The 56,583-nt window shown below is 39.0% G+C and carries 64 protein-coding genes, 1 tRNA gene, 1 rRNA gene and 1 pseudogene (1 of these 67 running past the window's edge); 56 read left to right on the top strand and 11 right to left on the bottom strand.

Annotated elements, in window-relative coordinates:
• Positions 1 to 248: 248 nt before the first annotated feature.
• Both QN079_RS11860 and QN079_RS11855 read left to right on the top strand, forming a co-directional pair.
• Positions 249 to 815, top strand: coding sequence for a TetR/AcrR family transcriptional regulator (locus tag QN079_RS11860; RefSeq protein ID WP_010749693.1), 567 nt, complete (start codon positions 249 to 251; stop codon positions 813 to 815).
• Between the two features lie 84 nt (positions 816 to 899).
• A tRNA-Ser gene (locus tag QN079_RS11855) sits at positions 900 to 987 on the top strand.
• A 142-nt stretch (positions 988 to 1,129) separates the two neighbouring features.
• On the opposite strand, the gene QN079_RS11850 is transcribed toward QN079_RS11855, so the two are convergent.
• The 4 genes from QN079_RS11850 to QN079_RS11835 form a co-directional block, all read right to left on the bottom strand.
• The gene (locus tag QN079_RS11850; protein WP_154694574.1) at positions 1,130 to 2,263 is read right to left on the bottom strand and encodes a tyrosine-type recombinase/integrase; all 1,134 of its coding nucleotides are present in this window, start codon (positions 2,261 to 2,263) and stop codon (positions 1,130 to 1,132) included.
• Positions 2,264 to 2,372: 109 nt separating this feature from the next.
• Positions 2,373 to 3,083 carry an Ltp family lipoprotein gene (locus tag QN079_RS11845; RefSeq protein ID WP_154694573.1) on the bottom strand — a complete coding sequence of 237 codons (711 nt, stop codon included), beginning with the start codon at positions 3,081 to 3,083 and terminating at the stop codon, positions 2,373 to 2,375.
• 93 nt (positions 3,084 to 3,176) lie between these two features.
• Positions 3,177 to 3,653 carry an ImmA/IrrE family metallo-endopeptidase gene (locus QN079_RS11840; RefSeq protein ID WP_154694572.1) on the bottom strand — a complete coding sequence of 159 codons (477 nt, stop codon included), beginning with the start codon at positions 3,651 to 3,653 and terminating at the stop codon, positions 3,177 to 3,179.
• An 8-nt stretch (positions 3,654 to 3,661) separates the two neighbouring features.
• Positions 3,662 to 4,129, bottom strand: coding sequence for a helix-turn-helix domain-containing protein (locus QN079_RS11835; protein WP_289229813.1), 468 nt, complete (start codon positions 4,127 to 4,129; stop codon positions 3,662 to 3,664).
• Between the two features lie 153 nt (positions 4,130 to 4,282).
• Here QN079_RS11835 and QN079_RS11830 point away from each other — a divergent pair, with 153 nt between their 5' ends.
• The 12 genes and pseudogenes from QN079_RS11830 to QN079_RS11775 all read left to right on the top strand — a co-directional run bounded on the left by QN079_RS11830 (position 4,283) and on the right by QN079_RS11775 (position 9,463).
• A complete protein-coding gene (locus tag QN079_RS11830) occupies positions 4,283 to 4,546 on the top strand; it encodes a DUF739 family protein (protein ID WP_194186166.1) in 264 nt (87 codons plus the stop codon).
• Positions 4,546 to 4,872, top strand: coding sequence for a DUF771 domain-containing protein (locus QN079_RS11825; RefSeq protein WP_041120560.1), 327 nt, complete (start codon positions 4,546 to 4,548; stop codon positions 4,870 to 4,872). Before QN079_RS11830 ends, QN079_RS11825 begins: the two co-directional genes overlap by 1 nt.
• A gap of 13 nt (positions 4,873 to 4,885) precedes the next feature.
• Positions 4,886 to 5,023, top strand: a complete 138-nt coding sequence (locus tag QN079_RS11820) for a hypothetical protein (protein ID WP_175445297.1) — start codon at positions 4,886 to 4,888, stop codon at positions 5,021 to 5,023.
• A gap of 4 nt (positions 5,024 to 5,027) precedes the next feature.
• The gene (locus tag QN079_RS11815; RefSeq protein ID WP_074536830.1) at positions 5,028 to 5,282 is read left to right on the top strand and encodes a hypothetical protein; all 255 of its coding nucleotides are present in this window, start codon (positions 5,028 to 5,030) and stop codon (positions 5,280 to 5,282) included.
• Positions 5,283 to 5,300: 18 nt separating this feature from the next.
• Complete coding sequence (locus QN079_RS11810) at positions 5,301 to 5,522, top strand: hypothetical protein (RefSeq protein ID WP_041120552.1); 222 nt, start codon at positions 5,301 to 5,303, stop codon at positions 5,520 to 5,522.
• A gap of 169 nt (positions 5,523 to 5,691) precedes the next feature.
• Positions 5,692 to 6,516 (top strand): rolling circle replication-associated protein, encoded by an 825-nt coding sequence (locus QN079_RS11805; protein ID WP_231435076.1) that lies wholly within the window; start codon positions 5,692 to 5,694, stop codon positions 6,514 to 6,516.
• 14 nt (positions 6,517 to 6,530) lie between these two features.
• Positions 6,531 to 6,938, top strand: coding sequence for a hypothetical protein (locus QN079_RS11800; protein WP_144316753.1), 408 nt, complete (start codon positions 6,531 to 6,533; stop codon positions 6,936 to 6,938).
• Complete coding sequence (locus QN079_RS11795) at positions 6,913 to 7,413, top strand: Holliday junction resolvase RecU (protein ID WP_289229812.1); 501 nt, start codon at positions 6,913 to 6,915, stop codon at positions 7,411 to 7,413. The genes QN079_RS11800 and QN079_RS11795 overlap by 26 nt, the downstream gene beginning before the upstream one ends.
• 4 nt (positions 7,414 to 7,417) lie before the next feature.
• Positions 7,418 to 7,720, top strand: coding sequence for a hypothetical protein (locus QN079_RS11790; RefSeq protein ID WP_289229811.1), 303 nt, complete (start codon positions 7,418 to 7,420; stop codon positions 7,718 to 7,720).
• Positions 7,680 to 8,054 (top strand): hypothetical protein, encoded by a 375-nt coding sequence (locus tag QN079_RS11785; protein WP_289229810.1) that lies wholly within the window; start codon positions 7,680 to 7,682, stop codon positions 8,052 to 8,054. Before QN079_RS11790 ends, QN079_RS11785 begins: the two co-directional genes overlap by 41 nt.
• Positions 8,029 to 9,027, top strand: a pseudogene (locus tag QN079_RS11780) (tyrosine-type recombinase/integrase). Before QN079_RS11785 ends, QN079_RS11780 begins: the two are co-directional and overlap by 26 nt.
• 283 nt (positions 9,028 to 9,310) lie before the next feature.
• On the top strand, positions 9,311 to 9,463 hold the full coding sequence (locus tag QN079_RS11775) for a hypothetical protein (protein ID WP_289229809.1): 153 nt from the start codon (positions 9,311 to 9,313) through the stop codon (positions 9,461 to 9,463).
• A gap of 599 nt (positions 9,464 to 10,062) precedes the next feature.
• On the opposite strand, the gene QN079_RS11770 is transcribed toward QN079_RS11775, so the two are convergent.
• Positions 10,063 to 10,371, bottom strand: a complete 309-nt coding sequence (locus QN079_RS11770) for a hypothetical protein (protein ID WP_142434969.1) — start codon at positions 10,369 to 10,371, stop codon at positions 10,063 to 10,065.
• Between the two features lie 160 nt (positions 10,372 to 10,531).
• On the opposite strand from QN079_RS11770, the gene QN079_RS11765 reads away from it, so the two are divergent.
• From QN079_RS11765 to QN079_RS11625, 29 genes are all read left to right on the top strand, one after another.
• Complete coding sequence (locus QN079_RS11765) at positions 10,532 to 10,942, top strand: hypothetical protein (protein WP_289229808.1); 411 nt, start codon at positions 10,532 to 10,534, stop codon at positions 10,940 to 10,942.
• On the top strand, positions 10,932 to 11,120 hold the full coding sequence (locus tag QN079_RS11760) for a hypothetical protein (protein WP_289229807.1): 189 nt from the start codon (positions 10,932 to 10,934) through the stop codon (positions 11,118 to 11,120). Before QN079_RS11765 ends, QN079_RS11760 begins: the two co-directional genes overlap by 11 nt.
• A 5-nt stretch (positions 11,121 to 11,125) precedes the next feature.
• Positions 11,126 to 11,611: a hypothetical protein gene (locus QN079_RS11755; RefSeq protein ID WP_289229806.1), complete on the top strand. Its 486-nt coding sequence runs from the start codon at positions 11,126 to 11,128 to the stop codon at positions 11,609 to 11,611.
• Between the two features lie 3 nt (positions 11,612 to 11,614).
• Positions 11,615 to 11,737, top strand: coding sequence for a hypothetical protein (locus tag QN079_RS11750; protein ID WP_289229805.1), 123 nt, complete (start codon positions 11,615 to 11,617; stop codon positions 11,735 to 11,737).
• 198 nt (positions 11,738 to 11,935) lie between these two features.
• Complete coding sequence (locus QN079_RS11745) at positions 11,936 to 12,415, top strand: hypothetical protein (RefSeq protein ID WP_289230738.1); 480 nt, start codon at positions 11,936 to 11,938, stop codon at positions 12,413 to 12,415.
• A gap of 284 nt (positions 12,416 to 12,699) precedes the next feature.
• Entirely contained in the window at positions 12,700 to 13,386 is a 687-nt protein-coding gene (locus QN079_RS11740) for a hypothetical protein (protein ID WP_289229804.1), read from the top strand.
• 235 nt (positions 13,387 to 13,621) lie between these two features.
• A complete protein-coding gene (locus QN079_RS11735; RefSeq protein ID WP_289229803.1) occupies positions 13,622 to 13,954 on the top strand; it encodes an HNH endonuclease in 333 nt (110 codons plus the stop codon).
• Positions 13,955 to 14,104: 150 nt separating this feature from the next.
• Positions 14,105 to 15,346: a hypothetical protein gene (locus QN079_RS11730; RefSeq protein ID WP_289229802.1), complete on the top strand. Its 1,242-nt coding sequence runs from the start codon at positions 14,105 to 14,107 to the stop codon at positions 15,344 to 15,346.
• Positions 15,339 to 16,100, top strand: a complete 762-nt coding sequence (locus tag QN079_RS11725; RefSeq protein ID WP_213359846.1) for a hypothetical protein — start codon at positions 15,339 to 15,341, stop codon at positions 16,098 to 16,100. Before QN079_RS11730 ends, QN079_RS11725 begins: the two co-directional genes overlap by 8 nt.
• Positions 16,101 to 16,159: 59 nt before the next feature.
• Entirely contained in the window at positions 16,160 to 17,569 is a 1,410-nt protein-coding gene (locus tag QN079_RS11720; protein WP_289229801.1) for a DEAD/DEAH box helicase family protein, read from the top strand.
• A gap of 80 nt (positions 17,570 to 17,649) precedes the next feature.
• A complete protein-coding gene (locus tag QN079_RS11715; RefSeq protein WP_213359850.1) occupies positions 17,650 to 18,111 on the top strand; it encodes a capsid assembly scaffolding protein Gp46 family protein in 462 nt (153 codons plus the stop codon).
• Positions 18,112 to 18,115: 4 nt separating this feature from the next.
• Positions 18,116 to 19,018 carry a phage major capsid family protein gene (locus QN079_RS11710; protein ID WP_142964708.1) on the top strand — a complete coding sequence of 301 codons (903 nt, stop codon included), beginning with the start codon at positions 18,116 to 18,118 and terminating at the stop codon, positions 19,016 to 19,018.
• Entirely contained in the window at positions 19,018 to 19,344 is a 327-nt protein-coding gene (locus QN079_RS11705; protein ID WP_213359852.1) for a hypothetical protein, read from the top strand. Before QN079_RS11710 ends, QN079_RS11705 begins: the two co-directional genes overlap by 1 nt.
• Positions 19,345 to 19,348: 4 nt before the next feature.
• Positions 19,349 to 19,792: a phage Gp19/Gp15/Gp42 family protein gene (locus QN079_RS11700; RefSeq protein ID WP_213359854.1), complete on the top strand. Its 444-nt coding sequence runs from the start codon at positions 19,349 to 19,351 to the stop codon at positions 19,790 to 19,792.
• The gene (locus tag QN079_RS11695; protein ID WP_289229800.1) at positions 19,734 to 20,072 is read left to right on the top strand and encodes a hypothetical protein; all 339 of its coding nucleotides are present in this window, start codon (positions 19,734 to 19,736) and stop codon (positions 20,070 to 20,072) included. The genes QN079_RS11700 and QN079_RS11695 overlap by 59 nt, the downstream gene beginning before the upstream one ends.
• Positions 20,065 to 20,301, top strand: coding sequence for a hypothetical protein (locus tag QN079_RS11690; RefSeq protein WP_289229799.1), 237 nt, complete (start codon positions 20,065 to 20,067; stop codon positions 20,299 to 20,301). Before QN079_RS11695 ends, QN079_RS11690 begins: the two co-directional genes overlap by 8 nt.
• Complete coding sequence (locus QN079_RS11685; protein ID WP_289229798.1) at positions 20,302 to 20,637, top strand: hypothetical protein; 336 nt, start codon at positions 20,302 to 20,304, stop codon at positions 20,635 to 20,637.
• 11 nt (positions 20,638 to 20,648) lie between these two features.
• The gene (locus tag QN079_RS11680; protein WP_289229797.1) at positions 20,649 to 21,227 is read left to right on the top strand and encodes a phage tail tube protein; all 579 of its coding nucleotides are present in this window, start codon (positions 20,649 to 20,651) and stop codon (positions 21,225 to 21,227) included.
• Complete coding sequence (locus tag QN079_RS11675; RefSeq protein ID WP_213359869.1) at positions 21,224 to 21,487, top strand: hypothetical protein; 264 nt, start codon at positions 21,224 to 21,226, stop codon at positions 21,485 to 21,487. Before QN079_RS11680 ends, QN079_RS11675 begins: the two co-directional genes overlap by 4 nt.
• Positions 21,488 to 21,498: 11 nt before the next feature.
• A complete protein-coding gene (locus QN079_RS11670) occupies positions 21,499 to 21,879 on the top strand; it encodes a DUF5361 domain-containing protein (protein ID WP_213359874.1) in 381 nt (126 codons plus the stop codon).
• On the top strand, positions 21,880 to 24,276 hold the full coding sequence (locus QN079_RS11665; protein ID WP_289229796.1) for a phage tail protein: 2,397 nt from the start codon (positions 21,880 to 21,882) through the stop codon (positions 24,274 to 24,276).
• Entirely contained in the window at positions 24,273 to 26,318 is a 2,046-nt protein-coding gene (locus QN079_RS11660) for a distal tail protein Dit (RefSeq protein ID WP_289229795.1), read from the top strand. Before QN079_RS11665 ends, QN079_RS11660 begins: the two co-directional genes overlap by 4 nt.
• Complete coding sequence (locus QN079_RS11655; RefSeq protein ID WP_289229794.1) at positions 26,318 to 31,204, top strand: phage tail spike protein; 4,887 nt, start codon at positions 26,318 to 26,320, stop codon at positions 31,202 to 31,204. Before QN079_RS11660 ends, QN079_RS11655 begins: the two co-directional genes overlap by 1 nt.
• A 16-nt stretch (positions 31,205 to 31,220) precedes the next feature.
• A complete protein-coding gene (locus tag QN079_RS11650) occupies positions 31,221 to 31,499 on the top strand; it encodes a hypothetical protein (RefSeq protein ID WP_289229793.1) in 279 nt (92 codons plus the stop codon).
• A gap of 11 nt (positions 31,500 to 31,510) precedes the next feature.
• The gene (locus tag QN079_RS11645; RefSeq protein WP_289229792.1) at positions 31,511 to 31,654 is read left to right on the top strand and encodes a CD1375 family protein; all 144 of its coding nucleotides are present in this window, start codon (positions 31,511 to 31,513) and stop codon (positions 31,652 to 31,654) included.
• 67 nt (positions 31,655 to 31,721) lie between these two features.
• Positions 31,722 to 32,015 carry a hypothetical protein gene (locus QN079_RS11640; RefSeq protein ID WP_010749285.1) on the top strand — a complete coding sequence of 98 codons (294 nt, stop codon included), beginning with the start codon at positions 31,722 to 31,724 and terminating at the stop codon, positions 32,013 to 32,015.
• Between the two features lie 2 nt (positions 32,016 to 32,017).
• Entirely contained in the window at positions 32,018 to 32,335 is a 318-nt protein-coding gene (locus QN079_RS11635) for a phage holin family protein (RefSeq protein WP_194188072.1), read from the top strand.
• Between the two features lie 45 nt (positions 32,336 to 32,380).
• On the top strand, positions 32,381 to 32,632 hold the full coding sequence (locus tag QN079_RS11630) for a DUF5960 family protein (protein ID WP_289229791.1): 252 nt from the start codon (positions 32,381 to 32,383) through the stop codon (positions 32,630 to 32,632).
• 2 nt (positions 32,633 to 32,634) lie between these two features.
• Entirely contained in the window at positions 32,635 to 33,414 is a 780-nt protein-coding gene (locus QN079_RS11625; RefSeq protein ID WP_289229790.1) for an N-acetylmuramoyl-L-alanine amidase, read from the top strand.
• A 769-nt stretch (positions 33,415 to 34,183) separates the two neighbouring features.
• Here QN079_RS11625 and QN079_RS11620 read toward each other — a convergent pair.
• The 3 genes from QN079_RS11620 to QN079_RS11610 all read right to left on the bottom strand — a co-directional run bounded on the left by QN079_RS11620 (position 34,184) and on the right by QN079_RS11610 (position 35,954).
• Positions 34,184 to 34,441, bottom strand: a complete 258-nt coding sequence (locus QN079_RS11620; RefSeq protein WP_289229789.1) for a hypothetical protein — start codon at positions 34,439 to 34,441, stop codon at positions 34,184 to 34,186.
• Positions 34,442 to 34,629: 188 nt separating this feature from the next.
• Complete coding sequence (locus tag QN079_RS11615; RefSeq protein WP_289229788.1) at positions 34,630 to 34,920, bottom strand: DUF5960 family protein; 291 nt, start codon at positions 34,918 to 34,920, stop codon at positions 34,630 to 34,632.
• Positions 34,921 to 35,294: 374 nt separating this feature from the next.
• A complete protein-coding gene (locus QN079_RS11610; RefSeq protein WP_289229787.1) occupies positions 35,295 to 35,954 on the bottom strand; it encodes an Ltp family lipoprotein in 660 nt (219 codons plus the stop codon).
• 228 nt (positions 35,955 to 36,182) lie between these two features.
• On the opposite strand from QN079_RS11610, the gene QN079_RS11605 reads away from it, so the two are divergent.
• On the top strand, positions 36,183 to 36,371 hold the full coding sequence (locus QN079_RS11605; protein WP_015510099.1) for a hypothetical protein: 189 nt from the start codon (positions 36,183 to 36,185) through the stop codon (positions 36,369 to 36,371).
• A 59-nt stretch (positions 36,372 to 36,430) separates the two neighbouring features.
• Here QN079_RS11605 and QN079_RS11600 read toward each other — a convergent pair whose 3' ends face one another.
• Entirely contained in the window at positions 36,431 to 36,580 is a 150-nt protein-coding gene (locus QN079_RS11600) for a hypothetical protein (RefSeq protein WP_005229155.1), read from the bottom strand.
• Between the two features lie 466 nt (positions 36,581 to 37,046).
• Between QN079_RS11600 and asnB the strand changes: the two genes are divergently transcribed.
• Positions 37,047 to 38,942, top strand: a complete 1,896-nt coding sequence (asnB, locus tag QN079_RS11595; protein WP_010749664.1) for an asparagine synthase (glutamine-hydrolyzing) — start codon at positions 37,047 to 37,049, stop codon at positions 38,940 to 38,942.
• A gap of 54 nt (positions 38,943 to 38,996) precedes the next feature.
• Here the strand turns inward: asnB and QN079_RS11590 are convergent, their stop codons facing one another.
• Positions 38,997 to 39,800: a Cof-type HAD-IIB family hydrolase gene (locus QN079_RS11590; protein ID WP_005229159.1), complete on the bottom strand. Its 804-nt coding sequence runs from the start codon at positions 39,798 to 39,800 to the stop codon at positions 38,997 to 38,999.
• Between the two features lie 261 nt (positions 39,801 to 40,061).
• On the opposite strand from QN079_RS11590, the gene QN079_RS11585 reads away from it, so the two are divergent.
• Complete coding sequence (locus QN079_RS11585; protein WP_289229786.1) at positions 40,062 to 41,501, top strand: NCS2 family permease; 1,440 nt, start codon at positions 40,062 to 40,064, stop codon at positions 41,499 to 41,501.
• Between the two features lie 101 nt (positions 41,502 to 41,602).
• Positions 41,603 to 42,808: a multidrug efflux MFS transporter gene (locus QN079_RS11580; protein WP_213357170.1), complete on the top strand. Its 1,206-nt coding sequence runs from the start codon at positions 41,603 to 41,605 to the stop codon at positions 42,806 to 42,808.
• A gap of 47 nt (positions 42,809 to 42,855) precedes the next feature.
• Here QN079_RS11580 and QN079_RS11575 read toward each other — a convergent pair whose 3' ends face one another.
• Positions 42,856 to 43,038, bottom strand: a complete 183-nt coding sequence (locus QN079_RS11575; RefSeq protein ID WP_008377814.1) for a YjzD family protein — start codon at positions 43,036 to 43,038, stop codon at positions 42,856 to 42,858.
• A 147-nt stretch (positions 43,039 to 43,185) separates the two neighbouring features.
• Between QN079_RS11575 and dnaE the strand changes: the two genes are divergently transcribed.
• The 9 genes from dnaE to QN079_RS11530 form a co-directional block, all read left to right on the top strand.
• Positions 43,186 to 46,497 carry a DNA polymerase III subunit alpha gene (gene dnaE, locus QN079_RS11570; protein ID WP_289229785.1) on the top strand — a complete coding sequence of 1,104 codons (3,312 nt, stop codon included), beginning with the start codon at positions 43,186 to 43,188 and terminating at the stop codon, positions 46,495 to 46,497.
• Positions 46,498 to 46,658: 161 nt separating this feature from the next.
• Positions 46,659 to 47,621, top strand: a complete 963-nt coding sequence (gene pfkA / locus QN079_RS11565) for a 6-phosphofructokinase (RefSeq protein WP_081117192.1) — start codon at positions 46,659 to 46,661, stop codon at positions 47,619 to 47,621.
• Positions 47,622 to 47,704: 83 nt separating this feature from the next.
• Positions 47,705 to 49,489: a pyruvate kinase gene (gene pyk, locus QN079_RS11560; RefSeq protein ID WP_005229179.1), complete on the top strand. Its 1,785-nt coding sequence runs from the start codon at positions 47,705 to 47,707 to the stop codon at positions 49,487 to 49,489.
• Between the two features lie 195 nt (positions 49,490 to 49,684).
• Positions 49,685 to 50,245, top strand: coding sequence for a YceD family protein (locus QN079_RS11555; RefSeq protein ID WP_010749661.1), 561 nt, complete (start codon positions 49,685 to 49,687; stop codon positions 50,243 to 50,245).
• 56 nt (positions 50,246 to 50,301) lie between these two features.
• The gene (gene rpmF, locus QN079_RS11550; RefSeq protein ID WP_005229191.1) at positions 50,302 to 50,481 is read left to right on the top strand and encodes a 50S ribosomal protein L32; all 180 of its coding nucleotides are present in this window, start codon (positions 50,302 to 50,304) and stop codon (positions 50,479 to 50,481) included.
• A 185-nt stretch (positions 50,482 to 50,666) separates the two neighbouring features.
• Entirely contained in the window at positions 50,667 to 52,088 is a 1,422-nt protein-coding gene (gene gnd / locus QN079_RS11545; protein ID WP_289229784.1) for an NADP-dependent phosphogluconate dehydrogenase, read from the top strand.
• Positions 52,089 to 52,227: 139 nt separating this feature from the next.
• Positions 52,228 to 52,914, top strand: a complete 687-nt coding sequence (locus QN079_RS11540) for a response regulator transcription factor (RefSeq protein WP_005229193.1) — start codon at positions 52,228 to 52,230, stop codon at positions 52,912 to 52,914.
• A gap of 14 nt (positions 52,915 to 52,928) precedes the next feature.
• Positions 52,929 to 54,434, top strand: coding sequence for a HAMP domain-containing sensor histidine kinase (locus QN079_RS11535; RefSeq protein WP_289229783.1), 1,506 nt, complete (start codon positions 52,929 to 52,931; stop codon positions 54,432 to 54,434).
• A 615-nt stretch (positions 54,435 to 55,049) separates the two neighbouring features.
• Positions 55,050 to 56,583: ribosomal RNA gene (locus tag QN079_RS11530) — 16S ribosomal RNA — on the top strand (it continues 26 nt past the right edge of the window).

Here is a 56,583-nt window from a genome sequence, read left to right as displayed (position 1 = left end):
CACTACATTCTTAGTGTACAATTTCAGCGAGTTTTCAACAAGGAAGAAAAGTAGATTTGAAAAATAACTAGCAGCCAATGCGTAGGATTTTTTGTGATACATGAAAGGAGAAGCACTTCTCTTAATTAGTAAACATTCGTTTTTAATGAACAAAGTGAATAGAAATAAGATAACGGATGGAGTGTTTTATTTTAAAAAAATGAATATCTCGGTTACAATTAAATAAATATAAAAAGGGGGATTTATTGATGCGAAGGAAGGTCTATACAAGAGAACACATTTTGAAGGCCGCTTATGAACTGATCAATAGAGAAGGTTTTGGCAATTTTACGGCCCGGAATATCGCGAAGCACATGGGAATTTCTACTCAACCGATTTATCTTGAGTTCGAAAATATGCAGGACTTAAAAAATACCTTGGTGGAGGCTGTTTTCAAAGATTTATCGGAAAATGTTTTTCCAGTTGTTCGAACAGGAGACAAACTTGTTGATTTAGGCCTGAATTATATACGCTTCGCTCAAGAGCAGCACAATCTCTACATCGCCCTTTTTATCGACGACTATGGCGGTGGGAAATTGATGCATGATTTTTCATCGACCTATTTCAAATCCTTGATCAAATCAGAAGAAAAATATGCGGATCTTTCAGAAGATGCGGTAAATGCACTACATAATGGCGCCTGGATCGTTGTGACTGGTTTGGCTTCCTTAATGTCGGCGGGTATCATCACACCCACCGATGACCAGATCATCAAAATCATCAACGAGACCATTGAAGGCGTAATCGAAAAGAAAGATAGCTACATCTTCGATTAAAGAACAAAAAATCTGCATCCCATTACTTATTGGGTGCAGATTTTTCTTGACATTTTTAATAAAACTAGCGAAAATAACTGTTATGGAGAGTTGGCAGAGTGGTAATGCAGCGGACTCGAAATCCGCCGACCCGGTTCATCCCGGCGCGCAGGTTCAAATCCTGTACTCTCCTTATGAAGAAACCAGAAGAACCCCTGATTATATAAGGAATGCTTATATATCAAGGGTTCTTGTGTTTTTTAATATATAAGAAAGTGGAAGAAAACTAGAGAAAATAAGATTATTTTGCACCGATTTTGCACGAGATTAAGGATTCATGCAAATAGCTCACCCATTGTCGTGCTAACAATTTGAGATTCTTTTTGTTCCATTTCATCAAGAATATGCTGATAAATACCTAATGTCGTTTCAATTTTTTTATGGCCCAAACGTCTGGAAACGTATTTTAGATTAACACCTTGATAGATAAGTATTGATGCATGTGTATGTCGAAGGCCATGAAAGTTTATAGGTTGATCTATTCCAATTTTCTTTTGATGTTTCTTCAACGTTTTGTTTACTGCAGAGTTTGATATTAACTCCATATCGTCATTTAAAAAAACTAGATTTTTCTCATTCTTTAGTATTCTGCCAAAGTAATATTCACGTTGATGTTTCTTTAATTGTTTCAGAAGATCAAGAGTGAAGTCGTCAACAGTAATAAGGCGCATTGATTGGTAATTCTTAGTATTTGAAAAGTCTTGTTTGTATACATAGTCCCATGTCTTCTCAACCCTAACAGTTTTATCTTCAAAATCTATACAGTTCCAAGTCAATCCAAGTATTTCCGCATATCGCATTCCTGTAGCAATACCTAAAAGAATCATATATCTGGATACGTATGTTGGTTTGATACCATCAATCAAAGAATTTGTGAGTTTTTTGGTTTCATTGTAGCTTAGGAATTTATCTCTATCTGATTTATCTGAAACACCACCACGAGATGAAACCTTATAAGTAGGGTCCTTGAAAATAATTCCTTCTTGCAGTGCATCTTGTATCGCTGCTTTCATATAGATGTGAATTTTTGAAACAGTGGAGGTTCGTCGCGTTTTAGCGAATTCATTCAACTTCTGTTGGTATATTTTCCTATTCAAATCTTTAAGTTTTATTCCTTTGAAATTTGCTTCCGCAAATTTTATAGACTTTTCTATATCGGCATCATTTGCTTTAGAAAACTTTCCTTTTCTATAAACTTCATACCATTCTCGAAAATAAACAGAAAACTCCTGGTCAGAATCAGAAATTCTAAATCCTTCAGTTAGTTTCTTTTCAATAGCAGCAGCAGCTAGATGCGCTTCTTTTTTTGTTGCAAATTTTCCTTTTGTTTTTGTTTTATATTTACCATCAGTATCTTTATAAGAGACACGATACTGCCATCCGTTTTCTTTCTTTTGAATACTAGCCATATTGATTCAACTCCTTAGTTTTGCTACAATAGGCATGACTAAATAAGCCTTACGTTTATTTGTGTCCAGCACGTCCTCGACCGCCAAGAAGAGGGACGTGTTTTTCTTATTAATCTAAATTATTAACAGCGTAATCAGCTTCTTCTTGTGTAAACTGACCTCCGTGTTCAGAAACTAATTGATCTCTAATACCTTCAGGAGACATTGACATGCTTTCTTGATAACTTTTCGCTTGTTCCAATGCATTAGCATTCCAATCAGCTTTAATGTTATCAATAGCGTATTGTGCCTCTTCAGCAGTAAACTGACCGCCATTTTCAGAAATTAGTTGATCATAAATTCCTTGTTTAGACATATGCATTGAATCAGAATAAGATTCAGCTTGTTCCAATGCGTTAGCATTCCAATCAGCTTGGATATTATCAATTGCATATTGGGCAGCATCAGGTTGAAATTGACCACCATACTCGGACACTAGCTGATCATAAATTCCTTGTTTGGACATGTGCATTGTATCTGAATATGATTTCGCTTGATTCAGTGCAGATTTAAATTCGCTAGAAACATTATCTTCTGGCTTAGACTCTTTTTCAACAACAGTAGATGAACTTTCTTCTTTAATTGATGAATCCGTCGACTTATCTGCGACAGAAGAGCTGTTTGAAGGTTTTTCGGCAGCAGAATCATTATTACCACCAGATAAACCGTTACCCACTATTGCTATAAAGATAATAGCTAATACCCAAAACCAAACCCTTTTGTAAAATGGTTTCTTAACCTTGTACATTTTACCATCTTCGCCTCTAACTCTTTTTGCCATTTTTCTTTCCTCATTTCTTTGATATAATATATTTGTACAGTCTCAGAAATGAGTAGATCTTTTGGGAGCGGGAACTTCCAAAAGATTTTTTGTTTATCCAAAAATTTTAATAGGTTCCACGAATATAAACTCATTGTCGAATGTAAATTTATAGTTGCGATGAAAATGGTATTTACCGTATTTATTGAAGTAGTGAATGAGGGTATCTTCAAAAAAATCGGGAGTTACGTTCAAGTGTTCGCTGCATTCATAAATGTTGTTACATCCATTCAAAGCACAGTCTAAGAGATCATCAAGTGTGATCAGAATTTCAATACCATATCTTCTAGCTTTCCATTCTTCTTTCCAAGCCTCGGGATCTTTATAATTAAGAATATTTCCAATAGTTCTTTTATGGTGACCGAATTCTTCAGCCAAAACAACCTTCTTTTTTCTACTTGATTTATTTTTATCTAAATAGATCCGATTGTTTCTATAAAGACCTATATATCCAGTGTCCTGTTCTAAAGGTAATTCTATAACTGGAATTTCGGTCGTAACCTTTTTTAAAAGGTTTTCATAATCATCCATTTGCAACCCTACTTACCATCAAATTTTTTATCAGCTTCATCAAGGTATCGATTAAGTTCAATAAATTCTTTTTGACTAATCCTTTTGTTAGGATCGTCGGAGTGGGCAGCAATAGTGAAGTTTTCTTTATTCTGTTCGTGCATTTTGTATCTAGCAAAGTCGAGTACATCATCTTTTTTACTAGTATCTAGATTTTGGAAAATATCTATTAATTCAATTTGTTTAGGATCTAAATTATTCAAAAAAGTAGATTCATGGCTTTCTCTGGTCATTGGTGAGTCCATTCCCATAAGCCATGCTTCATTTACTTCTAAAACATTTGCCATAAGGAAGATGTTATCTTGTTTCGCTTCGTATTTTCCATTTATATAGTCGCTAATAGAGTTACGACCAATTCCAGTACGTCTAGCCAATTCAGCTTGAGATATATTTTTATTTTTTAAAGCTATTTTTAGCCGATCAGAAAAGTTGTTCATTATTCTGTACACCCCTTTACAATGATTATACTGTTAAGAATTCTGAATAGCAAGTAAAAGATACAGAAAACTGAACAAAATCTGTTGACATTCTTTTTTTTATAAACTATGATGGTTTTGTACAGAAAACCGAACAGTTTGGAGGGGAAAAGAGTGAAAAAAATAGACATTGTCTACGATTATGAATTGCTGAAGGATAAAATATCAGAAAAAGGACTTACCCAAGAAACGTTAGCGCCTAAACTCAATATGAGTAGAACATCGTTGAATCTAAAAATGAATAGCAAGTCAAATTTCACGCAAACCGAGATTAAAGTTATGGCTGAATTGCTAAATATTCCTTCAAAAGAACTGGGGAATTATTTTTTTAAAGGTTTTGTACGGAAAAATGTACAAAACATTGGGGAGGTGATTTAATGTCTCAAACTATTGAAATCAATACACCGATTCAAATCTTAATACCTTCACATTTAAAAGTTGTTGAAATTGAAGAATATGAATCATTAAAGAAAAAAGATTTGATGGGTCAAACATGGACAATGGATGATCTCAAGGAACGATTGCAAACTACTGACGAAGATTGGATAAAGGAAAAAATCCTTTATCCAAACAGAGAAATACTAGATGTCAGGAACGGCGGTTTTGTTCGTTACTCAAAAGGCAAAGGGAATCCTTGGAAATTCAATGCTTTAGAAATGGCGAAGTATTTGCAAGAAAACTGGGCAAATATCATGTCAGATTGAAAGGAGGGATTTTGTGAATAAAAAATGGTTAGCAACACTCCACAACGATCCTTTGTACAAAGCACGCCAATTACAAGGGATTGCTTATGCCAGCTTATTGTTAAACGGTATTTTGTTAGCTATTTGTTTCCTATTAATGATTGGAGGGTAACTAGATGTTTAAAGAAAGAGAAATTATTTTCACTACTAATCGAATGTATGTTAAGCCATACACTCAAAAAATTAAGTCGATTATCTGGAATAAGTTTGAATCGACATGTGAAGTAGAGGATCGTTCATTTGATAGCGATGAAACACCAACGATTGCTTTATATTTTGTTGTTTCAGATGATCAGTTTCAAAAGTTACAAATGGCCATCCCAAGTTTGTTACCGGATCTGGTTAAAAAGGGTGGAATCCAGTATGAGTGAAAGACGCAGGTGATGTAGATGTTATCTAAGGCGATCGAATATTTGGAAAAGATGCCTGCAATTGTGATGCAGGTGCGTATGAGAAAACGTGGCGAGAATTATGTATACAGTATTGAAGCGAAGACTGAACGAGGTAGAGTAGAAACATTTCAGTTGCGCGGAAGGACTCTGTATCACCATATTTTTCATCTGGGAAAACCAACCGAAGAAAAGGTTCTTTTCCAGTTTTCAGAACAATAAAAAAAGCCGCCAAAATTGGCGACTTCTGAGAATGGTATAACTTATTCCCTGACAAGATAAGTATACCATCCTCAGACTATTTTTGCAAAAAACGCTGCTATTTCGGCGTTTTATCGTCCTTGTATTAGATACTAACTTAACGGACGTAGAAAATTCTGGGGTGTTTGTCATGAAGAAATCATTTGTTAGAGAACGCAGAGTGGAAGCAGGACCTTATAAAGAAATCCGACTTTACAGTAGGACGATCGAGCAGGAACGAAAATGCAGAGAACCCAGAGGTAGGAGAAAAAAAGTAACTGGCTTATCTCAAGCAAGATGGAATCAAGCCCAAAGTAAACGAAAGGCCGCATTGTTCCTATATGCAAATTTTGGAGAGAAAGATTACTATGCCACTTTCACTTATTCCGATCAATTTCTACCTGAAAAGCCTGCTGATGCAAAGCGTGATCAAGAAAACACTTTGAAAAAACTTAAAAGACTCTATGAGAAAGAAGGGTTCGAACTCAAGTACATGTGGTTTACCTCTTATCAATACGATGAGGAAGTAGGCTATATCACTCGAATCCATCACCATATCGTTTTAAACAATGGACCATCAAGGGATGCAATTGAGAATGTTTGGTCTAAAGGTCGAGGAAAGAAGAAGCAGCCTCTTGGTCGAAGGCAAGTGCAAAACATTCAATACGATTCAGATGGGATGCAAGGCTTGGTCAATTATTTAACTGGTCAAGAGAAATGGGAAAATCGCCAGTGGAAGAAAGGTCAAAAGCGATGGTCTAAGAGTCGAAACCTCAAAGAGCCACACGAAACAACCAACGATGATTATTGGTCATTTAGAAAACTAAATAAATTAGGTATGTCCAACGATGATGGAGCAGAGGAAATTCTTAAGAGGTTTCCTCAATACCGAATTTTAGGAGATATATTGAAAATTTACGATGAGGATCGTGGATGGTATTTCAAAATCGAACTGTTCAGAAATGATGATGGATAGAGAAAGAGGTAGAAATGGAAAGTAAACAAACGTATTTGGTCGCCTGCTTTGATAAATCAGATTGTATCGACATGATGCAGGAAGTATTTTTGATGTTAAACATTGATGATCAAAACAAAGGGAAATTTTCTCCATGTATTAAAACATTGGAAATCAAATCAGAAGAAAAGGAAATCCGGTTTCTTCAAAATCAGCAAATTTGCGATGCTGCATCTAACAAGTTAAATGATCATTCAGCATACACAGGAATAGTTAAGAGTGATCGGTATTCACAATTCGTTTGTTTTGAAGATAAAGCACATTATGAGCGCATTTACCGAAGAACATTAGATACATTTGGGCAAAACGATAAAGAAGGATTTATTACTGAACTAATGAAGAAAGTTGGTAGAAACGATGTCTTCAAGAAAATACCAAAATAGAGTCAACAATGATTTGGGCGATATCTTTGAAAAAATGATTGATCAAGGATGTTGGTATTACAGAACAAAAGAAATTGCTTTAATTGAAAAAACACCTGAACCGTTTCGTGTGAAGCAGATACTCGGCGATGGCAGAATGATCGTTTATCCGATTGGTAAAGCTCAACCAGATTACAAAGGAACTCTATGGGATGGACGTGCCATTGTTTTTGAAGCAAAGATGACCACAACGGATCGATTAAAAAAATCAGTGATCACACTAAATCAGGCGGCCTTGTTGGATCTCCATCAAAAATTAGGAGCGATGGCAGGTGTTTGTTGCATGATCAAAAAGACCGTTGGGTTTATCCCATGGAGTGATTGGCAGAACATGAAAGCAAAATATGGAAGACAGTACATTCTTGAAGAAGAGTTGGAAGAATATCAGGTTGCTACGCCGGGCTACATCGATTTTCTGAATAAAACGAATTGGTGATCCTATGGATGAAAGAATAACCAGTTTCAAAGTAGCGCGTGTCGAATTCACCATGTTTTGCAAGATACGAGGATGGACGGTTGAGTATTTTTCTAATAACCCCAAGAATTACCGTCAATACTATGCAAGATGTTATGTTCCAGAAAAGGCAGATACCTATCATTTTATTATTACGCTTTCAGGGAAATACTATCGCCTTCTTGGAAATAAGCAGTGGGAGCCTTATGAATATGTGTTTAAGCCAGCAGATGCAGGAGGTGATCAAGATGAACCAGAATCAGCGAGCGATGAAGCAGAAAGAACGTGAAAAAAAGAAGCGTCATCGAGAACGTGCTTTAAAACTACAACGATTGCTTTATCTTTCTAACCTTGATGATCGAGAGATTGATCCAGTAATCGAGGAAGAGCGAGAAGCATTGCGTGTTGAACTCTGGAGAGGGGAGCAATCCCATTTGCGAATTGTAGAAGTGCTGTACAAAGGCGAAGTGATTTTCACAGGTACTCGGAAAGACGTATGTCGGAAGTGTAAAAAAGCAAATCGAACGATGAGCGATTTATTACGTTATGGTCATGAAGATAAACAAGGACGAACATATCGCTATAAAGATTGGAGTGATGCCATTGCAAGAAAAGCTGATTAATAAGATTTTACTTGAAATTGAACAAGAATTCGATGGCTTACAGTTGAAGAGATTGAAAAATATTCTAACGGTTGAATGCTCTAAGTAATCAATTATCGAGCAACGAAATGAAATGATTATCTATGATGAAACATCTGATGTTGCCGCTTATAAGCAATTTTTCGTCTCGAAAAAAATTCAAGGTCTTTCAAATGGAACCTTAAACCTTTACATGCAGACAATCAATCTTTTTATGAGGACTGTGCGAAAACCATATAAAGAAGTGGACACAAATGACATAAGGTTGTTTATTGCAAATAGGGAGATGATCGACAAAGTCAGCAAAGGCACCCTTGCTAGAGAACGGGGTTGTATTGTCCGTTTCTTCAAATGGTTATATACAGAAGAGTATATTACTAGGGATCCAGGTGCGAGGGTAGAAAACATCAAGGTGCCTAAGCGTAGGAAACAGGAGTTTAGCGAATTTGAAGTCGAAAAAATCCGATCAGCGGCGATGAACCCAAGGGAAGTATTGATAATTGAGTTGCTATTAAGTACGGGCTGTCGAGTATCAGAATTGGTTTCACTAAGTTTCAAAGATTATAACAAGGAAAATGATTCCATCACTGTTATCGGGAAAGGTAATAAGCAAAGGGTTCTTTATCTCAATGCCAAAGCTAAAATGGCACTGGAAAACTATTTGCTAAAAGTACCACATGAGGTTGGCCCTATTTTCTATGGTAAATACAAAGGACGTCAGATGACTGTTGCAGGAGTACAAAAATTGGTTAAGCGATTAGGTGAGCGTGCAGGTGTAACAAACGTCCATCCACATAGATTTAGACGAACTGCAGCTACTATGGCCAGAAGGCATGGAATGCCGATCGAACTGGTTATGAACTTTTTAGGACATGAATCAATTGACACAACGTTGAAATATTCAATGATCGGCGATGAAGAACTCAAGTTGTCGCATCAGAAATTTGTGAGTTAGTAAGCGGAGGAAATACACAACTAGGAGGATACCATGTTCAATAATTTTTTTAACAGACGCAGATCGCAAAAGTTCGTATCAAAGATAGTTATGAGATCAAATGTAATTCAATTTGACGAAATGGGTTACCCACTAAGGCTAGTAATGATTGACCAAGAAGATGGAACCGTTGATCACGTTTGGAGAGATTCGATAGAAAGAGAAAATGATGTTGTATTGAAATGGGAAAAAGTGTAATTCCCTTAGCGACAGAAATAACCAACTGAGAAAGGATAGTTTGATAATGACTGATAAAAAGACAAATCAAATAGTAATTGATGTTGAAATTGGGGAATATTGTGTAGAAGAAGTAGGTTTTAAGATACCAGAGGAGCTGGATGAAGAAAATGTCAAGTATATCTTTGGTAGCGTGCTTGCAAGTATGAATGATGATTAAGTCAGCTATTCACCAAAATAGTCAACTAGCGAAATGAAATAAGAATCAGTTGTGATTTTCAGATTTCTTTAGTTTCATTGCTCGTATTAGATGGACGCAAAAGCTGGCAAAAAATAAAAGCCCTGCAATTTTTGGAATGGCACCAATTGAAGTTAAAAATAAAAAAGCTGCTATAAGGTTTACAAAAGCGGCTAACAGATAAAGGTAGAAACTAGTTTTTCTGTTCAATGTACTCACTCCTTTTGAACAGAATATCATATTTTATTTTTAATGTAAAAAAATAATTAAAAAGAAAGTCTTGAATAAATATTTTCACTATCTACGGAAATAAAAAAAACTACCCTAAAAGAGTAGTAACTATGTCACAGATTATCATTATTAGAATCGGCAATCCCATGTTTAACTGCTAACCTGATGATTCCATAAAGCATAAATCCTATAAAAATATACCAAATAAAAGCTAAAAAAGTTCCCAAAGCAATACCTCCTTTTAGGTATTGTAACATATTTATATTTTACCAAGTCAGTTATCCGACGAAATAAAAAACTGATTGATAATGGCATCAATCAGTAAGGGATATAAACGATCGAGGATAATATTACTTATCATCGTTTTCTTTAAAGTAGTCATCAATATACTCTTTAATTTTTTCAAAATCTTTAGTCAGAAAAAATTTAGAAGGAACTTTTATGATAGGAAGGTTATTTTCATTATCAAAAGGAGCGAATGGCTCAGGAAGAACCAAGTAGTCAACATTATCTTTGTCCCGGAGATAATTTACTGAAACATCGTAAAATTGAGAGAAATAATCTTTAAGGCTTGTATCTTTTTTAGAAAGAAGTCCTGGAGATAATGGCGTATACGACAACACATTATTGAGCACTAAGACAAAACAAATTTTTTTCATAGATAAACCACCTTTCAATTAGATTATATACCAGTTAATTGAATTAGTGTAAATGAATTGAAAATATTTGTATTTGATTATTTGATAATTAAAAATCTTTAAATTATAAAAAAGCAAATAAATCCGCAATCGTCAGCGATAGCAAACAGGAGGGATAAGCATGAAAATCGGATACGACGTTTTTATAAATGGAGAACATGATGGTACGGCACTGAAGATGACTTTAGCAGGCAACAATATTTATTTTGAGGGCTATAACCCAGATAAGCCGCTCGAGACTGAAGTTTGTCACTTAGATACTGAAGAAAAGTATTGCATAGTTGTTGGAAGAAAATTAACAAAAGGGATTTTTTGGCAAGTAGTTTGGTATAGCGAAGAATACGAGATCGCACATATGTCTGAATTAAAAAATGCGGGTAAACTTCATCCTGAATCGAGATTAGCCCAGTATTTTTCGATGAATAAATGCTACGAAATTATAGTTGATCACAATTTAAATCTTGTTGGAGACTATATTGTTATAAAGCAAGCCGGAACAGAAAATGAATTGGTGCAAGCAAATGATTCGTAAACAATCCATCATCATAATACTGTTAACGATTGCTGGCTTGAGTTGGTTATCCTATACAATAGTGGACCAGCAACGGCAGATTGAGCAGTTACAAGAACAGCTGCAGCATGAGCAAATGAAGTACAAGATTATTATTAATGATCCGTTAGTTAGGGATGCGGTGGAAGCGGGAGGATGAAATAAATGTTAAAAGAAACAGCACGAATTGCTCTGCATGGTATGAATTCGAACGATGAAGAAGTCATGAAGGCTTGCTTGGAAAAAATATGGATCATGTGCATTGAGAATGTTTCAGAATCAGAAGCCAGTAAAAAAATGAATGACAATCAGAAAGATAAAATCAAAGCAGATGATGATCAGGGAGCATATTTAATTAAGAAATACGGCACATACAAAGGACATTCAAAATTCAAATTGGCATTAGATTTCTTTCAAATGAGTAATGACCGCTTTTTTGAAATATATAAGTTTAACTTTGTCCCTCGAGGTGAATTGTATGAGGTAGCCAGATCATATATAACCGGAAGACAATTGAGTAAGGGGTTAATAGCTGGAACAAGTATTTCTGCCAATATGCTGAGTCGTTCCGTAATGGAGATAGATATTTCGAGCAGTATTGCAAATCAGATTCGTAATTCTATGAATAAATCATTCCGGCTAGGGAGATAAATGATGGACTTTGCAGTGTTAGTAGCCGTGGCACTTTTTGCGGCAGTATTCGCAAGTGTGATATTCGGTAAAGAATTAGATGAAAAGGAGAAGCCAGCCATTGCCAAAGAAAAAAATCGAAAGTAAAAAAGAAGAAGCGCAAGTTGCTAGAAAAAGCCAAAGCAAATGGAACATTAAATAAAAAGGTCCTTGGCAAGACCTTAAAGAGTCTGATCATTGATGAAGAATATCAACATGGCTCACATTTTGATAAATAAAAAAAGCCACTACCTTTTGGGGAAGTGACCTGTGACAAGACTATTTTACCATAAAGGGGTGGCGATTGTGAGATTTCAATGGCTAAAAGATTATCAGGAATTAGAAAATCAAATTTTATATCTAAAATGGAATCTTAGCAAAAGCAGACTGGAATTAAGCCGATGGATATTTGGAGATTTATCTGATGTAAGACTTGAAAAAAACTCTAGATCATCGTCACTCGAAGAAAACATTGCTAAGATTGAGAAAGAGATAGAAATACTAGAAGAGCAAAGGAAAGAAATGCTTGCTATTATTAATTCGTTCAATGGTATAGATAATGAAATAGTTCGTAAGAAATACATTGAAGGTTGCTCATTAGATATAATCGCTGAAGAAATTGGATATAGCTCATCTTATGTGCGCCAAAGACACGCCGAGATAAAAAGAACACTAAATTTCTTAGATCAGTACGAGTCTGAAAAGCAGGATAAGCGAAACAAGGTTAATGATATAGATGCCTATAATAGAGTTGCCAATGAAACAAAGCAAATATCGCTCTTTTAAATGTTCGATAAATGTTCGATAGTTATAACTATTCAATTATTGATTAAAACGGTTTATATTAATAGCGTAGAAGAAACGAGAGATGGTTGTTGGACTACTCACAATAATTCATAAACCGAAAGGGGGAAAGCTCCTTATCGCTTATTCTTCTTTGACGGATATATAAAGACAGCACAATTTTTTGAAAGAGGTGGATCATCTCATTTCGAAATTCGCTAGTGTTGTCTTTTTGTGTATTACTTACTTGTTAATAAATGCTACAATTTATTAAAAGGAGTGATTGAATGGAATGGTGGAAGTTGTGGGTGCCATTTGGCGCAACAATTATGGGTATTATTGCTAATGTTTATGTAAACATTACTCAAAACAAAAAACAACAAGAGTTTCAAAAAGAGATGGCCAAGACACAGATTGATGCAGATATAAAAGCAAAAGCTAGAATTGAATGGATTAAAAGTGTAAGAGATTTAGCTTCTAAGTTAATATGTAATTCTAATGACTTAACTCGAATAGTTATTATTACCACGGACTACACTAAACAATACTTTGAAATAAAAAGCGAAGCGGTTTTTGAGTCGCAGATAAGGGAACCTATGCTGAAATTTGCAGAGGAAAAAGATGTTTTTTTGCCGGAGTATTCAGATAATGTTAGGGCATTTTTTAAAAGAGCAGATTCTAAAAAAAATGACCTTATCAGGTGCGCAAGTGAATTCTATTATACTGGTCAAGAAATATTGATGTATTTTAGTGAGTCGGAAGAGCATGAAAAAATCATTGAATTGATTAATGATTTAATATCTACGACCGACCAGCTTGAAGAATTGATAAGAAATAATTTAACTGAACATGAAAAAAACTTTATAATGATCGATGAGTGCGTAGTAAACTTGGAAAATAATATTAAATTGTTCTCCTGCGAAATGAAAGACTATTTAAAAAAGGAATGGGATAAAGCTAAGGAAGGAAAATAAGTTTCAAATTAAAGATTGTTTGTAGAGTCACTCATTGCGAGTGGCTTTTTGTTTTGCGAATTTTTAAGGAGGAATTACGAATGCAAAGCTTAATTATTTGGCTTCCAAATGGGGAAAAGATGAAGATTTAGTAGATTGGATTGCAATTCAATTTCCTAAGTTGTTAGCTACATTTAAATCTATAAACATCGAAACGTTTTAGTACCCTACCCCTAAGAAAGGACACCCCTCTATTATGGCACTAAGAGCGGATAGACAAGGTCCCCACCGGGTAGCCTTTGAGAAGAACAAGAAGATACTGATGAAGACCCAGAACACATGTGGGATTTGTGGTAAGCCTATTGATAAATCATTTAAGGCACCACATCCTTTGAGTCCAGTAGTTGATCACATAGTACCAATCAATAAAGGTGGTCATCCATCAAGCGTTGACAACTTGCAGCTGGCTCACTGGACGTGCAACCGACAGAAGTCTGACAAGCTTTACACAACCAAGGATGAAGCACCGAAAGTTGTAGGTAACAGGAACCTTCCACAAAGCACTGATTGGGCTTCTTATGGTGGTTAAATAATTTGTATATAAATCATTCGAAAATGTTTTTAAAACCTGATACGCGCAAAGAGAGAGGGGGGATAGGCACCCCTCCGCCTTGGCGGCCGAGCTTCACGCCGTCACTGTACATTTTTTCTCGCGCGACTTTTTGAAAGGAGTGAAATAATGGAAATTTATGGCATTGATTACCTAAGAAATAAGCTAGCTACACATAAAATTCGTGTTGATTTAAGGTATAGACAATACGATATGAAGAAAAATGAATCGAGCTTTGGCATCACAATTCCAGCTGAAATAAGAAAAAGATATCGATCAGTTTTAGGATGGTGTGCCAAAGGGGTGGATTCTTTGGCTGATCGTTTAGTTTTTCGTGAATTTGAACATGATGACTTTGAGGTAAACGAAATTTTTGAAGCAAATAATCCGGATGTATTTTTTGATAGCTTGGTTTTGTCATCTTTGATTGCTTCTTGTTCTTTCGTTTATATTTCAAGGGGTGAAGGAGAAATACCTAGATTACAAATAATTGAAGCAAGCAATGCAACGGGGATTATTGATCCAATTACAGGACTTCTAACGGAAGGGTATGCAGTTCTCGAAAGAGATAAAGATGGAAATCCATCTATTGAAGCATATTTTCTGCCTGGTATAACTCATTACTATTATGCTGATGAAAATATACCGGATGAACCTATCGAACATAGTTTTGATTATCCATTATTAGTGCCGGTAATTCATCGGCCAGATGCAGTTCGGCCATTTGGTCGTTCTCGTATTACACGATCAGGTATGTATTACCAGTCATACGCAAAACGTACACTAGAACGTGCAGATATCACCGCAGAATTTTACTCATTTCCGCAAAAATATGTTTTAGGAACAGATCAAGATTCAGAACCATTGGATACTTGGAAGGCAACCATTTCAGCGATGCTCGAATTTACAGTTGGAGAAGGTGGTAATGCTCCAACAGTGGGACAGTTCACGACTTCTAGTATGACTCCATTTACAGAACAATTAAAAACTGCAGCTGCTGGATTCGCTGGTGAAACAGGACTTACATTGGATGACTTGGGATTTGTTTCCGATAATCCCTCATCGGTTGAAGCTATTCGGGCAAGTCATGAAAATTTAAGGCTAGCTGGACGTAAAGCACAACGATCGTTAGGATCTGGAATATTGAACGTAGCATTTATTGCTGCTTGTTTACGTGATGACTACCCGTATTTTAGATATCAGTTTGCAAAAACAATTCCTAAGTGGGAACCATTATTTGAAGCTGATGCCAATTCATTAACATTAATTGGAGATGGTGCGATTAAATTGAATCAAGCGATTCCAGGATATATCAATAGTGAAACAATCAGAGATTTAACTGGAATAAAAGGTGGCGATAATAATGGATAACGACATTGTTCCCGCATTACTTGAAAAAATTAAAAATGAATTTAGTGAGCAGACAATCAATAGTCAGAAGTTGAAGTCTGCTTTTTCTTTGCTCAAAAATCGTAAGGCCACATACAAAAATGTAAATGAGTTTGCTATTGAAATTGGAGAAATATTAGCAAATGTATTAGGCAGCAATATCAACATTGACATTCTTCCTGACGGGAAAATGTATTTTAATATTGCTGATCGGTTGCTTAATGAAACGCTGAAAAATAATTACGATTTGATTTCAAATTTTTCTGTTGATGTTCAAGAGCAGTTAAACAAAGAAGCTGCAATTAAAATTAAAGGACAGAAACCTGACTTCAACCAAGACAGGGTGAATGGCCTTGTAAACAAGATATCAGCAGCAGAAGATTTCGATACTGTTAAGTGGGTATTAGGAGAACCGATCGTAAATTTTAGTCAAAGTGTTGTTGATGATGTTATTAAAGCAAATGTAGATTTTCATGCGAAATCTGGGTTAAGGCCAAGAGTCAACAGAACCTTAGTCGGACATGCTTGTGATTGGTGTAAAAGTTTAGCTGGCTCATTTGATTATTATGATTTACCAGATGATATTTATCGAAGGCATGAAAGGTGTAAATGTATAGTTGAATATAAACCGGGTGATGGTCGAAAACAAAATGTATGGTCAAAAGCTTGGACTGATCCACAAAAGGAACAGAAAATTCAAGCTAGAAAAAATATAAATTTGAGAAAGGATGCGTGATCCAATATCTCCCAGCGACAGGGTTATCATGCATGATCGAGATTGAAAGGGGATAGTTTATGGCTACTAAAGTAAAATTTGGTAATCAACATCCTACTCAATCGGTAATTCTTCCATATGATAGATCTGTATCTCATAGAGCGGTTGAAAGATACCAAAGAACTGGACGAAACTGTTACGATTGGCAAATTGATATGCTTGAACCTCTTTTGGCCATCGATGAAGATGATTTGTGGGTTCACCAAAAGTTTGGTTTCTCAATTCCACGGCGAAATGGTAAAACCGAAGTTATTTACATCGTTGAATTAGATGCGCTTGAAGAAGGATTAAGCATATTGCATACGGCTCACAGGATCAGTACGTCTCATGCTTCATATGAGCAGGTGAAAAAACTGCTTGAAGATTCGGGATATATTGAGGGCGAAGACTTCAATTCAATCAAAGCCAAAGGCCAAGAACGATTGGAGTTGTATGCGACTGGCGGCGTGATCCAGTTTAGAACAAGAACATCTAGCGGTGGTCTTGGTGAAGGATTTGATCTGCTTGTAATTGATGAAGCCCAAGAATATACCACTGAACAAGAATCAGCGTTGAAGTATACCGTAACCGATAGCAAAAACCCAATGACGATCATGTGTGGTACACCACCTACCCCGGTATCTAGCGGTACTGTTTTTACAAGTTATCGCGACAAAACGCTGTTTGGTAAATCGAAGTATTCTGGTTGGTCCGAATGGTCAGTTGAGGATATGAAAGATATCCATGATGTCGAGGCTTGGTACAATTCCAATCCTTCATTAGGTTATCATTTGATGGAAAGAAAGATTGAAGCGGAACTTGGCGATGACAAACTCGATCACAACGTGCAGCGTTTAGGGTACTGGCCTAAGTACAATCAAAAATCTGCTATTTCTGCTAGTGATTGGTCAAGATTGAAAGTAGTAGCTTTGCCTGTATTGAAAGGACCTCTGTATGTTGGTATCAAGTATGGGAATGATGGTCAGAACGTTGCAATGAGTATTGCGGTTAAAACTTTATCCGGAAAAATATTCGTTGAAACAATTGATTGTGTGTCTGTAAGAAATGGCAATCAATGGATCATTAATTTCTTGAGAAAAGCTAACGTAAATGCAGTGGTTATTGACGGTGCCGGCGGTCAAAATATCCTAACCAAAGAAATGGCAGATTTTAAACTCAAGGATCCAGTGCTTCCTAAAGTATCCGAAATCATTACCGCCAATTCGTTGTGGGAACAGGGAATATTCCAACAAACCATTTGCCACAAAGATCAACCGTCACTAAGTTCGGTAGTTACGAACAGTGAGAAGCGTAATATCGGAAGCAATGGTGGATTTGGTTATAAATCGCAATTTGATGATAGAGATATCTGTTTAATGGATAGTGCGCTATTAGCGCATTGGGCATGCAGTATCAAGAAGCCCAAGAAAAAACAACAAAAAAGGTATTAGACGACTATTTAACGGTAGTCGTTTTTTAATACGCAAAATTACCGAACTGCCGGGCAAGCAGGAGAAAGGAAGTTTGTATTATGACATTCAAAGCAATAGAAACACAAGAGGAACTGGACCGTATTATCCAGGAGAGATTGAATCGTGAAAAAGGAAAGTTCGCTGATTACGATGAAATCAAAACACGTAATGCTGAATTAGAAACAGAAGTAGATGCATTGAAATCAACTATCGAGGAAACAAGCACTGCCGCTAAGACTCATGAGCAAACAATAGCTGATCTAAATAAACAAATTGCTGAGAAAGAAACAGTGAATTTGCGCACTAGAATTGCATTACAAAACGGATTGCCTATTGATTTGGCGGATCGTTTGATTGGTTCAGATGAAGAAAGTATCAAGGCTGATGCAGAACGGTTAGCTGGTTTAGTAAGTAAGAAACAAACACCGCCACCTTTGAAAAATACTGAAAATAATTTAGGAGAAGGTAAAGATGGTGCATATAAAAAATTAATCCAAGGATTAACACAAGAAGGAGAATAATATTATGCCAACATTATCAAGAGGAAATTTATTTGATCCAGAACTAGTTACTGATTTAATCAACAAAGTAAAAGGAAAAAGCTCATTGGCTATTTTGTCTCAACAAGAAGCGATCCCGTTTGATGGTACGACGCAATTTGTTTTCTCAATGGATTCAGAAATTGACATTGTAGCAGAAAATGGCAAGAAATCACATGGTGGTATTTCTTTAGCGCCAATCAAGATGGTACCTATTAAAGTCGAATATGGCGCTCGTGTTTCAGATGAGTTCATGTATTCTTCTGATGAAAAGAAGATTGAAGTTATTAAGGGATTCAATGAAGGTTATGCTAAAAAACTAGCTCGTGGTGTTGACCTGATGGCTTTCCATGGTATCAACCCAAGAACAGGAGCAGCTTCAACAGTTATTGGTACAAATCATTTTGACAGCAAGGTAACTCAAACGGTGGAATTTAATGCTTCTGATCCAGATACCAATATTGAAGCAGCTGTATCTTTAATTCAAGGTTCAGAAGGAATTGTTACAGGGCTTGCTGCAGACCCTCAATTTTCAGCAGCTTTAGCAAATATGAGAACAGGTGGAGATACCAACATCCGCTTATTCCCTGAACTTGCTTGGGGTGCTAATCCAGGATCAATTAATGGATTGAAAGCGGATATCAATAATACTGTTTCAGCCAGCTCAAACGATGTGGCAATTATTGGAGATTTTGCGAATTACTTCCAATGGGGATTTGCAAAAGAGATTCCTTTAGAAGTTATTGAGTATGGTGATCCGGATAATTCGGGAAATGATTTGAAAGGGTACAATCAAGTATATTTACGATCTGAAACATATTTGGGTTGGGGAATTATGGATCCTAGTAGTTTTGCTCGTGTGATTAAACCAGCAGGAGGCGGAGAATAATGAAATATAAAAACACAAAAACAGGGGTTACTTTTAGTAGCCCTTGTGTTGTTTCTGGCGGTGATTGGATCTTGCTGAAAGATGATCCCAAATTTGATGAAGAACCAAAAACATTGAATGAAGAAGAAATTGAAAATACTGCTGATGATGCTGAAATATCAGCTGCTGCTCCAGAACAACAAGCCGATGAAAAAGATGAACTAGTGGCTGGATTAGAAGGCATTACTAAAAAGCAAATCATGCAGGAATTAGATGCATTTGGCATCAAGTATAACCCTAGCTCTAAAAAGCAAGAATTGTACGATTTGATGATGCAAGGGAAGTGAGTTCATGGCAGCCTTTGCAACTATTGATGATTTATCAAACCTATGGCGTGCCCTTAAGCCAGAAGAAACTACACGTGCTACTGAATTACTTGATGTCGTTTCTGATTCTTTACGAATGGAAGCTGATAAGGTAGGTAAAGATTTGGACAATATGATTAGTATGAAACCAGATTACTTTTTGAATGTTGTTAAATCGGTAACTGTTGATGTTGTAGCTAGAACATTAATGACATCAACTGATCAGGAGCCTATGACCCAGTATGCAGAAGGGGCATTGGGTTATTCCGTTTCTGGATCTTACCTTGTCCCCGGAGGCGGTTTATTTATTAAGAATAGCGAATTAAGCCGCCTTGGCTTAAGACGGCAGCGGATGGGAGTGATCGAACCTTATGGCACTTATGAAAGGCATAACAATTCAATTGGTGGATTTGACCAAGACGGGAACTGATCCATTCGGGAATCCAATCTACGAAGAAACAGATATTGATGTTGAAAATGTCTTGGTCAGCCCTACTTCAACTGATGATATTGTCAATCAACTTACTTTAACGGGCAAAAAAGCTGTATATACGTTGGCAATCCCTAAAGGAGATACTAATGATTGGGAAGACAAGGAAGTAAAATTCTTTGGCAAACGCTGGCGTACCTTTGGTTTTCCTATCGAGGGTATCGAAGATTTAATCCCACTTGATTGGAATAAGAAAGTGATGGTGGAGCGCTATGGCTAATTTGAAATTTAAATTAAATCGTAGTGGTGTTGCTAGTTTGATGAAATCAGATGCAATGCAAGCTGTTCTTGAAGAAAAGGCAACTTCTGTGCGTAATCGTGCAGGAGAAGGATATAAACAAGATACGTTTGTTGGAAAGACCAGGGCGAATGCGATGGTTTATGCTGATACATATCAAGCGAAAAAGGACAACATGAAAAATAATACGTTGCTGAAGGCGGTGAGATAAATGATCGAAATTGTAATCAAGAATTTTCTGGATAGTCATTTGTCTGTGCCGTCTTTCTTAGAAAAGCAAGGAGAGATGCCAGAAAGCTACGTTCTTTTTGAAAAGACTGGTAGTGGAGAAAATAATCAAATTTCTTCTTCAACGTATGCATTTCAAAGCTATGCACCAACATTATATAAAGCAGCTGTGTTGAATACTGAACTGAAGGCAGTTTTAAAAGAATTAATCACACTTGATGAAATTAGCAGAATCAAGTTGAACAGTGATTATAACTATACGGATACAACTACGAAAGAATATCGATATCAAGCTGTTTTTGATATCACTCACTATTAGGAGGTAATAAAATGTCAGATGCAAAAAATGTATCAACAGCTAAACCCAAGGTAGGTGGAGCTATTTATTCGGCACCATTGGGAACAACAGTACCCACGAATGCTAAAGAAGAATTGAATGCTGCTTTCAAACCTTTGGGTTACATTTCAGAAGACGGTATGACTAACTCAAATACTCCATCAAATGAAAATATTAAAGCTTGGGGAGGGGATACTGTTGCTTCGGTACAAACCGAAAAAGAAGACACTTTTACGTATACGTTGATTGAAGCAACAAACGTTGAGGTGCTTAAAGAAGTGTATGGATCAACAAACGTATCCGGTACTTTAGCCACTGGAATTGAGATCAAAGCTAATTCGAAAGAACTAGAAGAACATGCGATTGTTGTTGATATGATTCTAAAAGGCGGCAATCTAAAAAGAATCGTTATTCCTAATGCGAAAGTATCTGAAATTGGAGAAATTAATTATACAGATGCGGATGCAGTAGGGTATGAAACGACTATTACGGCTGTTCCGTCAGATGAAGAAGGTAATACTCACTTCGAGTATATCCAAAGTCCTACTACATCAGGAGGCGAAACAGAATGATTGAAGGCAAAACAGATTCTGGATTTGTATACTCCATTGAAAAAAAGCGATTGGATAACTACGAACTTTTAGAAGTAATTACCGAAGTTGACGAAAATCCAACACTTATTCCCAAAGCCTTAAAACTTTTGCTTGGACAAGAGCAAGCCAGTGCATTAAAAGAGCATGTACGTGATGAAGATGGTATTGTTCCAGCTGAAAAGATGATAGAAGAATTGGGGAATATTTTTCAAAACCAAGCACAAACAAAAAACTCTTAATCCTCGCCGGAATGATTAGTGTAGATGAAGATGCACTAGTTTGTGATTTGGCTGAAACTTATCAAATTTATGATTATAAACAGCTGCCAGCTTCTATGGTAGCTGTTTTTTCTTGCGGTTTGAGAGAAACGTCCAGAATAAAAATGAAGCTAAGTGGACAAAAAATCCCTCTAGACACTCTCCTTTTGGCAGGGATTAGTGATAATTTAAGACTTTTGCTTTGGACGAAAACTAAAGATGGACAAAAAAATGTAAATCGACCTGAGTCAATATTGCATAAATTATCAGAAAATAATCCACGTGAGAAAGAAGAAATCATATTTGATTCTGGTGAGGATTTTGAAAAAATGAGACAGCAACTTTTAGGAAACGCGATCCATGGAGGTGAGTAAATGGCTATTGAGTTAGGAAGTGCGTACGTGCAAATTATGCCTTCTGCCAAAGGGATTAGTGGGTCAATTCAAAAGCAACTTGATCCAGAAGCAGCTGCTGCAGGAGAAAGTGCTGGATTGAAGATTGGCACAGGAATTAAAGTAGCAGCTGCTGCGGCAGTTGCAGCTGCTGGTGTGGCATTAGGGAAAATAATATCATCTTCGCTTTCAGAAGGTGCAAATTTACAACAATCATTAGGTGGTATAGAAACACTTTTTAAAGGTAGTGCTGATAAAGTTAAGAAGTATGCTGATGAGGCATATAAAACTGCCGGATTATCAGCAAATGATTATATGGAAAATGTCACAAGTTTCAGTGCGAGTTTATTGCAATCCATGGGTGGTGATACTGAAAAGGCAGCTGACAAAGCAAATATGGCAATGGTTGATATGTCTGATAATGCCAATAAGATGGGGACGAATATGGGCGATATTCAGAACGCCTACCAAGGTTTTGCCAAACAAAACTATACTATGTTGGATAACTTGAAACTCGGATATGGCGGAACAAAAACGGAGATGGAACGACTTCTTGCCGATGCTACTAAGCTAACAGGTGTTAAATACGATATCAACAATTTGAGCGATGTCTATAGTGCGATTCATGCAGTTCAAGAAGAACTAGGTATTACTGGAACAACAGCCAAAGAAGCTGCTGAAACATTTAGTGGATCGTTCACATCTATGAAATCCGCCTTTTCAAATGTACTAGGTAATTTATCACTAGGAAGAGATATTGAACCCTCACTGAAAGCTTTAGCACAGACTACATCAACATTTTTATTTGATAATTTTATTCCGATGGTTGGAAACATTCTAAAGGGATTGCCAGTAGTGTTTTCTACATTATTTCAAGAGGCAGGCCCTAAATTCTTGGCAGGTGGTAGAGAATTGTTGAGCCAATTAGGAATCGGGAGTGGCATGTCATCCTTATTGCCCAACATCCAAAAAACAATAGACCCTATAGTCCAAGCATTTAGAACAGCTTTTGGTCAGCTACCCCAGTTGTTTCAAACTGTTGTGTCAGCAATAAATCCGATTATCAGTACAATTGCTACTGCATTTACTAAACTTGATTTTAGTGGATTACAGGCTTTAATTTCTGCAATTATCCCAGCAATTACAAATGCTTTCAGTACAATGATGAGTATTGTCAGTCCTGCAATCGATATGGTAGTAAATTCTTTTGTGAAAATGTGGAATGCAGCTCAACCGTTGATAGCAGTTCTTGCGGATGCACTAATGCCAGTTTTACAAGTGGTTGGGGCATTTCTCGGAGGTGTATTTAAAGGAATTCTGATTGGAGTATCTGCCACATTTGATACTATAACTACTGCTATAGGATTTTTGACACCAGTAATCTCGTTTTTGGTAGATGCTTTTAAGGCATGTGTGCCAGCGTTGACCCAAGTTGCAGAATGGGTAGGGACAGTTATTGGCTACTTTGCAAATCTTGGGGGTGCAGGAACCTCTCTCAAGGCAATCTTGACTAGTTCTTGGAATAATATAAAAGCGATTATCTCGACTGTTGGGAAAAGTATAGGTTCTGTAATTACTTCAATAAGATCTTTCTTCACGAGTGCAGGGGCATCAGGGAATGTTTTGAAAAGTATGCTTAGTGCTGCGTGGAATGGGATTAAAGCAGTAATTTCAGCTGTGGGAAATGTCATTGGAAGTGTGGTCAGCAGGATTCGTTCATTTTTCAGTGGGATGAGTAGTGCTGGTAATGCGATGAAATCTGGAGTATCAGGAGCTTGGAATGGTATGAGAAGCGCAATTTCTGGTGTAGCTTCAAGCATTAGTGGAATTGTAAATAACGTGAAAAATATATTTAACAGCCTTAAAAATATCAGTTTGAGTGGAGCAGGTAGGGCTATCATGAATGGGTTCCTAGGGGGATTGCAATCAGCATGGGGAGCAGTTAAAAACTTTGTAGGTGGTATTGCGGATTGGATCAAAAAGAATAAAGGCCCAATTAGTTACGATAAAAAATTATTGATACCTGCTGGTAAAGCAATTATGAGTGGTTTTAATAATAGCTTAAAAGAAAACTTTAAGAACGTGCAAAAAAACGTTTCAGGTATGGCCGAAAAAATCAGTAATGAGTTTAGTCCATCAGGTCAGATGGTTCTTGAGGCAAGTAGAATAAATAGTTCAATAGCGGCAAATAAATTAGCCAGTACAGCATATACACCTGAATTAGCAGGAAGTTCTTCTGTAGATGGAAGCGTGCTTGAAATACCTGTTACAGTTGAAATAGAAGGCAGAAAAATGGGGAAAGCTACAGCTAAATTCACTTGGGAAGAGATTCAGAAGATGCAACGTAGGCAAAAAAGAAATCAGGAGGGGATTGTGTGATCAAAGTAATGTATGCAGGCTATGATATTACAGAAAATATGATAGTGACCTCTCTTGATCGAGGTTTGTTACCAGAGATAGAATATAATATGAAAAAAGTTGGTCGATCTGATGGTGAAAAATATGTTGACAGAACCGTAGGAAGACGAACAATTCCAATGGGATTCGCACTAGTAGGTAATGTAAATGAAAAAAGACGTATACTTGCAAAAATCATTGCTCAAAAAGAACCACAATCATTAATTTTTAGTGATGAACCAGATAAACTTTGGTATGCAGTTCCAACTGGCGATGTAGAAATTGATGATATCGTTAGAGCTGGCAATGGCACGATTAATTGGATTGTACCTGATGGTGTTTCCTATGATGTTAACCCACGGATTTTTTCTAATATATCAATCAATAGTACAGAGAATCAGGTCCTAGATCCGGAGTTTCGAAAAAAAGACAAATATTATAAGCAATGGACCGCTCGATTAAATGAAACGAACGGTTCTCATAACATCTTAGGCGCTGATTTAAGCGACACAAACACTATAGCTGATAAGGGTGAAGTAAAGTACCAAGTATTTTATATTATGCAAAATATTAACAGTACAGCACGGAATTTACCTGAACTGAAACAAGGAGATAAGGTTTGGGGACGTGTAGCGGTCCGTATAGATAAAGCTTTTGAGGGAGATTCAACAGGAAAAGATACGGCAGTAATGGTGATTCAAGAATTAGACTATGCAGGCGGTAAGGTTCTCGCTTCTCATGAAGTGAAACCTGCTGCTTTAAATTTGGGCAATTTCCAAAACTTAGATATTAATTTTTCTATTTCAAATCCAAATGCCAAAGCGCTAAACATGATAACATGTTTAGCTTTAGGAAGTGCAGTTTCTTATTCGAAGCCACAGTTTAATTTAGGTTCGGAACTGGCTAACTATTCTGAACCGAATAAAGAAATGTCGAATTACCTAGCAGTCACAAATCCCGGGACATATAAAACTTGGCCGATTTTAAGGGCATCCATGAATGGAGAAAATGGACTAGTAGGAATCGTTAATCAAAACGAAGGAATTCTTCAATTTGGGAACGTGGAAGAAATTGATATGATTTCTGGTGATCGAACAGAAAAAGTAATAAGCATTCAAATGAGAAATAATGGAGATGAGTTCGAATTGAACAGTTCAAAAGCAAAACCTCATTATCCTTATTTTAGACAAAATTCAGATACACCTAACATTATCGATGGAACCATTGATTGGCAAGTAAATCCAGAAGGTGCAACGCCAGTCTTTCCTGCAGATAATGTAAATGTATGGATTGGCCCATTGATGTACAAAGAGATCCCTAAAAACAGTAGTAATCAAACAACTGGAAACTTCGAGTGGATAAACCGATTTAATTTTAAACCAACCAAAATCGGAGGTGGGAGAATCCAATTTACTTTGCAAAATGACAGTGGGCCAGTCATTTCACTTGTATTAAGGGACGGAACACCTAGCAACGAGCAATTAATAGTAGAGTTTAATTGCTTTGATACAACGCTTAAGACGGTTAATCTTGATCGTAAAAAATGGAATGGCAGTTTTTGGGAAATGTCTATCTCTCGTATTTCAAAGACAGAAATTACATTTAAATTTTCGATGTGGCATTCATTCACAGGAGATACTGTGAATGCTTCTGCCGTAGAGATATTTAGTATTAATGAACCGACACTTAATGGAATTGGGATCGATGCAATGAATGTATGGTTCATGAAATTTGGGGCTTATCAATCTGTTTCAATGGATTGGACTGACACTAAGTTTAATTGGACAAACGAATCAGTATTTACAAACATTCCCAATCTTTTTGATGACGGAGACATTTTGGAGATAGATATAAAAAATAGGAAAGTTTCAGTGAACGGTGTGGAGAACTATAAACTTCATAGCTTAGATAACACATGGGATCGTTTTGCAATAGAACCTGGTACAACAACATTATTACCAGTAGCTAGTACATGGGCTAATATGTTTGATTTTGAAGTTGAATTGAGAGGGGCGCATATTTGATGGATTTCTATTTCACGGATCGGAAGTTTAACTTGCTCGGGATTGCCTCTACCAGTATTGCGGCACCTATATCAATTTATGATGACCAAGATATTTTAAGTATAAGCGCTGCTTCTCGAACATTCGAAGGCACGCTTATTTTTTCGGATAAAGAACGTGATCAAGTGAAAGAAATGGCTAACTATGGAAATTATGTTCTATATAAAGATGAACAGGGTCAATCTATTTTTATGACGATTATGGAACTAGAACATGATCCTAAAGAAGGTGAACATTTTTTTAGAGCAGAAGATGCTGGAATGGATTTAATCAATGGATTGGTAGATGCATACAGCGCACCAAGGGCCATGACTTTTTCTGAATATTTTACTTTATTTGCAGGGGATACTGGGTTTGAAATCGGTATTAATGAAGTAAGTAACCTCACTAGAACCTTGAAGTGGGAAAGTGAAAGCCAAACTCTACTCGCTCGGTTGCTTTCTTTGGCAACCCAATTTGATAATGCTGAATTTAGTTTCTCATTTGAAATATCAGGAACTCAAGTAGTCAAAAGGTTTTTGGAAGTACGAAAGAGACGAGGAACGGATAACCGAGTTACTTTGTATATGGATAAAGATATCAATAACATTGTGACAAAGGCAAATATTTATGATCTTTGTACTGCTATTTCAGCTACTGGAGGAACACCAGAGGGAGCAAATGAACCGATTAATTTGAAGGGCTATAACTACAGTGATCCGAATGGCCGATTCGTGTTAAACAAAGTATCAGGTGTCATGCAAGATATGGAGTCAGTGAAAATTTGGAGTCGACTGTTATCAAACAGCAATCCCAACCCTAATGCAGGCCATATCCAGAGAGTAAAGACCTACGAAACAACTGACAAAAAAACTCTTTGTGATAATGTCATCCGTGAACTTGAAAAAGTGAGTCAGCCAGCAATCAATTATGAAACAGATATAGCCAATCTACCTGATAACGTTCGTATTGGGGATACGATTTATTTGGTGGATGAGAATGAGAAATTATTTCTAAGTGCACGTGTATTAGAACTTGCAAGAATTTATTCAACGACTGAGTATAAAGCAACTTTGGGAGATTATCTTATACAAGAAGGCACAATCAGTCAGTCACTGAAAGATCTGGCTGAGCAATTAAGGCAAGCAACGACTTATGTTTGGATTCGTTATGCTGACGATGAAGATGGTAATGGAATCAGTCCTTTACCATCAGGAAAGACATACATTGCCATTAAGCAAGTTCTGGGTGTGCCAACAGCCAGTGATGATCCGGCCGATTATCGAGGCCTTTGGGTGAAATTTGTTGGTGAAGGCGTACCTGGTCCGCCCGGAGAAAATGGGCAACCTACTTACACATGGTTAAAGTATGCGGATGATTATCAAGGAACCAATATGACAGACGATCCAACTGGAAAATATTATATTGGTTTGGCAACGAACAAGTTGACAGCTACAGAATCAACTAATCCCAGTGATTATAAGTGGCAGCTAGTCAAAGGCGAAGACGGACAAGACGCTCATATTTACCAGGCCTACGCTTGGAGTGAAGACGGTACGGATCGCTTTACAACGCAGTACCCCAATGAAAACTATTTTTTAGGTAGCCAAACCACCAAAATCGGCGACCTGGAAGCTGCAGCTGGATCGAAAAAAGAATACCAAACGCTCAATATCGGGTCTACATGGATCGACAATTTCAAATCAGGAGATAGGGCTGTTATATCTTTTGACATTGTAATGCTTAAAGGCTTACAGTTGCAGATATATAACACAAACCGTAAAGGACCTTTCACATTTACCAATAAACAAGTACGCAATATAGGGACTGAAAAAACCCGAATAGAAGTAAATGTGGAACTTACTAAACGGACTGACGCAACGCTAGACTACGATACGATTGAGTTTTATAGCGTTTATGATACTAGTGATTTTTTTGAGATCACTAACGTTAAAATAGAAAAGGTTGGATCGTCCACTGATACAGCTACTATCTATACACCAGCGCCAAGCGAAGACTTCTTCGGAGCATTTCCAAGTTATAGTGGTACTTATACAACTTTTGATGCCGTTCAATCTACAGATCCAAGCAAATATACTTGGCAAAGAATTTTAGGTCAGTCCGGTGAAAATGGTAAAGATGGAATAGCGGGAAAAGATGGTGTTGGTATTTCAGATACTAATATTACTTACGCGCAATCAACAAGTGGCACTACTCCACCGTCGGCTGGATGGACCGCACAAGTTCCAACACTTGTAAAAGGTCAGTACCTATGGACTAGAATTACTTGGACATACACTGATAACTCTACTGAAACTGGTTATACAGTATCGTATAACGCTAAAGATGGTAATGATGGTAATGATGGCGTAGCTGGTAAAGACGGAGTTGGTATCAGTAATACTGTCATTGAGTATGTTGGCGCAGTTTCTGGAACTACTAAGCCTACTAGTGGTTGGAGTACAACTATTCCAACGGTGCCAGCAGGTCAGTATCTTTGGACACGCACCACATGGCAGTATACAGACGGCACGTCAGAGCAGGGATTTACCAACGCTTTAATGGGGCGGACAGGAGCCAGCGGGAAAGACGGTGTAGCAGGCAAAGATGGTGTAGGTATTAAGTCAACGCAGATTATGTATGCGCAAAGCACTTCTGGCACTACAGCGCCTTCTAGTGGTTGGACTGCTGAGGTTCCAACATTAATTAAAGGACAATACTTGTGGACTCAAACAACATGGGTTTATACAGATAACACTGGTGAGGCTGGTTATACTGTTAGCTATAATGCCAAAGATGGTAATAACGGTACTGATGGTATAGCTGGTAAAGATGGCGTGGGTATTGCAAGTACATTAATTCAGTATGTTGGTTCAACAAATGGAACCACTAAACCTACAAGTGGCTGGACTACAACTATACCTACTGTAGCTGAAGGCAACTACTTATGGACTAAAACTACTTGGACGTACACAGATGGTACAAAAGAGGACGGCTATTCAGTAGCCAAAATGGGTGCCAAAGGTGATAAGGGTGATACTGGTGCTAAAGGTGCCGATGGTATTGCTGGTAAGGACGGCGTAGGGCTAAAAGAAACAGTTATACGTTATGCTGGTTCTTCAAATGGCACTACAGCGCCTTCTAGTGGTTGGCAAAGTACAGTACCAGTTGTATCAGCTGGCAATTTTTTATGGACTCGTACAACTTGGACTTACACTGATAATACTAGTGAAATGGGTTATAGCGTTTCTCGAATTGGTGCCGATGGTAATAATGGTAAAGACGGTATTGCTGGTAAAGATGGTGTAGGAATTTCGAGTACGAAAATTGAATACGCATCTTCATCTTCTGGAACTGTAAAACCAACTACCCGATGGACTACATCAATACCTACTGTGCCAGCAGGATCTTTTTTATGGACCAAAACTACTTGGACATATACAGATGGAACAAATGAATCAGGATATTCGGCTGCAAAAATGGGTGAAAAAGGGGACCAAGGTATCCAAGGACCGAAAGGATCTGATGGTCAAACATATTACACTTGGTTGAAGTATGCAGATACTCCTACTAGTGGTATGTCAGATATCCCAACTGGAAAGACATATATCGGATTAGCATATAACAAAACGACTGCCACTGAATCAACAAATTACTCAGATTATACTTGGTCATTGATCAAGGGATCAGATGGAGCACAAGGGCCTAAAGGAGATAATGGACAAACACTCTATACATGGATCAAGTATGCCACATCTGCTACTGGTGCAGGAATGTCGGATAGTCCAACAGGTAAAACTTACATCGGATTAGCATATAACAAAACGACTGCCACTGAAAGTACGAACGCCGCAGATTATTCATGGTCATTAATTAAAGGAGATAAGGGCGATACCGGAGCAACTGGACCTCAAGGACCACAGGGACTAACCGGCCCGAAAGGTGATCGAGGTATTATGGGGGTTGCCTATATGCAGCCTACTCAACCCACTGATACTACAGAAGGAGCTACATGGTTTCAAACTGAATCAACAACAAGTGAAAACATTGTGGCGGTATACACATATAAGGGCGGTTGGCAAAAAAAGAAATATGCAAGTGCAACATTAGCGGTTGAATCTCTTGATGCACTAAGTGCCAACTTAGGAGAAATAACTGCAGGATCACTTAATGCGGTTTCTATTAAAGGCGCTGGTTTGTACTCGGACTACGACATCTTAGTGGTAACTGGAGGGACTCAGTATAGAAAAGGAACTCTATCTATGGCCCAAGGTCGTTTTAGAAACGACTACGAAATTTATAACAAGCAAACAGGAGTAGTAGCAAATAATGGATTTTCACTATTTGCTCATGATGGACTCCAGCTTGTAGATTTTACAGGGTCGCAGACTACAACCCCAAGCAGGACCTTATCTTTGGATGCCTATCGATTAGGAATGACTGACAGTCAAGGTCGAGGCGGTAATTTAACGTTTCAAGATTTATATAGTATTCAAAAAACAAGTTTAATGCCGGCATCAGGATTTTCTCAGTATAGCAACGATGTCAATTCTGGAAACCATCCAACAGCTACACGAGTAGGTCGTATGGTTTCGTTAGCTGGAGCATTTAGTAACAACAATTCATTGCCTACAACAAATAACGACTATACCCTTTGTACCTTACCAGTCGGTCTAAGGCCCGCAAATCTTGTTAAATGGGTAGGGAAGGGATCTGGTACGTCCATTTTTATGATCACAGTGGAATCAAATGGAAGAGTTTATATTAATTATCGACTGGGATCAGCTAGTGGTGGGTTTGGTTATGTCACCAATGATGCTGGAAATATTTTCAACATTGCAGGAAGTTTTGTAGCTGCAGACGTCTAGGAAAGGGATGATAAATTTGAATGATAGACAGAAAGAGTTTCAACGCTTGTATGTATCAAATGATTACAGTATTACCGATGAAATGAGAGTATTATTTCATGAAATTCTGTCTAAGGATTTTGAAGATGATCCTGATAAGATGGATTCTTTTATTCAATCCATTGTAGTTGAAAACACCGTTCATGAGCCATTCGAGTTAGAACTGTTGAAACAAGAAAACGAAGTAATGAAGCAAAGGCAAGAAATGGCAGAAGAAGCTCTGTTGAATTTATCTGACATGCTGTTGAGCAGATAAGGAGGAATGTAATGAATTACTCAGCATTGGAAATGTTATATGCGACTCACATTATTGAAGACAAACGCACAATTGAAAGTGTTCCTTCATCAATACGTGAAGATGTTGCAGAAATTGTTGCAAACGCAAAAAAGCAAGAAGGAACCAAAGAATAGGATATGTAGCAGCAGGAGCAATCGGCTTAACAGTCGGTTGCTTTTATTTTAGGAAAGCAGGTGACACATGTTAAATGTAGGAGAGCTAGCAACTTGGGCGGGTTGGATCATGACGATTGTTGGAATGCTGGCATTCGTAATCAAGCCAGTAATGTCCAATTTTACAAAAATTGCAGATAATCTGACAAAACTGGCTCATAATCTTGATTTATTAACCAGAGATTTAGAAGCAAGTAAATCAGATCGCGTTGCAATTCATGATGAATTAAAGCGACATGATGAGCGCTTGGATAAGCACAACGATCGACTGATTGAACATGGTGAACAATTAAAATCTTTATGGAAAGAAAGAGGGAAGTAAAAATGGATTTGAATTTTTTGCAAGAGTATTTAGTGCCAGTGATCGTAGTAGCGTGTTTGGTAGTGGGGTATTTGATTAAGTCAACTCCTTTATTTGCAGCAGTGGCTAATGGCTACATTCCCTTGATTGTAATTGTCTTAGGCGCAATCCTAGGGGCAATTATTAACGGATTGACAGTTGAAGCAATTGTTTACGGTGCTGTAAGTGGGATTGCATCCACAGGTATGCACCAATTATTTGTACAACTTTTAAATTTAGGAAGCAATGATCAAAAGCCAGATTACGGCGATGGCCAAGAGTTCACAGAAAAGAAGGAGTAGCCCAAAAGGCTGCTCTTTTTTTATACAAAATTTGGAGGGATAACCATGAGAAACAAAGCAAAATTTATTGAAGACTTTGAATCAGTAGCAAAACCAGAAATCATCGAGGCTGTGGATCCAGTGCAAGATGCTGCACACACAATGAATCAATTAGGTGAATCAGAATATCACCTTACTGGTAGTTTCACAAAAGATGGCCAAGACAAAACTTTCAAATTTGAAGTAAAGAAACGTGAAAAAACGGATGATTATTCTGAAGAAATAGATGATTATTTTTACATTGGAAAGGGGGAGTAAACATGGTCAAATATAATAATTCAACCTCTCATAGAGGGCACAATGCGATTGTACCTGGCGCATCTGGTTGCGGTTTAAAAGAACACGAAGTGGCGCAAAAGATTCATGACAAGTTTCGAGCAGCGACTAAAGCAGTAGATGCTACTGATGATGCGGGTAGAACTGCTAACGATAATCTCTATAATATTGTTCGAAAAATGAATGCCGTTGGCAACTCTTTCCATGTCAGCCACCATTTGAACGCTTTTAACGGTACTGCAAATGGGTTTGAAATTTGGTATTACGCTGGTAATGCTCAAGCAAAAAAACTAGCAGAAGAAATTTGTGCAGCTGTATGTAAAGTGACGGGATGGGTAAACCGTGGAGCGAAGGCTACCACATCCTTATATGTGATTCGAGCATCATCGGGATCCGCAATCTTAATTGAATGGGGATTCGTGGATAGTCAAAAAGATATGGATATTATGGCCAAGAAAATGGACGATGCGGTTAATGCTGCATTGGAGGTTATGGGATACAAATCATCTTCGAATGGAGGCACAACAAATGTGACAAATAAAAAAACATATATTCAAAGTGCAAGACGTGTAGAAGTGATTCGAGAAGGTGGAGATCAAGAATACACGGATTTAGAATTTACCAATATGCGTGGTAACTACTATCCGAAGGGCAGCAAACTTCTGGTGAAAGAGGTTGTGAAGCATGGCAACATTACACGGCTTCTTTTAGAATCTGGTGGGTATTTTACTGCTAATGAAGCTTACGTGAAGAAATTGAGATAATTAAAAATAGCCCGCTTATGTGGGCTTGTACATAAATATATTCATATTACTTGCAGTAATTTAGTTTATGCTATAAATTAGTAAGTGCGTGCAATATTTTATGAAGAGTAGTTAGGCGGTGAAAACTTGGGGAAGTGCGCCTAATACTCTTCTTGTTTATTTTATCATTATTTCAACGTAATAGAAATTATTAATTAGAAATCTCTTATATATGTTCTTAACTTTAAAATTTTACCCATTTATATTAATTATAGGATTAAAATCTGCATTTTATTAATTAAACATATTGATAGAAAGTTAAGAATGATGTAAATTTATATTAGAGGTGATTCTATGAAAGTTGATAAACTACATTATAGAAAAGTCATTAACAGCGCAAGACACCTAGAATACAATTCGATACGATACTTTCAATCTTCGTCTGATCAAAGCAACCTCGAGAAAATTAATGAAGAATTAGACTATTTAATTAAAAATAATGTTTATCACAAGATAGCACGTACATCTCGAAAATCGTTTTTGGGAGATCAGATAATCATTAGAAAAAATTTGGAACAGGATTTTAAACTTTTAGAGAAGTATATAACTTTTTTTGACCAGCATGAAATGTGAAAAACTTTTTCATCTAATTGTGCCACTCCTCCCCGGGAGTGGTTGTTTGTTTTGTAAAAAAATAGCACAGCATATTCTCATATGCCGTGCAAGTGGAACTATGTTCCGTCATCATAATAATCATATAGTAATTTACTTAATAGGAAAAGTAATACGCTTAGCGAACATTCATTGCTTCAAATTCAATCATAATCTTCGTTTTGCCAAGAACACTATATTTTTTCACAACAAACTGTTTCCGCTGGTTATACTCACCAGCGACAACGATCTCCATTTCCTCATCCACATCTGCCAAGAAGTTCAAACTATGTGCAGCAATCAAACAGTTTACATCATCCAAAGAGAACCGCACCAAAGGGGTCTTGCTCATCTTCAACACACGTATCTTCGAAACATAGCCTTTCATCGATTTCATAACAATCGCCTCCATAAGCTTGTACATAATAGCGACAATCCGTTTTACCTAAAGTGACAGCAACATAAAACTCGACACATTTTGCGCCGTATAAAGCTTCCTGTGACTCAGAAATACTGTACGGAAAATCATTCATAAACTCAGAGAAAGATAGGTAGCCCTGCTCATATTGACTGATTATGTTCATATCAGTTACCGCCGGGCTTATACTTAATGCTAGAATCATATTTTCGAAGTATCTTATCTTGTGTTCTGACATGATCAAATAAATAATCTTCGCCCTCTACCTTGAATACAAACGCTAGCTCTTCCGGATATCCGCTGTAGCTGCAGGGTACCGTAAAGTAGGGTTTCCCGAAATTCTCCATCGTTCGAACAAACTGATCGTAAAGTAAGTGTGCTGGACCCATTCTTTCAATAAACTCATAGTAGTATCGTTCAAAAGCATATGTCCGTTGATGCGCCAATGGTATTTGCATATCAATCACTCCTTGCAAGAATTATACGAACGTTTGTTCTTTTTGTAAAGGGAGACAACCAATAAAGTGAAAAAAATATTTTGCACCAATTTTGCATTAACCTTGAAAATAAGCTTATAAATCAATGGTATTAATGGGGGTTTTAGGCTTGTACTCTCCTTATACCAACGCTTTGGAGCGTTTAGCCTATCTTTAGAGATAGGCTTTTTGTTTGTTGTGGGCAAAAAAATGGGCAGAGAAGCTAGCTTGACTGCCGAGTTTGCTCGATGACCATCTGAAAAACCCTCAGCTTACACTCAATCGGGAGATCAACAGAAATGTACGCCAATTCGCTGGACCCTTTTTTCTTGTGGTGCGGCAACAAACGAAAAGAATCAATCGGGCAAACGCGCTAAGGCGTATTCAATTTGTTCAGAAGTAAAGCCTTCAAAGGAAAGTTGGCTCGCCACACGCTCATCTGATAAGGATAAATTTTGCGAGTAGCGAATTGCTTTTTTCAATGCTTGCTCATTCCAATCGGCATCCACGGTGGCTACGGCAAAGTCTGCTGCGCTCTCAGAAAAATCTTCATAGAGTAGTTGGCGTTTCAAGCTCGACTGAGAAAACGCATTGCTGGATAAGTATCTTTCTGCACGATTCAGTGCATTTCTTTCTTCACGAGAAAGTTGAGGTGTATGTTGCTCGTTGTTTGCGGGTTCTTCTTGTTGCGCGCTGCTTGCTTCGTTGTTGCCAGCTGTTTGTTCTCCTTGTGGTTGTTCCATGGAAGCAGTGGCATCGACAAAGGATTCATTTTTCCTTGCTTCTTTACGTAATGAAGGGCTTAATTGCGCAGTGATGCTATCGAAAGACGTCACATCTTGGTAGAAGGACAAGCCACCATACGAAAACAAGACAATAAAAGCGGAAGTGACAATGAGAAAAACATTTCGATCTCGTTTGTTTTTTTGAGTTACCAACCCAATATAAAATAAGATAATGCCAAAAATGAAACCAATCAAACCGATAAAAAACAAACCAGCGAAAAATGTTGCCATAAGCATCCCCCCTAATAAAACAGTTTCCTAAAGTTAATAGTACTATGTCTGGAATCAGAAAACAGATTTGTCTTTTCATGAATAGAGGAAAAGAATGATTTGACAAATGTAACTTGTATGCTATTAATGGATCATTCATATGTATTAAAGAAGTGACGCTCAAGAATTACTGGTAAAATCGCTAGTAAACGAAATGAAAGTATGGTTGTATCAGTAGGAGGGAAGAAGATGGATTTTGAAGAAAAAGATTATTTTATGCGTTACACAAAAATTGCGGCACAGGGATTGAGCAAATTTATTAAGCAAGGATCTGTTGATGAAATCTTACAGCTGGATGAACAGCAAAGTGGACAGAAGCAAGAAGCGGATACTGCAAAAGACAAAAGCGAGCCAAAAAACAAGAAAGCACCTAGCTAATTTTTTCCTTAGCGAGGTGCTTTCAGTACGAATCGGTATCCTTCATTTGGATAAACTCCTTATGCAGTTTTTTTCAATTCTTGTACAGCTTGCTCGATCGTAATTCCAGTCGCAAAATGATTCGCATCTTTTTTATCGAAAACGATAAATAAATTCAATTTGGTATCCAGAGTTACACGATATTGTAGATCTGTGTTATAGAATGTCATAGTCATTCTCCTTTCTTAAAACTTGTCATTGAAAGGCAACGGTTAGTTGATAACGAAATTCCATAGTTAGAATAACACTTTTTTTCACATTCGTCCAATAAAACTATCAAACGAACGAATCTGACTGATCCTTTTCAAGAAATCAATGCCTGAGAATGGCAGCAAAAGAAGTTTCCTGGAGTCAGTAAATTCGGGAAAAGTATTTTTGTATATTTTCAGAAAAATAGAATTCATAAAAAATTTCTTAAGAATTTTGAGGATAGCTATTTTCTTAGATAACAAATTTGTAAGATTGAGAGTATGAGTTGGTTGGAAACCTTGATATCATAAGGTTTATCTCCAAATTATGTTTTGTGCAAAAATATATTGATTGTATTTTTTTGAAAAAGAGATCGTATCTCTTGAATTCTATGGTATGATTTACTTTAGAAAAATGAAAATGGATTATGAAAACGGATGTGAAAATATGTGCGGAATTGTCGGCTTTGTCAATTCAAAAGACCAAAAAGAAATCATTATTGAACGCATGATGGACCGGATCGTTCATCGCGGACCAAACAGTTCAGGAAAATTTACCGACGACCAAGTAGCGTTAGGGTTTCGTCGTTTATCGATCATCGACTTAGAAGGTGGCTCACAACCGATTTTTAACGAGGATCGAACAAAAGTCATTATTTTTAATGGGGAAATCTATAATTTTCAAGTGTTGCGGGAAGAATTGATCCAAGCGGGTCATGTTTTTTCTACCCATGCGGATACCGAAGTAGTCTTACATGGCTATGAGGAGTGGGGCATTGATGTTTTGCAGCGCCTGCGGGGAATGTTTGCTTTTGCCATCTGGGATACTCAAAAACAAGAGCTTTTCGGCGCACGGGATCACTTTGGGATCAAACCATATTACTATGCGCAAATGAATGGCAGTTTTATGTTTGGTTCTGAAATCAAGAGCTTTTTGCCTCATCCAGATTTCAAGAAAGAGTTGAACCAAGAGGCATTGAAACCTTATTTGACGTTTCAATACTCGCCTTTGAACGGAGAAACCTTCTTTAAAGGCGTTCATCGTTTGCAAGAAGGGCATTATTATTTGTTTAATGAACAGGGATTGACGATCAAGCAGTATTGGGATGCAGATTTTTCAGTGAAAGAAAATCATTCAAGAGAAGAATGGGTCGACAAAATCGATCAAGCAGTCCAGGAATCAATTGCCGCTCATCAAATCAGTGATGTTGAAGTCGGCTCATTTTTATCCAGTGGTGTCGATTCAAGTTACGTAGCTTCTGTCTTGCGACCAGATCGCTCGTTTTCAATCGGGTTCGATGACAAAACCTACAACGAAGCGATCGAGGCCCGCAAATTGACGGAAAAACTTGGTTTGAACAACACAGCAGCGGTCATCGATGGTGAAATGTCCTTTGAGGCATTCCCGTTGATTCAGTATCACTTGGACGAACCAGATTCTAACCCAAGCTGTGTCCCTTTGTACTTTTTAGCCAATCTGGCAGCACAGCAAGTGCGAGTCGTTCAATCTGGGGAAGGGGCAGATGAATTATTTGCCGGTTATGCTGCTTATGGCTTCCACACAAACTCTAAAGCGGTGCGCGTTTTTGCCCAAGGGTTGAAAAAATTGCCACAAAACATCCGCTTTCGTTTGGGACGTCAAATCGGCAAAATGAAAAACTTCCATGGTCGAATCCATCTTTATGAAGCCACGGCACCTGCCCAAGACTTCTTTATCGGGCAAGCACTGGTCTTTGAAGAAGAGGAAGCATTGCAGCTTTTAAAACCAACGTATCAAAAAGGACCCTCTGTTGCTGAAATCGTTGCGCCTCATTACGAGAAAGTCAATGGTCTCAAAGACGAGGTCAATAAGATGCAATATTTAGATCTTCATCAGTGGATGCCGAAGGATATCTTGTTAAAAGCAGACAAAATGTCCATGGCGAGTTCCTTGGAATTACGTGTTCCTTTATTGGATATCGAGATGCAGAAGTTGTCGCAAACGATCCCGACGAAATATTTGATCAATCAAAACAACACCAAAGATGTGTTTCGACAAGCGTCAAACCGTCATTTGCCAAAAGAGTGGGCAAACCGTGAAAAACTCGGCTTTCCTGTACCTATCAAGGCATGGCTGAAAGAAGGAACAGGGTATGAAGCAGTCAAGAGCCTTTTTGAGTCAGACTTTGCGGCAACCTTCTTCGATCAAACAGCCATTTTACAAATGCTTGAAGACCATCGCCAAGGAAAACCGAATCTTCAGCGAAAAATCTGGACGATCTTTACGTTCTTGACCTGGTATAAAGTATTCTTTATTGATGAATCGATTCCAGAAGCCAAAGAAATCGTTTATGAAACACTTTGATTTGAATATGGCAGCAAAAAAAAAGCTGATGCGGACATCCCGCATCGGCTTTTTTTATAGACCTAAATATTTTTCCAAGTAATCGACCATGCCATCTTCCGCATTGGTTTTGTCGGTAACATCATTGGCGATCGATTTTAATTGTTGCGTGCCATTCGCCATGGCAACGCCCCAGCCCGCATAATCTAGCATCTCCAAATCGTTGTGTTCATCACCAAAAGCGATGATATCTTGTCGATCCAAAGACAAAGAATCCGCGATCACCGAAAGACCAAGTGCTTTATGGACCCCTTTTGGTACGATCTCTAAGATAGCTTGAGGTCCGCCCCATGTTCGAACATCGACCGCATCGTCGAATTGATCCTTGATACGTAAAGAAACAGATTCTGCTAATTCATTTTCGGTTTTCACCAGTAATGAAGTGGGGTCCGTTTTTAAATTTGCTAATAGATTTTTTTCGGAAGCATTGCCCGAAAAGAAAAAGTGCTGATCAAATCCGCTTAGGTCATCGATGAAAAAGGTTTCGCGATTTTCTGCTGCCACAAACGTCAGCCCCAGCTGCTCTTTTTGCGCCATGAGCTCAAACGCAATTTCTCGAGAGATCGAGTGCTCCATTTCATTTGCCCAGACTTGACGAGGTTTATGGACTAACCCACCGTTAAAATTGACCATTGGTGTTGTGAGCGCCAATTCTTTATAGAATTGATCGCTCATACGAAAAGGTCTTCCTGTAGCGATGGTAACAAAGTGTCCCGCTTTGGTGGCGCGAACCAGTACCTCACGTGTGCGAGGGGAAAGTTGGGATTCAGTATTTAAGGTTGTGCCATCTAAATCAATGGCGATGATTTTTGGTTTCAAAAGACTCGCTCCATTCTCTTATGGTAGTGGCTTAAGTGTAACATATTTCTGTCATTTCACAATACAAGTAAGTTTTCGATAAGTTTTCATAATATTTACAAAGCAAAACACGAACATTAAACGTTTTTGGTTCGTTTTATTCGGAAAAAGGCTTGAAAAGCGAAAATTATTCCCTTATAATTTGTAATTGTTCGATGAAAAGCGCAATTATTCATTTTTTCTTTTCATAGAAACGATTAAAGTTCAGGAGTGAAACATAACATGGAAAAGTTTTTCAAATTAAAGGAGAATAAAACGACGGTTTCCACAGAAGTGATGGCTGGGGTCACCACCTTCTTCGCGATGAGTTATATTTTGTTTGTGAATCCGACGATTTTATCTGCTGCAGGCATGCCGTTTCAAGCTGTTTTCTTAGCAACGATCATCGCTTCAGTGATTGGTACCCTGATCATGGGCTTATTTGCAAATGTGCCTTACGCGCAAGCACCTGGAATGGGCCTTAATGCATTCTTCACCTTTACCGTCGTTTTTGGTTTGGGGTATACGTGGCAGCAAGCATTAGCGATGGTTTTCATCTGCGGCTTGATCAACATTTTTATCACGGTCACTCGTATCAGAAAAATGATCATCCATGCGATTCCAGAAAGCATGCAGCATGCAATCGGCGGCGGGATCGGGATCTTTGTGGCTTATGTAGGGATCAAAAATGCCAACTTGCTAAACTTCAGTGCAGACACTGCGGCAGTGACGGGTTCAGTTGTCGACGGTGAGACGATCGTGAGTGCCAATTTTAATGGGGGGATCGTCCCAGCTTTGGCGAATTTCAATAATGCACCTGTTTTGTTAGCAGTGATTGGTTTAGTAGTGACTACTTTATTAGTGGTGAAAAATGTTCGTGGGGCAATTATTTTTGGTATTTTAGGAACGACGATCATCGGTATTTTGATGGGTGTGGTGGATTTAAGTGCCATTGATTGGCACGGGAACTCATTAGGAAGTTCCATCAGCGAACTAGGCATCACATTTGGCGCTGCGTTTGGCTCTGAAGGAATGGGCTCACTATTCAGTGATTCTGCCAAAATCACTCAAGTAATCATGACGATTTTAGCGTTTAGCTTATCAGATGTCTTTGATACGATCGGTACCTTTATCGGGACTGGACGTCGTACAGGGATCTTTTCGAAAAAAGATGAAGAAGCGGTTGAAAACAGTAACGGGTTGAACACGAAGATGGATAAAGCCCTTTTTGCAGATGCCGTAGCCACTTCTGTAGGTGCCATCGTAGGGACCTCAAATACAACGACTTATGTGGAATCAGCAGCTGGTATCGGTGCTGGTGGACGCACGGGCTTGACTTCTGTTGTAGTGGCAGCACTCTTTGCGATCAGCAGTATCTTTTCTCCACTGATCTCAATCGTTCCCGCACAAGCGACAGCACCAGCGTTGATCTTAGTTGGGGTAATGATGATGGCTTCGTTTGCAGACATCAAGTGGACCGATCTAGAAGAAGCAGTTCCCGCTTTCTTCGCGTCTATTTTTATGGGCTTGTCTTACAGTATTTCCAACGGGATCGCTGTTGGTTTCATTTTCTACGCATTAGTGAAAGTAGTGAAAGGAAAAGCCAACGAAGTGTCTCCGATCATCTGGGTCGTCAATGCGTTGTTTATCCTAAACTTTGTCATTTTGGCTTTGATCAGTTAAGTTTAATGAAGAAAATCTTTCTGTATGTTACCTGCAGAAAGATTTTTTTATTTGATTATTACTCACGATACGGTATAGTATTTGTGAAAGAAGGTTTGTAAATGAAGATTGATTGGAAACGAAATCTACTGATTTCATGGGTAGGTTGTTTTTTTACGGGTGCCAGTTTTAGTCTTGTCATGCCATTCATTCCCTTATATATAGAAGAGTTAGGCGCTCCAGAGAGTCAAATTGAGTTGTTTTCTGGATTAGCAATCTCAGTAACGGCGTTTGCGGCGGCTATCATTGCTCCAGTATGGGGAAATCTAGCAGATCAAAAAGGTCGTCGCTTAATGATGATTCGCGCGGCTGCGGGGATGACAGTGACGATGGGGTCTTTGGCTTTTGTACCGAATGTCTATTGGTTGTTGATCATGCGATTCTTTACTGGAATTTTATCGGGGTATATTCCCAATGCGACTGCGTTGATTGCTTCGCAGGCGCCTCGAGAAAAAAGTGGTTGGGCGCTTGGGACATTGGCTACAGGAGCCATCGCAGGGAATTTGATCGGTCCATCGATGGGTGGGGCGTTGGCGCAATGGTTTGGTATGAAAAATGTTTTTATCATTACTGGTGTTGTGCTGCTAATTACGCTCTTGCTTACGATTTTTCTCGTTCAAGAAGATTTTGAGCCGATTGAAAAGGGCGATTTGCTGTCCATCAAAGAAATTTTTGGTCAAATCAAAAATATGCAGCTGCTTGTCGGTTTGTTTATTACGTCACTGATTTTACAGCTAGGTGTAACGAGTATCAGCCCGATCCTCACGTTATATATTCGTGATCTAAGCGGGAACAGCGGCAATATTTTGTTTGTCAGCGGATTGATCGTCTCTGTTGCGGGTGTTTCGGCAATCATCTCTTCGCCATTTTTAGGCAAAATCGGTGATCGTTACGGCAATCACAAGGTATTGTTAGGCGGTTTATTGCTGTCATTTTTCTGTTTCATTCCGATGGGCTTTGTCTCCACACCGTTTCAGTTGGGCGTGCTGCGCTTCTTGCTTGGTTTTTCGACGGGTGCGTTGATGCCGTCAATCAACACACTGATCAGCAAGATCACCCCGATGGAAGGGGTCAGCCGCATCTACAGCTACAACCAAATGTTCTCTAACTTTGGACAAGTGTTAGGTCCGATGGTCGGCTCAACGGTGGCAGCTGGCTTTGGTTATCCCGCCGTCTTTTGGGTAACTAGCGGGTTTGTACTGATCAATATTTTTATCTCAGGATTTAATTTCCGTAAAAGCTTGCGTAAAACGGACATCAGTGAATAGTTGAAAAGAAAAAAAAACCAGTTACAATAAAGGTAACTGGTTTTTTTTTAATGGCTTGTCTTTTCAGGCGCTGGTGCGATAATACCAACAAGAATGATCACCACACCTGTGACCAAAGAGATGATTGAAGTTAATTGAAAATCATAAGTTGCTCCAGCAAGTGAGCTGCCTAGATAGCCAACGACTTGACCTAATACAAAAGTCCAAAATAAAGTGACTAAGTAACGCATGACGACACCTCTTTTCTGCGTATCTTCCATTTCGACTTTAGTTTATCACAAAAATATTTATTGTAAAGATTTTCACTTTTTCATTTTGTTTTTCAAATCTAATTACTAGCAGAAAGAAAGAGAATTTTCATTTTTGGAGGGATTTCAATGTATTCACAGCTCACCACCTTAAGCGCCTATTCGTTGCTGCAAAGTACGATCAAAATTCCTCACTATATAGAGCAAGCCAAAAAGATGGGCTATCAGACGTTGGGTCTGACCGATCATAATGTTCTCTATGGCGCGGTCGAGTTTTATCAGCAATGCCTAGCACAGGGCATCAAGCCGATTTTTGGCGCTTTGTTCGACTGTACCTTCGGAGAGGGATCAATGTCCTTTCCGTTGTACGTATTTGCAAAAAACCTCAAGGGCTATCAAACCTTGATGCGTTTATCAAGTGAAAAAATGATCACCGAGCAGTTGAATTTGGCTGCTTGTGATTCTTTGCAGGACCTCTTTGGTTTGCTGCCTGAAGGCGAGGGGTTTCTGCCTTCTCAGCACGATGATCTAGAAGCCAATCAAGAAGCACTGCGAGCAATCAGCCATAAATTTGATTCTGAGAGCTTGTTTTTAGGTATTACTAGCAAGGGGCTAGATCCAGAAACGATCGCTTGGTTTAACGAGCAAAACATTGCACCATGTGCCTATCAACCAATCGCGGCTTTAGCACAAGAAGAAGCCTTTGCAGTCAAAGTGATGACGCATATCAAAGAGGGCTCGCAAATTGAAGACTTTCGTCAGGCTAAAGAGCAAGAGGCTGCGCAGCTTTTTCTACAAACAGCAGACCAACTGACCGCGGCATTTGAAGAATGGTCGCAGGCATTGATGAATAATCAGCGGATTGCAGCTGAATGCGCCGTCGAGCTGCCGCTGCATCAGCGGCTGTTGCCTCATTACCCGCTACCAGCCGAAGAAAGCGCTGCGGACTATTTGCGGAAAATTTGTTTTGAGCGTCTGCCTCAGCGTGTTGCCCACGTTACATCGGCGTACGAACAGCGTTTGGATTATGAGTTGTCCGTCATCCATAAGATGGGCTTTGATGACTATTTCTTGATTATTTGTGACGTCATGGACTTTGCCCACCAACAAGAGATCGTTACCGGCGCTGGACGGGGATCGGCTGCTGGCGCACTGGTGGCATATGTTTTATCGATCACCGACGTGGATCCAATCAAATACGATCTTTTGTTTGAACGATTCTTGAATCCAGAACGTTACACGATGCCTGATATTGATTTAGACATTCCTGACAATCGCAGAGACGAGATTTTACAGTATGTGCGCCAAAAATACGGGCAAGAATATATGGCACAGATTGCGACGTTTGGCACCATGGCGGCCAAAATGGTTCTGCGAGATGTTTCTCGTGTCTTTGGTCTTTCGCAAAGTGAAGCCAATCGCTGGTCAAAAGCCATCCCCAATGCCTTGAAAATGACCTTAGATCTTGCTTATGAACAATCCAATCAGCTGCGAGAATTGGTGTCGTTTAATGAGCGAAACCACGTAATGTTTCAAGTCGCCAAAATTTTAGAAGGCTTGCCACGTCACGTATCGACTCATGCCGCTGGTGTGGTGATCAGTGACAAGAATTTGCTTGATCTGGTTCCCTTACAAGAAGGCAGCGATGGGATCTGGCTGACCCAATTTACCATGAATGACGTAGAAGCCATCGGCCTATTGAAGATGGACTTTTTAGGCTTGAGAAACTTATCGATCATTGATAATACCTTGAAAGGCATTAAACGAATCAGCCAACAAATCGTTACCCAAAAGGAGATTCCTCTTGATGATCCAGCAACATTGCGCTTGTTTCAAAAAGGCGAGACCGCAGGGATCTTCCAATTTGAATCAGCAGGGATACGCAATGTGCTGCGTAAGTTAGGACCAGAAAGCATCGAGGATATTGCCGCAGTCAATGCCTTGTATCGTCCAGGACCGATGCAAAATATCGATACCTTTATTAAGCGGAAAAAAGGACAAGAGCGTGTCTCTTATCCAGATGACAGCTTGATTCCGATTTTGCAAAACACTTACGGAATCATTGTCTACCAAGAGCAGATCATGCAGGTAGCTTCCAAAATGGCTGGTTTCAGCTTAGGACAAGCAGATATTTTGCGTCGAGCAATCAGTAAAAAGAAAAAAGACGTCTTGGATGAGGAACGTCGTCATTTTGTGCAAGGCGCCTTAGCCAATCAGTACGATGAAAAGACCGCCAATTTGGTCTATGACTATATCGAGCGGTTCGCCAATTATGGGTTTAATCGATCCCATGCGTTTGCCTATTCCTTTATCGGCTTTCAAATGGCCTATCTGAAGGTACACTATCCCGCACCATTTTTTGCTTCGATCCTACACTCGGTACGCAACACCGCCAGCAAAATGAAAGAATATTTAAATGAAGCCGCACGTTATGGCGTAGAAGTACTGCCGCCTTCGATCAATGCCAGTGGGTTTAGTTTTCAACTGCAAAATGAAAAACAAATTCGTTTTGGTTTCAGCAGTATCAAAGGAATCCGACGCGACATGATCCAAGACATTTTGGCAGAAAGAAAAGAGCATGGTAATTTCACGTCTATGGATCAATTTTTGCTTCGCTTGAATCAGCGGAACAGCAAATGGTTAAAATTGGATTATTTATTGCCGCTTTTGAGCATCGGCGTATTCGATGGGATCGCCCCCAATCGAAAACAAGCACTGATCCAGCTAGAAGGAAAGATCCAAAACATTACTTATAGTGGCGGCAGTTTGGATCTCTTAGAAACTATGGCATTAAAAGAAGAAGCCGTTGCCGATTACAAACTAGAAGAAAAACTTGCTTTGGAAGAAGAATACTTAGGTGTTTATTTGTCTGGCCATCCCGTGGAACAGTTTCAAAAATTGCACCAATTAAAACAAATCACTGATATTGCTGATCTGGTTCCGAATGAACGGGTGCGTATCCTTTTATATGTGCGCAAGATTCGAGAGATTCGAACGAAAAAGGGCGAACAAATGGCGTTTGTCGAAGGAACAGATGCCAGCAAAGAAGTGTCAGTAACGATTTTTCCCATCGTTTATCGACAAGTACGTTCCTTGATTGAAGAAAATGCTGTTCTCTACATCGAAGGAAAGGTCGAGGTAAGTCGTTACAATGGTGAAATCCAACTCATTGCTGATAAAATAGACTTAGCAGAAAACGTTCAAAATAAAATTGCGTCACAAACTTGTTACTTAAAGATTTCTGCTGAAGCTGAAACGTCGCACCTGCAAGCATTGTCGAAGGAAATGAAGCAGCATCACGGAAATATTCCAGTGGTGATGTTCTATGAAAGCAGTGGCAAAAAAGTGTTATTGGCAGAAGAAAACTGGGTGACGGATGAGCCGAACTTTGTCAAACAACTGATCGCATTATTAGGAAATGGAAATGTAATTTTCAAGTAATTTTCCGAAAACAGTAATTCGACTTACACTTTTTTCAACTTTTTCCCACTATTTCAAGACATTTTCATGGAATAATGGTAGAATATGTCTCGTGGTTATTACTTGAAAACTAGCAAACAGGGGCTTCCCTAAACAAAATCTTTTGATGAGGTGAAAGAATAATGAAACGCATTGGAATTCTAACCAGTGGCGGCGATGCACCAGGAATGAACGCAGCGATTCGCGCAGTTGTCAGAAAGGGTATTTTTGACGGACTTGAAGTATACGGAATCAACTATGGCTATGCCGGACTAGTCGCAGGCGACATTCGTCGCTTAGATGTTGCTGATGTTGGTGACAAAATTCAACGTGGTGGAACATTCTTATATTCAGCACGTTATCCAGAATTTGCGACACAAGAAGGACAATTAAAAGGAATCGAACAATTAAAGAAATTTGGTATCGAAGGACTAGTCGTGATTGGTGGAGATGGATCTTACCATGGTGCGATGGCACTTACTCGCCACGGTTTCCCAGCGATCGGGATTCCAGGAACGATCGATAATGACATTCCAGGAACAGATTTCACGATTGGTTTTGATACAGCGATCAATACTGTCTTGGAATCGATTGACCGGATCCGTGATACAGCGACATCCCATGTCCGCACATTCGTGATCGAAGTAATGGGTCGTGGTGCTGGCGATATCGCTTTATGGTCAGGTGTGGCCGGGGGTGCGGATGAAATCATCATCCCAGAACATGATTTTGACATGCAAGTTGTTGCTGATCGTATCCGTGAAGGACGCGACCGCGGGAAAAAACATTGCTTGATCGTTTTAGCCGAAGGTGTGATGGGCGGAAATGAATTTGCTGACAAACTTTCTGAATACGGCGATTTCCATACCCGTGTATCCATTCTAGGACACGTTGTCCGGGGTGGTTCACCAAGCGCTCGTGACCGTGTGTTAGCAAGTAAATTTGGTTCATATGCCGTTGAATTATTGCAACAAGGCAAAGGCGGTCTATGTATCGGTATCGAAAACAATGAAATGATTGCTTCTGATATCATCGATACCCTTGAAAACAATCGTCACAAACCAGATCTTAGCTTGTATAACTTGAACAAAGAAATCTCATTCTAAAGAGATTTTTAAAGCAACGCAACAGTAATTTTGTAAAAAAAGCTTATTAGCTATTTTAAATAAATGAATAGGAGCGTTTAGTAATGAAAAAAACAAAGATCGTAAGTACATTAGGACCAGCAAGTAACAGTGTGGAAATTATTTCTCAACTGATTGAAGCCGGTGCGAATGTCTTCCGCTTTAACTTCTCTCATGGAGATCATGAAGAACAATTAGCGCGTATGACAATGGTTCGTGAAGCCGTAAAGAAAACTGGTAAAGATGTCGGTATCCTTTTAGATACAAAAGGTGCTGAAATCCGTACAACTGTACAAAATACGACAGAAGCAGACTTTGGTCGTGCTGGATACATCCAATTCAACGTTGGCGATGAAACACGTATTTCAATGGATCCAGAACACAAAGGAACAAAAGAAAAAATTGCTGTAACTTATCCTGGTTTATTTGAAGATGTTCATGTGGGCGGACACATCTTGTTTGATGATGGCTTGATCGACATGGAAATCAAAGAAAAAGACGAAGCAACCCGTGAATTAGTGGTTGTCGTTAAAAATGCTGGAATGTTAGGATCACGTAAAGGGGTCAATGCTCCTGGCGTATCAATCAGCTTACCTGGTATTACTGAAAAAGATGCAGAAGATATCCGTTTTGGTCTTGACAACGATATCGACTTCATTGCCGCTTCATTTGTACGTAAAGCGCAAGACGTTTTAGAAATTCGTGAAATTTTAGAAGAAAAAGACATGACTCATGTGCAAATCTTCTCTAAAATCGAATCACAAGAAGGTATCGATAATATCGATGAAATCATCAAAGTTTCTGATGGTATCATGGTTGCCCGTGGTGATATGGGTGTTGAGATCCCTGCTGAAGAAGTACCAATGGTTCAAAAGAGCATCATCAAAAAATGTAACGCTGCTGGTAAATCAGTTATCACAGCAACACAAATGTTAGAATCAATGCAACAAAACCCACGTCCAACTCGTGCAGAAGCTTCTGACGTTGCCAATGCTGTCTTTGACGGTACTGATGCAACAATGCTTTCTGGTGAGTCAGCAAACGGTGACTACCCTGTTGAAGCAGTAGCAACAATGGCACGTATCGACGTGGAAGCAGAAAAAGCTTTATCAGAAAACAGCACTTTCCAAATCAACCAATTTGATAAAACAGATGTAACGGAAACAATCGGTTTATCTGTTGCTCGTGCAGCGAAAAACTTAGGGGTTAAAACAATCGTTGCTGCCACTGAATCTGGCTACACTGCAAAAATGATCTCTAAATATCGTCCAGATGCTGACATTTTAGCTGTCACATTTGACGAACGCACAAAACGCGGCTTGATGCTTAACTGGGGTGTGTACCCAACCGTTGCTGAAAAACCATCAACAACTGATGAAATGTTTGAATTAGCAGCAAAACAAGCAGTTGATTTAGGCTTTGCTAAAGAAGGCGATCTAATCTTGATCACAGCCGGTGTTCCTGTTGGTGAACGCGGAACAACCAACGTAATGAAGATCCAATTGATCGGATCAAAATTGCTTGAAGCGCAAGGAATTGGTGAAAAATCAGTTGTTGCCAATGCCGTGATCGCTCACAGTGCCGAAGAAGCAATTGCGAAAGCAAAAGATGGCATGATTTTAGTTGTACCAACAACAGATAAAGAATATATGCCAGCAATCGAAAAAGCAGCAGCTTTAGTTGTTGAAGATGGCGGCTTGACTTCTCATGCAGCAGTTGTCGGAATCGCGAAAGATCTACCAGTGATCGTTGGTGCCAAAGACGCAACAACAACCATCAAAGATGGCGAATTGGTTACTCTTGATTCTCGTCGCGGTATCGTTTATCGTGGAGAAACAACAGCGATCTAATGATTTTTAACGATTGATCAAGCAACAGGCAAGTGCACGTTGTGCGCTTCCTGTTGTTTTTTTGAGAGTGTCGAAATCCCTTGAGAAAAGGCATTAAAATGACACGATCAAAAATGAAAAAGGTGTCAAGAAAATTTCATTGACAAAGCCTCAGAAGCCCTGTATAATTGCTTTTGTTGCTTAGGGGTGATAAAAATGAAATGGTCTTTATTGGAATTAAAAAAATACCAAGAGACACCGCTGATGTTTGAAGAAACACTTGACCTAAAAAGTCAACTGATAAAACGCGATGGACAGATCATTGATTTGTCTCCTGTAAAAGTAAAAGGGCTGATGAGTGTTGATAAGCAAGGATACTTGCTGCACTATCAAGTGGAAACGACGATGACATTGCCATCTACTCGTTCTTTGACACCTGTAGCGATTCCTTTTGATTTTTCAGTGGATGAACAATTCATGACACCAGAGCAATTTCAGCGTCGCGATGAAACGATCGTCGAAGAAGAAGTTTTGATCATTGAAGGTCAAACCATCAGCTTAGATGAATCGGTCGCTGATAACCTATTACTTGCGATTCCTTTGCAAGTCCTGACAGAAGAAGAAAAACAAGGTTCAGCAATGCCATCTGGCAACGATTGGGCTGTTTTGTCAGAAGAAGACTTTGCAAATCAAAAAGAAGCGCAAGCTCAACAAGTTGATCCTCGTCTTGCAAAATTATCCGAATTATTCAATGAATCAGATGACGATAACGCGTAGGATTGGAATAAATTGCAGCCTCAAGGTTGCGTTCATTAACAAGGAGGTGTAGCAAAATGGCAGTACCAGCTAGAAAAACTTCGAAAGCGAAGAAAGCAAAACGTCGTACACATTACAAATTGACAATCAACGGTTTGAACGAATGTGCAAACTGTGGTGAAATGAAAAAAAGCCACCATGTCTGCTCTAACTGTGGTCATTACGATGGCAAAGACGTAGCAACAAAAGAAGCATAATTCCTTTTTTTCAGAAAGAGGATTCTAAAACCTTAGGCTAACCATGGAGCCTGAGGTTTTTTTGTTTTTTTTGGAAAAGATGGAACTTTTCAGAAATATTTTTTGTCCATCGAAAGAGAATAGTTCAAAAGCAGGTACATTTGCGCTATAATGAAAAAGATAATTGAATCTTAGGAGGATGAAAGATGACAAAACAACAAATCGGCGTTGTCGGTATGGCTGTTATGGGCAAAAACTTAGCGTTGAACATCGAAAGCCGCGGTTATTCAGTTGCCTTATTTAACCGTACTGGTTCAAAGACAGAAGAAGTAGTAAAAGAACATCCAGATAAAAATTTTAAAGCAACTTATACGATAGAAGAATTTGTTCAATCAATTGAAAAGCCACGTCGTATTTTATTAATGGTAAAAGCAGGATTTGCGACGGATGCTACGATCCAAGAACTATTGCCTCATCTAGACAAAGGCGATATTTTGATCGATGGCGGAAATACCTTCTTTAAAGATACTGTTCGTCGTAACGAAGAGTTGGCAAACTCAGGAATCAACTTTATCGGTACGGGTGTTTCTGGTGGAGAAGAAGGCGCCTTGAAAGGTCCTTCAATCATGCCTGGTGGTCAAAAAGAAGCATATGAATTGGTTGCACCGATCTTGGAACAAATTTCAGCAAAAGCTGAAGATGGTACACCTTGTGTAACTTATATTGGACCAAATGGTGCAGGCCATTACGTAAAAATGGTTCATAATGGGATCGAGTATGGCGACATGCAGCTGATTGCGGAGTCTTATGACTTGATGCAAAACATTTTAGGTCTATCTGTTGATGAAATGGCTGATATCTTTGCCGAATGGAACAAAGGTGAATTGGATAGCTACCTAATTGAGATCACAGCGGATATCTTGACACGTAAAGATGATCAAGGAACAGGCAAACCGATCGTTGATGTGATCTTAGATTCTGCAGGCAATAAAGGAACTGGGAAATGGACGAGCCAAAGTGCCTTAGACCTAGGTGTTCCATTACCATTGATCACTGAATCTGTTTTTGCTCGCTATATCTCAGCTTACAAAGAAGAACGGGTCAATGCCAGCAAAGTATTACCGAAACCAGTAGCGGTTGCTTTTGAAGGGAACAAAGAAGAATTTATCAATAAGATCCGTGAAGCCTTATACTTCAGTAAAATCATGAGCTATGCACAAGGTTTCGCGCAATTACGTACAGCATCAAAAGAGTACGATTGGGATCTTCCTTTTGGTGAGATTGCCAAAATTTGGCGTGCAGGCTGTATCATCCGTGCGCAATTTTTACAAAAAATCACGGATGCTTATGACAAGAACGCTGACATCGAAAACTTATTATTAGATGATTACTTCAAAGACATCACGAAACGCTATCAATCTTCTGTACGTGAAGTAGTTGCGCTAGCTGTCCAAGCGGGTGTCCCTGTGCCGACGTTCTCCTCTGCGATCGCGTACTTTGATTCGTATCGTTCTGATCGTTTGCCAGCGAACTTGATCCAAGCACAACGGGATTACTTCGGCGCGCATACGTATGAACGGACAGATAAAGAGGGAATTTTCCATTATTCATGGTATGACGAAGCGTAAGCTTTAAGAGAATCCAAAAGAGAAAGGCCGAAAGTGAGAACTTTCGGTCAATCTCTTTTTTATTTTTTAGATACATGATAAAATAAGACAGATAATGTCTAATTTAAAGGCAGAATAATCAATAAAGGGGCTATCAATAATGAGTAATATTCTAATCATTGAAGATGAAAAGAACTTAGCTCGATTTGTGGAATTAGAATTGAAGCATGAAGGATATAATACCGAAGTTCATTACAACGGACGGACGGGACTGGATGCTGCGCTGAATAATGAATGGGATGCAATCTTATTGGATCTAATGCTTCCAGAGCTAAATGGGTTAGAAGTTTGCCGACGTGTGCGTCAATCGAAGAACACCCCGATCATCATGATGACCGCGAGAGATTCTGTGATTGATCGAGTATCAGGTTTGGATCATGGTGCTGATGATTATATTGTGAAGCCTTTTGCAATTGAAGAATTGCTGGCACGCTTACGCGCGTTGCTTCGCCGTATCGATATCGAAGGGGACAAAAACGTCGCAAAACAAACCACGATCACTTACCGCGATCTAACGATTGAAAAAGAAAACCGTGTCGTTCGACGTGGAACAGATGTCATTGAACTAACGAAACGCGAATATGAGCTATTGTTGACTTTAATGGAAAACGTCAATGTCGTTTTAGCCAGAGATGTTTTATTAAACAAAGTCTGGGGCTATGAGACAGAAGTTGAAACCAACGTTGTCGATGTTTACATCCGCTACTTACGGAATAAAATTGATGTACCAGGGGAGGAAAGCTATATCCAAACCGTTCGTGGTACAGGTTATGTGATGCGGTCGTGAACCTTAAAAAAAGAATGAAAAAATTAAAAGAACTGAAGGGGCCTTCTTTAACTGTAAAGTGGGCCTTCGCAAGTTCTTTCTTTATATTCGTCGTATTTACGATCTTTGCTGTGATCACCTATAAAACATCGGTGAATTTGATCGTCGCTAAAGAAGAAAACAATGTGGAGCGGACGATGTCAGAGGTTGCTTCTCGTTTAGCCAATTCGGATCAAGAACTAACATTGGTTCGGACGTATCGTAATTTAACCAAAAATGATGCGGGGACGACGAGCATTTATGATCGCACTTCAACGATCGATGGCAACTTAATGAAAATCGATTCCTTTATTTCGGAATTAGGCCAAGCGCCGTTGAGCTTGTTTGTTTATAATTTGAATGAGGATCTTGTGTTTAAAACCCATGAGAATGATTTAGCACTGATCGACACGCAGCGTAAAGCGCCAACCATCGTAACGCTGGATGGTATCACAGGCTTTCTCTCGATCCAACCCATCTATTCAAAAGGCACCAGAGAGCGGATTGGCTATGCACAAACCTTTTATGAATTGACTTCTTTTTACGAAATACGCAGCAAACTGCTGCTGACTTTGATTATCTTAGAAGTCGTTTCTCTGATTCTTAGTAGTGTGCTTGGGTTCTTTTTATCAGCGTATTTCCTTCAGCCGTTAAAGGTCTTGCGAGATACGATGGAAACCGTTCGGAAAAACCCGCAGTCAACGGTGCATATGCCAGAATTAAATACGAATGATGAACTGTCTGATTTAGCAGATATCTTTAACGAAATGCTGGATCGCATGCGCCTATACATTGAACAGCAAGAGCGATTCGTCGAAGACGTTTCTCATGAGTTGCGAACGCCTGTGGCGATCATTGAAGGACATATGAATCTGTTGCAGCGTTGGGGAAAAGACGATCCAGAGATTTTGGATGAGTCTCTGGCAGCCAGTATGCAAGAGATCAGTCGGATGAAGACGCTAGTACAGGAAATGTTGGATCTCTCAAGAGCGGAACAAGTGGATGTTCATTATGCAAATGAAACAACCAATGCAAAAGAAGTTGTCTATCAAGTCTTCAATAACTTTAAAATACTGTATCCGGATTTTGTTTTTACATTGGATGATGACTTATACCATGAGTTGAAGCTGAAAATCTATCGCAATCATTTTGAACAGATCATTATTATTGTCTTGGATAACGCAGTGAAATATTCCACTGATCGAAAAGAAGTTCATCTATCCATTTCGTTGGATCGGCAATCCTTTGAAATTGCCATTCAAGACTTTGGTGAGGGAATCTCCAAAGAAGACCTCGACAAGATCTTTAATCGTTTCTATCGGGTAGATAAAGCCCGTGCTAGAACCAAAGGCGGAAACGGGCTAGGGCTCTCTATTGCGAAACAGTTATTGGAAAGCTATAAAGGAAAAATTTCAGCAGAGAGTGTCATCGGTCAAGGAACGATCTTTCGAATCTATATACCGATCGTCCAATCAGAAAATCGGACGAAAAGAGAACGTTAGGCGAAAAGCTTAAGTTCTCTTTTTTTATCCATTAATGATAGATTTAACCGCGAAATACTTCTTATAAACGAACGTTCGAATCGTTTGACAATGAATAATTCGCTTATAAAAATAGTTGCCAAAAAGCCTATTTTTTTAGTTGATTTTTCCTTTAAGAATTGCTATATTATTACTTGTCCTTGTTAAGACATTTGTAACAAACACTGATTGATCTTTTTTGAAATTAGTTGTTGACGAAACATTTTACAAGTGTTATTATAACAAAGTCGAAAAAATATCATCTCTGAAAAACCTAATAAATCAAAAAAACTTTTCAAAAAAGTGTTTGACATATAACGGTTGAGATGGTAAGATATAAAAGTCGCTGAGGTTAAGAAAGAAGTTAAATAACAACTTCTTAAAAAAACTTTTTAAAAAAAGAGTTGACAAACAAACGTCGCTCTGATATGATATAAAAGTTGCTAACACAGCACGGTAGACCTTTGAAAACTGAACAAAGCAAGCAAACGAACCAATGTGTAGGACGTTTCAATTTATTGAAACAAATACATGCAAGCAATAGCTAGCAAAGTTAATTTTTATGAGCTTAATGACCGTATGGTCATTCAAACAAATCATTATGAGAGTTTGATCCTGGCTCAGGACGAACGCTGGCGGCGTGCCTAATACATGCAAGTCGAACGCTTTTTCTTTCACCGGAGCTTGCTCCACCGAAAGAAAAAGAGTGGCGAACGGGTGAGTAACACGTGGGTAACCTGCCCATCAGAAGGGGATAACACTTGGAAACAGGTGCTAATACCGTATAACACTATTTTCCGCATGGAAGAAAGTTGAAAGGCGCTTTTGCGTCACTGATGGATGGACCCGCGGTGCATTAGCTAGTTGGTGAGGTAACGGCTCACCAAGGCAACGATGCATAGCCGACCTGAGAGGGTGATCGGCCACACTGGGACTGAGACACGGCCCAGACTCCTACGGGAGGCAGCAGTAGGGAATCTTCGGCAATGGACGAAAGTCTGACCGAGCAACGCCGCGTGAGTGAAGAAGGTTTTCGGATCGTAAAACTCTGTTGTTAGAGAAGAACAAGGATGAGAGTAAAATGTTCATCCCTTGACGGTATCTAACCAGAAAGCCACGGCTAACTACGTGCCAGCAGCCGCGGTAATACGTAGGTGGCAAGCGTTGTCCGGATTTATTGGGCGTAAAGCGAGCGCAGGCGGTTTCTTAAGTCTGATGTGAAAGCCCCCGGCTCAACCGGGGAGGGTCATTGGAAACTGGGAGACTTGAGTGCAGAAGAGGAGAGTGGAATTCCATGTGTAGCGGTGAAATGCGTAGATATATGGAGGAACACCAGTGGCGAAGGCGGCTCTCTGGTCTGTAACTGACGCTGAGGCTCGAAAGCGTGGGGAGCGAACAGGATTAGATACCCTGGTAGTCCACGCCGTAAACGATGAGTGCTAAGTGTTGGAGGGTTTCCGCCCTTCAGTGCTGCAGCAAACGCATTAAGCACTCCGCCTGGGGAGTACGACCGCAAGGTTGAAACTCAAAGGAATTGACGGGGGCCCGCACAAGCGGTGGAGCATGTGGTTTAATTCGAAGCAACGCGAAGAACCTTACCAGGTCTTGACATCCTTTGACCACTCTAGAGATAGAGCTTCCCCTTCGGGGGCAAAGTGACAGGTGGTGCATGGTTGTCGTCAGCTCGTGTCGTGAGATGTTGGGTTAAGTCCCGCAACGAGCGCAACCCTTATTGTTAGTTGCCATCATTTAGTTGGGCACTCTAGCGAGACTGCCGGTGACAAACCGGAGGAAGGTGGGGATGACGTCAAATCATCATGCCCCTTATGACCTGGGCTACACACGTGCTACAATGGGAAGTACAACGAGTTGCGAAGTCGCGAGGCTAAGCTAATCTCTTAAAGCTTCTCTCAGTTCGGATTGTAGGCTGCAACTCGCCTACATGAAGCCGGAATCGCTAGTAATCGCGGATCAGCACGCCGCGGTGAATACGTTCCCGGGCCTTGTACACACCGCCCGTCACACCACGAGAGTTTGTAACACCCGAAGTCGGTGAGGTAACCTTTTTGGAGCCAGCCGCCTAAGGTGGGATAGATGATTGGGGTGAAGTCGTAACAAGGTAGCCGTATCG

The organism is Enterococcus sp. FZMF (assembly GCF_030263915.1).
GTDB classification, from domain to species: domain Bacteria; phylum Bacillota; class Bacilli; order Lactobacillales; family Enterococcaceae; genus Enterococcus_D; species Enterococcus_D casseliflavus.
This window is presented reverse-complemented; position numbering and strand designations above follow the sequence as displayed.

Bases quoted from the DNA above. Each gene is read 5' to 3' on its own strand.
- QN079_RS11860 (WP_010749693.1), top strand. From the start codon at position 249: ATGCGAAGGAAGGTCTATACAAGAGAACACATTTTGAAGGCCGCTTAT.
- QN079_RS11850 (WP_154694574.1), bottom strand. From the start codon at position 2,263: ATGGCTAGTATTCAAAAGAAAGAAAACGGATGGCAGTATCGTGTCTCT.
- QN079_RS11845 (WP_154694573.1), bottom strand. From the start codon at position 3,083: ATGGCAAAAAGAGTTAGAGGCGAAGATGGTAAAATGTACAAGGTTAAG.
- QN079_RS11840 (WP_154694572.1), bottom strand. From the start codon at position 3,653: ATGGATGATTATGAAAACCTTTTAAAAAAGGTTACGACCGAAATTCCA.
- QN079_RS11835 (WP_289229813.1), bottom strand. From the start codon at position 4,129: ATGAACAACTTTTCTGATCGGCTAAAAATAGCTTTAAAAAATAAAAAT.
- QN079_RS11825 (WP_041120560.1), top strand. From the start codon at position 4,546: ATGTCTCAAACTATTGAAATCAATACACCGATTCAAATCTTAATACCT.
- QN079_RS11815 (WP_074536830.1), top strand. From the start codon at position 5,028: ATGTTTAAAGAAAGAGAAATTATTTTCACTACTAATCGAATGTATGTT.
- QN079_RS11810 (WP_041120552.1), top strand. From the start codon at position 5,301: ATGTTATCTAAGGCGATCGAATATTTGGAAAAGATGCCTGCAATTGTG.
- QN079_RS11805 (WP_231435076.1), top strand. From the start codon at position 5,692: ATGAAGAAATCATTTGTTAGAGAACGCAGAGTGGAAGCAGGACCTTAT.
- QN079_RS11800 (WP_144316753.1), top strand. From the start codon at position 6,531: ATGGAAAGTAAACAAACGTATTTGGTCGCCTGCTTTGATAAATCAGAT.
- QN079_RS11795 (WP_289229812.1), top strand. From the start codon at position 6,913: ATGTCTTCAAGAAAATACCAAAATAGAGTCAACAATGATTTGGGCGAT.
- QN079_RS11790 (WP_289229811.1), top strand. From the start codon at position 7,418: ATGGATGAAAGAATAACCAGTTTCAAAGTAGCGCGTGTCGAATTCACC.
- QN079_RS11785 (WP_289229810.1), top strand. From the start codon at position 7,680: ATGAACCAGAATCAGCGAGCGATGAAGCAGAAAGAACGTGAAAAAAAG.
- QN079_RS11775 (WP_289229809.1), top strand. From the start codon at position 9,311: ATGACTGATAAAAAGACAAATCAAATAGTAATTGATGTTGAAATTGGG.
- QN079_RS11770 (WP_142434969.1), bottom strand. From the start codon at position 10,371: ATGAAAAAAATTTGTTTTGTCTTAGTGCTCAATAATGTGTTGTCGTAT.
- QN079_RS11765 (WP_289229808.1), top strand. From the start codon at position 10,532: ATGAAAATCGGATACGACGTTTTTATAAATGGAGAACATGATGGTACG.
- QN079_RS11760 (WP_289229807.1), top strand. From the start codon at position 10,932: ATGATTCGTAAACAATCCATCATCATAATACTGTTAACGATTGCTGGC.
- QN079_RS11755 (WP_289229806.1), top strand. From the start codon at position 11,126: ATGTTAAAAGAAACAGCACGAATTGCTCTGCATGGTATGAATTCGAAC.
- QN079_RS11750 (WP_289229805.1), top strand. From the start codon at position 11,615: ATGGACTTTGCAGTGTTAGTAGCCGTGGCACTTTTTGCGGCAGTATTC.
- QN079_RS11740 (WP_289229804.1), top strand. From the start codon at position 12,700: ATGGAATGGTGGAAGTTGTGGGTGCCATTTGGCGCAACAATTATGGGT.
- QN079_RS11735 (WP_289229803.1), top strand. From the start codon at position 13,622: ATGGCACTAAGAGCGGATAGACAAGGTCCCCACCGGGTAGCCTTTGAG.
- QN079_RS11730 (WP_289229802.1), top strand. From the start codon at position 14,105: ATGGAAATTTATGGCATTGATTACCTAAGAAATAAGCTAGCTACACAT.
- QN079_RS11725 (WP_213359846.1), top strand. From the start codon at position 15,339: ATGGATAACGACATTGTTCCCGCATTACTTGAAAAAATTAAAAATGAA.
- QN079_RS11720 (WP_289229801.1), top strand. From the start codon at position 16,160: ATGGCTACTAAAGTAAAATTTGGTAATCAACATCCTACTCAATCGGTA.
- QN079_RS11715 (WP_213359850.1), top strand. From the start codon at position 17,650: ATGACATTCAAAGCAATAGAAACACAAGAGGAACTGGACCGTATTATC.
- QN079_RS11710 (WP_142964708.1), top strand. From the start codon at position 18,116: ATGCCAACATTATCAAGAGGAAATTTATTTGATCCAGAACTAGTTACT.
- QN079_RS11705 (WP_213359852.1), top strand. From the start codon at position 19,018: ATGAAATATAAAAACACAAAAACAGGGGTTACTTTTAGTAGCCCTTGT.
- QN079_RS11700 (WP_213359854.1), top strand. From the start codon at position 19,349: ATGGCAGCCTTTGCAACTATTGATGATTTATCAAACCTATGGCGTGCC.
- QN079_RS11695 (WP_289229800.1), top strand. From the start codon at position 19,734: ATGGCACTTATGAAAGGCATAACAATTCAATTGGTGGATTTGACCAAG.
- QN079_RS11690 (WP_289229799.1), top strand. From the start codon at position 20,065: ATGGCTAATTTGAAATTTAAATTAAATCGTAGTGGTGTTGCTAGTTTG.
- QN079_RS11685 (WP_289229798.1), top strand. From the start codon at position 20,302: ATGATCGAAATTGTAATCAAGAATTTTCTGGATAGTCATTTGTCTGTG.
- QN079_RS11680 (WP_289229797.1), top strand. From the start codon at position 20,649: ATGTCAGATGCAAAAAATGTATCAACAGCTAAACCCAAGGTAGGTGGA.
- QN079_RS11675 (WP_213359869.1), top strand. From the start codon at position 21,224: ATGATTGAAGGCAAAACAGATTCTGGATTTGTATACTCCATTGAAAAA.
- QN079_RS11670 (WP_213359874.1), top strand. From the start codon at position 21,499: ATGATTAGTGTAGATGAAGATGCACTAGTTTGTGATTTGGCTGAAACT.
- QN079_RS11665 (WP_289229796.1), top strand. From the start codon at position 21,880: ATGGCTATTGAGTTAGGAAGTGCGTACGTGCAAATTATGCCTTCTGCC.
- QN079_RS11655 (WP_289229794.1), top strand. From the start codon at position 26,318: ATGGATTTCTATTTCACGGATCGGAAGTTTAACTTGCTCGGGATTGCC.
- QN079_RS11645 (WP_289229792.1), top strand. From the start codon at position 31,511: ATGAATTACTCAGCATTGGAAATGTTATATGCGACTCACATTATTGAA.
- QN079_RS11640 (WP_010749285.1), top strand. From the start codon at position 31,722: ATGTTAAATGTAGGAGAGCTAGCAACTTGGGCGGGTTGGATCATGACG.
- QN079_RS11635 (WP_194188072.1), top strand. From the start codon at position 32,018: ATGGATTTGAATTTTTTGCAAGAGTATTTAGTGCCAGTGATCGTAGTA.
- QN079_RS11630 (WP_289229791.1), top strand. From the start codon at position 32,381: ATGAGAAACAAAGCAAAATTTATTGAAGACTTTGAATCAGTAGCAAAA.
- QN079_RS11625 (WP_289229790.1), top strand. From the start codon at position 32,635: ATGGTCAAATATAATAATTCAACCTCTCATAGAGGGCACAATGCGATT.
- QN079_RS11620 (WP_289229789.1), bottom strand. From the start codon at position 34,441: ATGAAATCGATGAAAGGCTATGTTTCGAAGATACGTGTGTTGAAGATG.
- QN079_RS11615 (WP_289229788.1), bottom strand. From the start codon at position 34,920: ATGCAAATACCATTGGCGCATCAACGGACATATGCTTTTGAACGATAC.
- QN079_RS11610 (WP_289229787.1), bottom strand. From the start codon at position 35,954: ATGGCAACATTTTTCGCTGGTTTGTTTTTTATCGGTTTGATTGGTTTC.
- QN079_RS11605 (WP_015510099.1), top strand. From the start codon at position 36,183: ATGGATTTTGAAGAAAAAGATTATTTTATGCGTTACACAAAAATTGCG.
- QN079_RS11600 (WP_005229155.1), bottom strand. From the start codon at position 36,580: ATGACATTCTATAACACAGATCTACAATATCGTGTAACTCTGGATACC.
- asnB (WP_010749664.1), top strand. From the start codon at position 37,047: ATGTGCGGAATTGTCGGCTTTGTCAATTCAAAAGACCAAAAAGAAATC.
- QN079_RS11585 (WP_289229786.1), top strand. From the start codon at position 40,062: ATGGAAAAGTTTTTCAAATTAAAGGAGAATAAAACGACGGTTTCCACA.
- QN079_RS11580 (WP_213357170.1), top strand. From the start codon at position 41,603: ATGAAGATTGATTGGAAACGAAATCTACTGATTTCATGGGTAGGTTGT.
- QN079_RS11575 (WP_008377814.1), bottom strand. From the start codon at position 43,038: ATGCGTTACTTAGTCACTTTATTTTGGACTTTTGTATTAGGTCAAGTC.
- dnaE (WP_289229785.1), top strand. From the start codon at position 43,186: ATGTATTCACAGCTCACCACCTTAAGCGCCTATTCGTTGCTGCAAAGT.
- pfkA (WP_081117192.1), top strand. From the start codon at position 46,659: ATGAAACGCATTGGAATTCTAACCAGTGGCGGCGATGCACCAGGAATG.
- pyk (WP_005229179.1), top strand. From the start codon at position 47,705: ATGAAAAAAACAAAGATCGTAAGTACATTAGGACCAGCAAGTAACAGT.
- QN079_RS11555 (WP_010749661.1), top strand. From the start codon at position 49,685: ATGAAATGGTCTTTATTGGAATTAAAAAAATACCAAGAGACACCGCTG.
- rpmF (WP_005229191.1), top strand. From the start codon at position 50,302: ATGGCAGTACCAGCTAGAAAAACTTCGAAAGCGAAGAAAGCAAAACGT.
- gnd (WP_289229784.1), top strand. From the start codon at position 50,667: ATGACAAAACAACAAATCGGCGTTGTCGGTATGGCTGTTATGGGCAAA.
- QN079_RS11540 (WP_005229193.1), top strand. From the start codon at position 52,228: ATGAGTAATATTCTAATCATTGAAGATGAAAAGAACTTAGCTCGATTT.
- QN079_RS11535 (WP_289229783.1), top strand. From the start codon at position 52,929: ATGAAAAAATTAAAAGAACTGAAGGGGCCTTCTTTAACTGTAAAGTGG.